The organism is Streptomyces piniterrae (assembly GCF_005048155.1).
Lineage (GTDB): Bacteria > Actinomycetota > Actinomycetes > Streptomycetales > Streptomycetaceae > Streptomyces > Streptomyces piniterrae.
On the sequence record NZ_SUMB01000017.1, the window covers coordinates 112,383 to 166,448 of the forward strand.

The 54,066-nt window shown below is 70.9% G+C and carries 42 protein-coding genes, 8 tRNA genes and 1 riboswitch (1 of these 51 cut by a window edge); of the genes, 22 read left to right on the plus strand and 28 right to left on the minus strand.

Going from position 1 to position 54,066, the window contains the following annotated elements:
- The 8 genes from FCH28_RS35335 to FCH28_RS35370 form a co-directional block, all read right to left on the minus strand.
- A tRNA-Gly gene (locus FCH28_RS35335) sits at nt 1-6 on the minus strand; it reaches 67 nt to the left of the window's first position.
- 54 nt (nt 7-60) lie between these two features.
- The gene (locus FCH28_RS35340; RefSeq protein WP_136744554.1) at nt 61-663 is read right to left on the minus strand and encodes a response regulator transcription factor; all 603 of its coding nucleotides are present in this window, start codon (nt 661-663) and stop codon (nt 61-63) included.
- Between the two features lie 213 nt (nt 664-876).
- Nucleotides 877-2,364, minus strand: coding sequence for a sensor histidine kinase (locus FCH28_RS35345; protein WP_246103477.1), 1,488 nt, complete (start codon nt 2,362-2,364; stop codon nt 877-879).
- Nucleotides 2,365-2,402: 38 nt separating this feature from the next.
- Nucleotides 2,403-3,221, minus strand: coding sequence for an ABC transporter permease (locus FCH28_RS35350; RefSeq protein WP_136744512.1), 819 nt, complete (start codon nt 3,219-3,221; stop codon nt 2,403-2,405).
- Complete coding sequence (locus tag FCH28_RS35355) at nt 3,218-4,219, minus strand: ABC transporter ATP-binding protein (RefSeq protein WP_136744513.1); 1,002 nt, start codon at nt 4,217-4,219, stop codon at nt 3,218-3,220. The genes FCH28_RS35350 and FCH28_RS35355 overlap by 4 nt, the downstream gene beginning before the upstream one ends.
- A gap of 189 nt (nt 4,220-4,408) precedes the next feature.
- Nucleotides 4,409-4,481 (minus strand) — tRNA-Gly (locus FCH28_RS35360).
- A gap of 74 nt (nt 4,482-4,555) precedes the next feature.
- Nucleotides 4,556-4,627, minus strand: a tRNA-Gly gene (locus FCH28_RS35365).
- A 119-nt stretch (nt 4,628-4,746) separates the two neighbouring features.
- Nucleotides 4,747-5,067: a histone-like nucleoid-structuring protein Lsr2 gene (locus FCH28_RS35370; RefSeq protein WP_136744514.1), complete on the minus strand. Its 321-nt coding sequence runs from the start codon at nt 5,065-5,067 to the stop codon at nt 4,747-4,749.
- 327 nt (nt 5,068-5,394) lie between these two features.
- Between FCH28_RS35370 and purS the strand changes: the two genes are divergently transcribed.
- The 4 genes from purS (at nt 5,395) to FCH28_RS35390 (ending at nt 9,512) form a co-directional block, all read left to right on the plus strand.
- A complete protein-coding gene (gene purS / locus FCH28_RS35375) occupies nt 5,395-5,640 on the plus strand; it encodes a phosphoribosylformylglycinamidine synthase subunit PurS (RefSeq protein WP_136744515.1) in 246 nt (81 codons plus the stop codon).
- Nucleotides 5,637-6,317 (plus strand): phosphoribosylformylglycinamidine synthase subunit PurQ, encoded by a 681-nt coding sequence (gene purQ / locus FCH28_RS35380; protein WP_136744516.1) that lies wholly within the window; start codon nt 5,637-5,639, stop codon nt 6,315-6,317. The genes purS and purQ overlap by 4 nt, the downstream gene beginning before the upstream one ends.
- A complete protein-coding gene (gene purL, locus FCH28_RS35385) occupies nt 6,317-8,566 on the plus strand; it encodes a phosphoribosylformylglycinamidine synthase subunit PurL (RefSeq protein ID WP_136744517.1) in 2,250 nt (749 codons plus the stop codon). Before purQ ends, purL begins: the two co-directional genes overlap by 1 nt.
- Nucleotides 8,567-8,714: 148 nt before the next feature.
- On the plus strand, nt 8,715-9,512 hold the full coding sequence (locus FCH28_RS35390) for a maleylpyruvate isomerase family mycothiol-dependent enzyme (protein ID WP_136744518.1): 798 nt from the start codon (nt 8,715-8,717) through the stop codon (nt 9,510-9,512).
- Nucleotides 9,513-9,551: 39 nt separating this feature from the next.
- Here the strand turns inward: FCH28_RS35390 and FCH28_RS35395 are convergent, their stop codons facing one another.
- Together FCH28_RS35395 and FCH28_RS40175 are read right to left on the minus strand one after the other, a co-directional pair.
- Nucleotides 9,552-11,147 (minus strand): sulfatase family protein, encoded by a 1,596-nt coding sequence (locus FCH28_RS35395; protein WP_136744519.1) that lies wholly within the window; start codon nt 11,145-11,147, stop codon nt 9,552-9,554.
- Between the two features lie 244 nt (nt 11,148-11,391).
- Nucleotides 11,392-11,526 carry a putative leader peptide gene (locus FCH28_RS40175; protein WP_425472067.1) on the minus strand — a complete coding sequence of 45 codons (135 nt, stop codon included), beginning with the start codon at nt 11,524-11,526 and terminating at the stop codon, nt 11,392-11,394.
- 127 nt (nt 11,527-11,653) lie between these two features.
- Here FCH28_RS40175 and purF point away from each other — a divergent pair, with 127 nt between their 5' ends.
- Complete coding sequence (gene purF / locus FCH28_RS35400) at nt 11,654-13,213, plus strand: amidophosphoribosyltransferase (protein ID WP_136744520.1); 1,560 nt, start codon at nt 11,654-11,656, stop codon at nt 13,211-13,213.
- Between the two features lie 34 nt (nt 13,214-13,247).
- The gene (gene purM / locus FCH28_RS35405; protein WP_136744521.1) at nt 13,248-14,315 is read left to right on the plus strand and encodes a phosphoribosylformylglycinamidine cyclo-ligase; all 1,068 of its coding nucleotides are present in this window, start codon (nt 13,248-13,250) and stop codon (nt 14,313-14,315) included.
- A 140-nt stretch (nt 14,316-14,455) separates the two neighbouring features.
- On the opposite strand, the gene FCH28_RS35410 is transcribed toward purM, so the two are convergent.
- Both FCH28_RS35410 and FCH28_RS35415 read right to left on the minus strand, forming a co-directional pair.
- Entirely contained in the window at nt 14,456-14,707 is a 252-nt protein-coding gene (locus tag FCH28_RS35410; protein WP_136744522.1) for a DUF3073 domain-containing protein, read from the minus strand.
- Between the two features lie 358 nt (nt 14,708-15,065).
- Nucleotides 15,066-16,184, minus strand: a complete 1,119-nt coding sequence (locus FCH28_RS35415) for a Leu/Phe/Val dehydrogenase (RefSeq protein WP_136744523.1) — start codon at nt 16,182-16,184, stop codon at nt 15,066-15,068.
- Nucleotides 16,185-16,377: 193 nt separating this feature from the next.
- On the opposite strand from FCH28_RS35415, the gene FCH28_RS35420 reads away from it, so the two are divergent.
- Nucleotides 16,378-17,214 carry a DUF8083 family protein gene (locus tag FCH28_RS35420; protein ID WP_136744524.1) on the plus strand — a complete coding sequence of 279 codons (837 nt, stop codon included), beginning with the start codon at nt 16,378-16,380 and terminating at the stop codon, nt 17,212-17,214.
- A gap of 537 nt (nt 17,215-17,751) precedes the next feature.
- Nucleotides 17,752-17,958: a developmental transcriptional regulator BldC gene (bldC, locus tag FCH28_RS35425; RefSeq protein ID WP_003949541.1), complete on the plus strand. Its 207-nt coding sequence runs from the start codon at nt 17,752-17,754 to the stop codon at nt 17,956-17,958.
- Between the two features lie 557 nt (nt 17,959-18,515).
- Here bldC and FCH28_RS35430 read toward each other — a convergent pair.
- The 3 genes from FCH28_RS35430 to hrpA all read right to left on the minus strand — a co-directional run bounded on the left by FCH28_RS35430 (nt 18,516) and on the right by hrpA (nt 23,270).
- Entirely contained in the window at nt 18,516-18,749 is a 234-nt protein-coding gene (locus tag FCH28_RS35430) for a DUF6274 family protein (protein WP_136744525.1), read from the minus strand.
- 351 nt (nt 18,750-19,100) lie between these two features.
- A tRNA-Asp gene (locus FCH28_RS35435) sits at nt 19,101-19,175 on the minus strand.
- Between the two features lie 96 nt (nt 19,176-19,271).
- Entirely contained in the window at nt 19,272-23,270 is a 3,999-nt protein-coding gene (gene hrpA / locus FCH28_RS35440; RefSeq protein WP_136744526.1) for an ATP-dependent RNA helicase HrpA, read from the minus strand.
- A gap of 139 nt (nt 23,271-23,409) precedes the next feature.
- Between hrpA and FCH28_RS38745 the strand changes: the two genes are divergently transcribed.
- Both FCH28_RS38745 and FCH28_RS35450 read left to right on the plus strand, forming a co-directional pair.
- On the plus strand, nt 23,410-23,952 hold the full coding sequence (locus FCH28_RS38745; RefSeq protein WP_222852478.1) for a hypothetical protein: 543 nt from the start codon (nt 23,410-23,412) through the stop codon (nt 23,950-23,952).
- A 575-nt stretch (nt 23,953-24,527) separates the two neighbouring features.
- Nucleotides 24,528-24,746: a hypothetical protein gene (locus tag FCH28_RS35450; protein ID WP_246103478.1), complete on the plus strand. Its 219-nt coding sequence runs from the start codon at nt 24,528-24,530 to the stop codon at nt 24,744-24,746.
- Between the two features lie 49 nt (nt 24,747-24,795).
- Here FCH28_RS35450 and FCH28_RS35455 read toward each other — a convergent pair.
- From FCH28_RS35455 to FCH28_RS35470, 4 genes are all read right to left on the minus strand, one after another.
- A tRNA-Phe gene (locus FCH28_RS35455) sits at nt 24,796-24,869 on the minus strand.
- A gap of 4 nt (nt 24,870-24,873) precedes the next feature.
- Nucleotides 24,874-24,948: transfer RNA gene (locus tag FCH28_RS35460), tRNA-Asp, on the minus strand.
- Nucleotides 24,949-24,996: 48 nt separating this feature from the next.
- Nucleotides 24,997-25,069 (minus strand) — tRNA-Glu (locus tag FCH28_RS35465).
- 82 nt (nt 25,070-25,151) lie between these two features.
- Nucleotides 25,152-26,792 carry a metallophosphoesterase family protein gene (locus FCH28_RS35470; RefSeq protein WP_425472068.1) on the minus strand — a complete coding sequence of 547 codons (1,641 nt, stop codon included), beginning with the start codon at nt 26,790-26,792 and terminating at the stop codon, nt 25,152-25,154.
- A gap of 116 nt (nt 26,793-26,908) precedes the next feature.
- Here FCH28_RS35470 and FCH28_RS35475 point away from each other — a divergent pair, with 116 nt between their 5' ends.
- On the plus strand, nt 26,909-27,259 hold the full coding sequence (locus FCH28_RS35475) for a metallopeptidase family protein (protein ID WP_187364001.1): 351 nt from the start codon (nt 26,909-26,911) through the stop codon (nt 27,257-27,259).
- Nucleotides 27,260-27,422: 163 nt separating this feature from the next.
- Here the strand turns inward: FCH28_RS35475 and FCH28_RS38415 are convergent, their stop codons facing one another.
- Complete coding sequence (locus FCH28_RS38415) at nt 27,423-27,992, minus strand: hypothetical protein (protein ID WP_169314335.1); 570 nt, start codon at nt 27,990-27,992, stop codon at nt 27,423-27,425.
- A gap of 378 nt (nt 27,993-28,370) precedes the next feature.
- Between FCH28_RS38415 and FCH28_RS35490 the strand changes: the two genes are divergently transcribed.
- From FCH28_RS35490 to FCH28_RS35510, 5 genes are all read left to right on the plus strand, one after another.
- Nucleotides 28,371-30,554, plus strand: a complete 2,184-nt coding sequence (locus FCH28_RS35490; protein WP_136744530.1) for a DEAD/DEAH box helicase — start codon at nt 28,371-28,373, stop codon at nt 30,552-30,554.
- A gap of 209 nt (nt 30,555-30,763) precedes the next feature.
- A tRNA-Lys gene (locus tag FCH28_RS35495) sits at nt 30,764-30,836 on the plus strand.
- A gap of 416 nt (nt 30,837-31,252) precedes the next feature.
- On the plus strand, nt 31,253-32,392 hold the full coding sequence (locus FCH28_RS35500) for a PP2C family protein-serine/threonine phosphatase (RefSeq protein ID WP_136744557.1): 1,140 nt from the start codon (nt 31,253-31,255) through the stop codon (nt 32,390-32,392).
- Between the two features lie 348 nt (nt 32,393-32,740).
- A riboswitch (cyclic di-AMP (ydaO/yuaA leader) is annotated at nt 32,741-32,885 on the plus strand.
- Between the two features lie 11 nt (nt 32,886-32,896).
- Nucleotides 32,897-34,096: a M23 family metallopeptidase gene (locus FCH28_RS35505; protein WP_246103479.1), complete on the plus strand. Its 1,200-nt coding sequence runs from the start codon at nt 32,897-32,899 to the stop codon at nt 34,094-34,096.
- Nucleotides 34,097-34,248: 152 nt separating this feature from the next.
- Nucleotides 34,249-35,208 (plus strand): aldo/keto reductase, encoded by a 960-nt coding sequence (locus FCH28_RS35510; RefSeq protein WP_136744531.1) that lies wholly within the window; start codon nt 34,249-34,251, stop codon nt 35,206-35,208.
- 66 nt (nt 35,209-35,274) lie between these two features.
- Here FCH28_RS35510 and FCH28_RS39585 read toward each other — a convergent pair whose 3' ends face one another.
- A complete protein-coding gene (locus FCH28_RS39585; RefSeq protein ID WP_136744532.1) occupies nt 35,275-35,577 on the minus strand; it encodes a hypothetical protein in 303 nt (100 codons plus the stop codon).
- A 219-nt stretch (nt 35,578-35,796) separates the two neighbouring features.
- On the opposite strand from FCH28_RS39585, the gene FCH28_RS35520 reads away from it, so the two are divergent.
- Nucleotides 35,797-36,066 carry an HNH endonuclease gene (locus tag FCH28_RS35520; protein ID WP_136744533.1) on the plus strand — a complete coding sequence of 90 codons (270 nt, stop codon included), beginning with the start codon at nt 35,797-35,799 and terminating at the stop codon, nt 36,064-36,066.
- Here the strand turns inward: FCH28_RS35520 and FCH28_RS35525 are convergent.
- Nucleotides 36,036-37,178 (minus strand): PrsW family intramembrane metalloprotease, encoded by a 1,143-nt coding sequence (locus tag FCH28_RS35525; protein WP_425472069.1) that lies wholly within the window; start codon nt 37,176-37,178, stop codon nt 36,036-36,038. The genes FCH28_RS35520 and FCH28_RS35525 overlap by 31 nt on opposite strands.
- A gap of 7 nt (nt 37,179-37,185) precedes the next feature.
- Between FCH28_RS35525 and FCH28_RS40180 the strand changes: the two genes are divergently transcribed.
- Nucleotides 37,186-37,356, plus strand: a complete 171-nt coding sequence (locus tag FCH28_RS40180; protein ID WP_169314336.1) for a hypothetical protein — start codon at nt 37,186-37,188, stop codon at nt 37,354-37,356.
- Nucleotides 37,357-37,535: 179 nt separating this feature from the next.
- Here FCH28_RS40180 and trmB read toward each other — a convergent pair whose 3' ends face one another.
- The 3 genes from trmB to FCH28_RS35540 form a co-directional block, all read right to left on the minus strand.
- Complete coding sequence (gene trmB, locus FCH28_RS35530; protein ID WP_136744534.1) at nt 37,536-38,435, minus strand: tRNA (guanosine(46)-N7)-methyltransferase TrmB; 900 nt, start codon at nt 38,433-38,435, stop codon at nt 37,536-37,538.
- Between the two features lie 169 nt (nt 38,436-38,604).
- Nucleotides 38,605-39,819, minus strand: a complete 1,215-nt coding sequence (gene lhgO, locus FCH28_RS35535; protein WP_136744535.1) for an L-2-hydroxyglutarate oxidase — start codon at nt 39,817-39,819, stop codon at nt 38,605-38,607.
- Nucleotides 39,820-40,112: 293 nt separating this feature from the next.
- Nucleotides 40,113-41,561 (minus strand): NsdA family TPR-like regulatory protein, encoded by a 1,449-nt coding sequence (locus FCH28_RS35540; RefSeq protein WP_136744536.1) that lies wholly within the window; start codon nt 41,559-41,561, stop codon nt 40,113-40,115.
- Between the two features lie 710 nt (nt 41,562-42,271).
- Here FCH28_RS35540 and FCH28_RS35545 point away from each other — a divergent pair.
- Nucleotides 42,272-44,353, plus strand: coding sequence for an asparagine synthase-related protein (locus tag FCH28_RS35545; protein WP_136744537.1), 2,082 nt, complete (start codon nt 42,272-42,274; stop codon nt 44,351-44,353).
- 32 nt (nt 44,354-44,385) lie between these two features.
- Here FCH28_RS35545 and FCH28_RS35550 read toward each other — a convergent pair whose 3' ends face one another.
- Nucleotides 44,386-46,341: a sigma-70 family RNA polymerase sigma factor gene (locus FCH28_RS35550; RefSeq protein ID WP_136744538.1), complete on the minus strand. Its 1,956-nt coding sequence runs from the start codon at nt 46,339-46,341 to the stop codon at nt 44,386-44,388.
- 339 nt (nt 46,342-46,680) lie between these two features.
- A complete protein-coding gene (locus FCH28_RS35555; protein ID WP_136744539.1) occupies nt 46,681-47,568 on the minus strand; it encodes a TetR/AcrR family transcriptional regulator in 888 nt (295 codons plus the stop codon).
- A 447-nt stretch (nt 47,569-48,015) separates the two neighbouring features.
- Here FCH28_RS35555 and FCH28_RS35560 point away from each other — a divergent pair, with 447 nt between their 5' ends.
- Both FCH28_RS35560 and FCH28_RS35565 read left to right on the plus strand, forming a co-directional pair.
- The gene (locus FCH28_RS35560) at nt 48,016-49,395 is read left to right on the plus strand and encodes an NAD(P)/FAD-dependent oxidoreductase (protein WP_136744560.1); all 1,380 of its coding nucleotides are present in this window, start codon (nt 48,016-48,018) and stop codon (nt 49,393-49,395) included.
- A 318-nt stretch (nt 49,396-49,713) separates the two neighbouring features.
- The gene (locus FCH28_RS35565; protein ID WP_136744540.1) at nt 49,714-51,543 is read left to right on the plus strand and encodes an ATP-binding SpoIIE family protein phosphatase; all 1,830 of its coding nucleotides are present in this window, start codon (nt 49,714-49,716) and stop codon (nt 51,541-51,543) included.
- A 94-nt stretch (nt 51,544-51,637) separates the two neighbouring features.
- Here the strand turns inward: FCH28_RS35565 and FCH28_RS35570 are convergent, their stop codons facing one another.
- Nucleotides 51,638-52,933, minus strand: a complete 1,296-nt coding sequence (locus FCH28_RS35570; RefSeq protein WP_136744561.1) for an MFS transporter — start codon at nt 52,931-52,933, stop codon at nt 51,638-51,640.
- A gap of 174 nt (nt 52,934-53,107) precedes the next feature.
- Between FCH28_RS35570 and FCH28_RS35575 the strand changes: the two genes are divergently transcribed.
- Nucleotides 53,108-53,668 (plus strand): MarR family winged helix-turn-helix transcriptional regulator, encoded by a 561-nt coding sequence (locus tag FCH28_RS35575; RefSeq protein WP_136744541.1) that lies wholly within the window; start codon nt 53,108-53,110, stop codon nt 53,666-53,668.
- Nucleotides 53,669-54,066 lie beyond the last annotated feature (398 nt).

Here is a 54,066-nt window from a genome sequence, read left to right on the forward strand (position 1 = left end):
GTCCGCATGCTCCGCACAGAGCGCCTGAAACCAGTCGCCGGTGTCGCGGTGCGAGGTCCACTATAGCCAACCCCGCTCGCGTGCGAGCCGCGCCGCCGCATGACGGTTCTCCGCACCCAGCTTCGCGGTCGCCGACGACAGATAGTTCCGCACCGTCCCCGGAGACAGCGCGGCCCGCTCCGCGATCTCCGTGACCGGCGCCCCGGCCTCGGCGAACTCCAGCACCTCCGCCTCCCGAACCGTCAACGGAGAATCCCCCGCGCTGATCGCGTCCGCCGCCAACTCTTGGTCGACATAACGCCTTCCGGTATGCACCGCCCGAATGATCTCCGCCAGCTGCTGCGCCGACACCGTCTTCGGCACAAACCCCCGCACCCCGGCTTCCAGCGCCCGCTTCAGATGCCCCGGACGGCCATGACTCGTCACGATCATCGACCGGCACCCCGGCACATCACCCCGCAACGATGTGGCCACCGCCACACCGTCCGCCCCCGGCATCTGCAGATCCAGCACCGCCACATCCGGCCGATGCGCCCGCGCCATCGCCTGCGCCTCCGGCCCCGACGCCGCCTCCGCCACCACCAGAAGATCGTCTTCCAGCGACAGCAACGCGGCCAGGGCGCCGCGGATCAGATGCTCGTCGTCCGCGAGCAGCACCCGAATCACCTTGTCACTCACCTGGCTTCCCCTCCCCCTCCCCCACCCCGCCCGCCCCCGGACCCCATCCCCATCCCCGTCCCATCCCCAGCCCTACCCGTATCCCCATCCCCGGCCCCGATGCCCCCGGCCCCCAGTCCCCCCGGCCGCAGCCCCCCTCAGCCCCGATGCCCGGCCCCGATGGCCCCGGCCCCCGAGCCCGGCCCCCGTCCCCTGCCCTCACCCCTCCTCAACGCCCATGCTCCGCGACGTCCCCAGCCCCCGTGCCTCCCCCTCGCGCCCGGCCCCCGCGATGCCTTCTGCCCTCCGTGCCTTCCTCGTCGTGCCCACCCCGCGCGACGCTTCCCGCTGCCCCCGTCCGTCCCCTTCCGCGCCCGGCCCCCGGGTCGCCGCCCGCTCCACTCGTCCGGCCCGCTTCGTGCCCAGCCCACGCCGCGGTCCTCGCTGCCGTGTGTCCCCCTCCGTGGCCACCGGGAGTTCGACGGTCAGGCGGTACGAGCCCTTTGCGCAGGGGCCCGATGCCAGGGTTCCGTTCAGCGGGTCGAGGCGTTCTTGCAGACCCTTGAGGCCGCTTCCGGGCTGTGGTGCGGTGGCATCGCCCGGGAGCGTCACGACGCCGTCGTTGTCCATGGTCATCACCAGTACGTCGCGATCCCGGTCGACGCGGGTCCGGAGGACGCAGTGGCGGGCTTCGGCGGCGTGCCGCAGGACGTTCGTGGTGGCTTCGCGGACCACCCAGCCGAGTGCCGACTCCATCTCTGCCGGCAGTTGGATACCTTCCTCTCCCTCGATCTGGCAGTCGACCCCCGCTGCGCGGAGTATGGAGCGCGCGCCGGCCAACTCCGCCTGGAGATCGGCTTTCCGGTATCCGCGCACCACCTCCCGTACCTCCCGCTGCGATTCCTGTGCGATCCGCTGCACCTCCACCATCTGCGCGACCGCTTCCGGCCGTTCCCGCCGGGCCAGCTGGACGGCCAGCTCGCTCTTCAGGGCGATCACCGCCAGATTCCGGCCCATCACATCGTGCAGGTCCCGGCCGAAGCGCAGTCGTTCCTCGGCGACCGCCAGCTGTGCCTGGGTCTTGCGCGCCACGTCCAGTTCCCAGATCACGGCGAGCATCCACCCGGACGGTCGGGCTATGACAAAGCTCCACAGCGCGGCCGTTGTCAGCAGCAGCGCCAGCATCGCCCCGGCGAGCCACCCCTGGGTCAGCAGGCCGGCCACCAGGATCAGCCCTGCGTCCGCGCCGGCCAGCGATGCCATATACCTCCGCTTGGAAACGAGCAGGCTGTAGGCCTTGAAGAACGGGGTGAGGGTCGCGGCCGCCGCCAGGATCACCGTGGCCATGGCGTCCTCGTCGCCGATTCCTCTGACGGCGAGGAGTGCGAACAGAGCGATCTCGGCTGTCAGCGTCAGTACACCCGAGACGATCATGAGGCTGAGGGGTGTCTCGCCTTGTTTCAGGTATCGCTGCAGTGCGCGGTCGAACAGCCTGATCGCAAGGAACCCCTGAGTCACGTTCAGCGCCAGGGCCGTGCTGGCCAGGGCGACCGCCAGGGGCTCGCCGCCGGTGGTCCTGCCCATGATGGGGGCCACTCCGCCGATCGCGGTGAACCACGGCAGGAGGTACAGCGTCCAGCGGAAGTACGTGTCGACCTGGGCCAACCGGCTCCGGCTCCGCCACTGCGTCCGCACTCGTCCGATCATGCCTGCCGTTCCCCCGTCGTCTTCGTCGTCGTGTGTCGCTAGCGTCGCGGCTCCCAGCGGAACCACCGCTGCACAGCAAACACTGCGAGCCCGGCCCAGACAAAGCCGTTGATCAGGAGCTTTGTGGTCGCCGCCGGATCGGGGCCGCCGGTCCAGCCGGCGCGTATCAGCTCCATCGCCGATGACAGCGGCAGGAGTTCGAGTACGGAGGCGACACGGTCCGGCAGTACATCCAGCGGAACAACCATTCCGGATCCGATCAGTGACAAGACCATGAGGGGGAGGACCGCCAGTTGTGCGGCTTCGACGCTCTTGGCGAGGGCCGATGACGCCGCGGCGAACGCCACGACGACGAGCATGCCGATCACCAGTCCGGCTATCAGCAGATGCGGTGAGGTGGGCAGCCCCGTATCCAGTGCCAGTCCGCCCACGATGACCAGCAGCGCGCACTGTGCAAGGCCCATGACGGCGGAGGGCAGGGCGGTGCCGGCCAATATCTCCAGGTCCCGTAGTTCTCCGGTGCGCAGCCGCTTGAGGACGAGTTCCTCGCGGCGCGCGACATAGGCGCTGGTGAGGTTGGAGTACACGGCGAAGATCAGGACGTAGCCGAGCGTCGCGGGCAGCAGCACCGTTCCGACCGACAGGCCGGTCCCGCCGAGGTCCATTCCGCTGACTGTCTGTTTCATGGCGAAAGCCAGGGCCACGGGCAGGACCAGTGACATGGACAGTGCGGTCTTGTTGCGGCAGAGCAGTGTCAACTCCGCGCGGCCCAGGGCTGTCAGCCTTGCCATGGAGCCGGTCTCGGCATTCGCCTCCGCCCGTTCGGCCGTGGTCGCTGCGATCGTGTTCGTGCTCATGCGTTCTCCAGTCCCTTCGCTATCTCGAGGAAGGCTTCTTCGAGGGATGCGGATCGGACGTCGAGGCCGTGCAGCTCTATCCCCTTGTCCTGCGCCCAGATCAGCAGTCCGGTGGCGGCCCGCTGTAGTTCGTCAGTCCGTAGCCGGACCCTGCGTCCCGTTGTCTCGTGTCCGATGACGCCCAGGCTTTCCAGGGGCGGGAGATCGCCGAGGTGGTAGCCGTTGGGCAGGTCGAAGGCGATGTGGGAGGGGTGGGTGGCGACGACGTCCGTGACCTGGCCGGCGGCGGCTATCTGCCCGTTGTGCAAGATCGCCAGCCGGTCCGCCAGTTCCTCCGCCTCTTCGAGGTAGTGGGTGGTCAGGACGATGGTGGTCCCGGAGTCGCGCAGGTCGCGGACCAACTCCCAGGTTTCGTGGCGGGCTTCGGTGTCCAGTCCGGTGGTGGGTTCGTCCAGGAACAGCACCTCGGGCCGTCCCAGGAGTGCCAGAGCGAGGTCCAGTCGTCGTCGTTCGCCGCCGGAGAGCTGCTTGACGCGTACGTCTTTGCGTCGTGTCAGTCCCACGGAGCTCAGGGCCTCGTCGATGGGGCGTGCTCCGGTGGTGCAGCCCGCCCACATGCGCAGGGTTTCGGTCGGGGTGAGCTCGGAGGGGAAGCCGCCCTCTTGCAGCATGACGCCGATGCGGGGCCGTATCTTGCGGCGCTCGGTGTACGGATCATGGCCGAGCACCCGTACCTTGCCTGCGGTCGGTGCGGCCAGGCCCTCCAGCAGTTCGACGGTGGAGGTCTTGCCCGCGCCGTTGGTGCCCAGGAGCGCGAACAGTTCGCCGCGGCCGACGGAGAAGTCGATGCCGCGGACCGCTTCGAAGCCTTTCCGCGCGTGGGCACGTCGGCCGGTCGCGCCGTAGCTTCTGCGCAGCCCGGTGACGTCGATCACATTGGCGTCGGTGTCGGCGCCGCTGGGGCCAGGCCCCCCGATGTCTTTCTCCCCGATGTTCATGTATCCAGCGTTCCGCCGGATCCAGGTTTGGAGCAGTGCGCCCTGTCATCGCAGCGGATGACAAATGTCAGTTGTCGGCAGCCGGGGGAGGGGGTTAGGGGCGCCCCGTGGATCCGCGGGGAGGAAACAGGAGGAAGGGGGCGGAATACCAAGAAGGCCCGGTCATGATGACCGGGCCTTCTCTATCTGAGCGGACGACGAGGCTCGAACTCGCGACCTCAACCTTGGCAAGGTTGCGCTCTACCAACTGAGCTACGTCCGCAGGCATCCACTCGGCTTTCACCGAGCGGCGCGACAGCTACTCTACCTGATCCTTTGGACCGGTTGAGCAGTCAGAGCGGGTGACAGGGATTGCACACTGCGCCTCCCCCTTGGAAAGGGGGCGCTCTACTACTGAGCTACACCCGCGTGACTCCGTGAGGTTCGGCCTTTCGGCCTCGCCCCTCGGCGTGCTCCAGACTCTAGCTGATCAGTAGGGGTGCTGTGCAAGTCGGCTGCGTGCGGACCGTGGAGTGCCGGCAAGTTGGTTAGTGGTTGGCGGCGTTGAAGGCCTCGTAGACCTTCTTCGGGATGCGGCCGCGGGGCGGCACGTCCATCTGGTGGGAGCGGGCCCAGGCGCGGACGGCGGCCGGGTCGGGGGTCACCGCGGTCCGGTGGTAGGCCTTGCCGGACTTGGAGCGCTTGCGTCCCGCTTCCACGAACGGAGCGAGAGAGCCGCGCAGTTTCTTCGCATTGGCGGGATTGAGGTCGATCTCGTACGACTTCCCGTCCAATCCGAAGCTGACCGTCTCTGCGGCTTCTCCTCCGTCGATGTCATCGGAGAGCGTTACTACTACTCGCTGCGCCACGGATATCGGTCCTTTCGTGCAGCAGTCCCGTGTTGACGTGGGGTGTTGCTGCAGATCCGGCTGATTGGAATCAATGCTTTTTCATTTGTACAGCGGTGGGCATTGCATTGTGAAGCCCAGTTAATTTCGTCAGCGTGTCATCCCGCAATGCGGACCCTAGATCTTTTCGAGGATTTTCCCCACCGCTCACTCGTGCCGATGCCGGACCGTGATGAACCGGCTAGATATCTATGCGCGTAGATTTTCGAACACGGTACTGTGAGGACACCGATCGGGGTCCGGGGTTCCCCGGAGAAACACAGCCGCACCACACCACCGGGAGTGCCAGTGGCACGCGTCGTAGTCGACGTCATGCTCAAGCCGGAGATCCTTGACCCGCAGGGGCAGGCGGTGCAGCGCGCACTGCCACGCCTGGGTTTCGAGGGGATCGCCGACGTCCGTCAGGGCAAGCGTTTCGAACTCGAGGTGGAGGGGCCCGTCGACGACGCCGCCCTTTCCCGCATCCAGGAGATGGCCGAGACCTTCCTCGCCAACACCGTCATCGAAGACTTCACGGTTCGGGTCGACTCATGACCGCACGAATCGGTGTCGTTACTTTTCCCGGCACGCTCGACGACCGCGACACCCAGCGCGCGGTCCGGGTCGCCGGGGCGGAAGCGGTGCCGCTGTGGCATCGCGACAAGGACCTCAAGCAGGTCGACGCCGTGGTTCTGCCCGGCGGCTTCTCTTACGGCGACTACCTGCGGGCCGGGGCCATCTCCCGTTTCTCGCCGGTGATGGAGCCCGTTATCGAGCAGGCCAAGGCCGGAATGCCGGTGCTGGGTATCTGCAACGGCTTCCAGGTGCTCACCGAGTCGCATCTGCTGCCCGGCGCGATGCTGCGCAACAACCATCTGCACTTCATCTGCCGCGACCAGAAGCTGCGGGTGGAGAACGCGGACACCTCCTGGACGACGGATTACGAGACCGGCCAGGAGATCAGCGTCCCGCTGAAGAACATCGACGGCCGGTACGTCGCCGACGAGCGGGTCCTCGACATGCTGGAGGCCGAGGGCCGGGTCGCGTTCCGTTACCTGGACGGCAACCCCAACGGCTCGCTCCGCGACATCGCCGGCATCACCAACGAGGCGGGCAATGTCGTCGGCCTCATGCCGCACCCCGAGCACGCCGTCGAGCCGCTGGTCGGTACGGGCCGCACCGACGGCCTCGGGTTCTTCACCTCGATCCTGAAGAAGCTGGTCAACGCCTGATGACTCTGGACACCGTCAAGCACGCAGCCGAAACGCCGGACACCGACCAGCCGTGGGCCGAGCTGGGCCTGAAGCAGGACGAGTACGCGCGGATCCGTGAGATTCTCGGCCGTCGTCCCACCGGCGCCGAGCTCGCCATGTATTCGGTCATGTGGTCCGAGCACTGCTCCTACAAGAGCAGCAAGGTCCATCTGAAGCAGTTCGGCGAGAAAGCCCCGGAGACCGACGCGCTGCTCGTCGGCATCGGGGAGAACGCGGGCGTCGTCGACGTCGGCCAGGGATACGCGGTCACCTTCAAGGTGGAGTCGCACAACCACCCCTCGTACATCGAGCCCTACCAGGGCGCGGCCACGGGCGTGGGCGGCATCGTCCGCGACATTCTCGCGATGGGCGCCCGCCCTGTCGCCGTGATGGACCCGCTGCGGTTCGGTGCGGCGGACCATCCCGACACCAAGCGGGTGCTGCCCGGTGTTGTCGCGGGTATCGGCGGCTACGGCAACTGCCTGGGCCTGCCGAACATCGGCGGCGAGGTCGTCTTCGACCCCTGCTACCAGGGGAACCCGCTGGTCAACGCGCTGTGCGTGGGTGTGATGAAGCACGAGGACATCCACCTCGCCAAGGCGTCCGGCGCCGGCAACAAGGTGATCCTCTACGGTGCCCGCACGGGCGGCGACGGCATCGGCGGGGTGTCCGTCCTGGCGTCGGAGACCTTCGACTCGACCGGGCCCGCGAAGCGTCCGGCCGTCCAGGTCGGTGACCCCTTCCAGGAGAAGCTGCTCATCGAGTGCACCCTGGAGATCTTCCGGGAGAACCTGGTCGACGGCATCCAGGACCTCGGCGGCGCCGGGCTGTCCTGTGCCACCAGCGAGCTGGCGTCGGCGGGTTCCGGCGGTATGCGCGTCGAGCTGGACACCGTGCCGCTGCGTGACTCCTCCCTCTCGCCGGAGGAGATCCTCATGAGCGAGTCGCAGGAGCGGATGTGCGCGATCGTCGAGCCCGGGAAGGTCGACCGCTTCCTGGAGATCTGCGAGAAGTGGGACGTCATCGCGACCGTCATCGGTGAGGTGACGGAGGGCTCGCAGCTGGAGATCTTCTGGCACGGCGAGCAGATCGTGGATGTGCCGCCGCGGTCGGTCGCGCACGAGGGGCCGACCTACCACCGGCCGTACGCGCGCCCGGACTGGCAGGACGCCCTCCAGGCCGACGACGCGGCGAAGCTGGCGCGGCCGGCGAACGCCGAGGAACTGCGTGCGCAGGTCCTCAGGCTGGTGGCCTCGCCGAACCAGGCGTCGAAGGCGTGGATCACCGATCAGTACGACCGTTTCGTGCAGGGCAACACCGTGCTCGCGCAGCCGGAGGACTCCGGCATGGTGCGGATCGACGAGAACACCGGCCTGGGTGTGGCGGTGGCCACGGACGGCAACGGGCGGTACGCCAAGCTCGACCCGTATGCGGGTGCGCAGCTGGCGCTGGCCGAGGCGTACCGCAATGTCGCCGCGTCCGGTGCCAAGCCGCTGGCCGTCTCCGACTGCCTGAACTTCGGTTCGCCCGAGGACCCGGCGGTGATGTGGCAGTTCGCCGAGGCGACGCGGGGTCTCGCGGATGCCTGTCAGACCCTGGGCACGCCGGTCACCGGCGGCAATGTCTCGCTGTACAACCAGACCGGTGAGGTGGCGATCCACCCGACGCCGGTGGTGGCGGTGCTCGGTGTCATCGACGATGTGACCCGCCGTACGCCGGTCGCGTTCGCGGACGAGGGCCATCTGATCTATCTGCTGGGTGACACCCGGGAGGAGCTGGGCGGCTCGGCCTGGTCGCAGGTCGTCCACGACCACCTCGGTGGGCTGCCGCCGAAGGTCGATCTGGCCCGGGAGCAGCTGCTGGCGGAGATCCTGATCTCGGCTTCGCGGGACGGCATGATCGACGCGGCGCACGATCTTTCCGACGGCGGTCTGATCCAGGCGCTGGTGGAGTCGTGTCTGCGCGGCGGCAAGGGCGCTCGCCTGGTCGTGCCCGACGGGCTGGACCCGTTTGTGCTGCTGTTCTCGGAGTCGGCGGGCCGTGCGATCGTCGCCGTGCCGCGCAGCGAGGAGCTCCGGTTCACGGACATGTGTGGTGCGCGGGGGCTGCCGGCGACGCGTATCGGTGTGGTCGACGGCTCGGACATCGACGTCCAGGGGCAGTTCAGCGTGGCGCTGGACGAGCTGCGTGAGGCGCACGAGGGGACCATCCCCGGTCTGATCGCCTGAGGCAGGGCGCGCCCGCCGCGCGTGGTGCTGTGACGGCCCGTCCCCGTTGTTCGGGGGCGGGCCGTCGGCGATGCGGTGCACGGCCCCGTGTCCAGGTCGGTGAATAACCCCGCGCCGTCGTCCCGGTGGCCGCAGTAGCCTCGGCGCCATGCCTCCCGCCCGCGGCAAGTCCCGCACCCGCAGCTACGACCCCGCCAAGACGCGTGCCGCCGTGACCGCCCAGTTCGGGCAGGTGCGGGCGGCCGTGGGGGAGCTGACGCCGGCGGAGCTGGCGTTGCCGACGCGGCTCGGCGACTGGACGGTGCGGGAGTTGGTGGCGCATGTGTGCCTGGCGGTGGGCAGCGTGGCGCGCAATCTGCGGCAGCCGGCCCCGCCGCGGCTGGAGATCGCCCTGCTGGACTGGCCGTTCGCGACCGCCCCGCTGGCGTCCGGCATCGACGACGACACCCGTGCGCTGGCCGCCGCGAACGACCCGGCCGAGCTGCTGAAGCGCACCGCCGAGGAGCTCGCCGAGGTGCTCCCGTCGGCCTCCGACGACCGGCTGGTGATCACCAGGATGGGTGCGATGCGGCTGTCCGACTACCTGGTCACCCGGTGTGTGGAACTGACCGTGCACACCGACGACCTGGTGGCGGCGACCGGTGTGGAGATCGCTTACGACCGTCAGGCGCTGGCCACCGCCACCCGCCTCCTGGCCGACGCGCTCGCCGTGAAGGCGCCCGGCGGGTCGGTGGAGGTCCGCGTTCCGCCGTTCGCCGTCGTGCAGTGCGTCGAGGGGCCCAGGCACACCCGGGGCACCCCGCCGAATGTCGTCGAGACCGATCCGCTGACCTGGCTGCGCCTCGCCACCGGCCGTACGGCGTGGGGCGAGGCGCTGGAGGCGGCGGCCGTCAGTGCCAGCGGCGAGCGGGCCGACATCGGCACGTACTTGCCCGTGCTCAGCTGACGGGGGTTGCCGTACGGCGCCGGCCGGCGGGCTGCGGTGTCATGCCTTCGGGTAGGGCAGCAGTGTCCGGTCCACCGCCTCCCAGGCGGCCCGCAGCCGCCCGAGCCGCTGCTGGTCGTCCGCGGCCTTGTCGGCCTGTTCGCGGGGATCGTTCGTCACGTGGAAGAGCCGGTCCCTGCCGTCCTTGCCCCGGTAGTACTTCCAGTCGCCGCGGCGCAGCGCCCGCTCGCCGCGTACCCGCCAGAACAGATCGCGCTCGGCGAGCGGCTCGCCGCGCAGCAGGTAGCCCGCCAGGCTCGTACCGTCCAGGGGGTGCGCGCGGTCCGGGCGGGCCCCCGCGATCTCCAGCAGGGTCGCCGTCCAGTCCGGGGTGAACACCGGCTCATGGCTGACCTGGCCGCCGTCGAGCCGGGACGGCCAGCGCACGATGGTCGGCACCCGGATGCCGCCTTCCTGGAGCGAGGCTTTGTTCCCGGAGAGCGGCCAGTTGTAGGACCAGCGCTCGCCGCCGTTGTCGCTGGCGAAGAAGACGAGGGTGTCCTCCTCCTGGCCGGACTGTTTGAGGGCGGCCAGCACCTCGCCGATCGACCGGTCCAGGTCCTCGACCATCTCCCGGTATTTCGCCAGTGAGCCGCCGTCCTGGTGCCACAGTGCGCCCCGCTCGCCCGCCTTGATCCGGCGGACGATCTTCGCGCTCTCCTCGGTGTCGCCGTCCGCGATCCACGGCCAGTGGGGAGTGGTGAAGTTCAGGTTCAGGAGCCAGGGGTGGTCCGTACGCCGCCCGGCTGTGTTCCGGGCGTTCTGGCCGTCCTTGGCGTTCTGGGCGTTCTTGGCGTTCGCGGCTCGCCCGGTGAGGTAGTCGACCGCCCGCTCGGTGATGATCCGCGTGTAGTAGCGCAGGTCCTGGTACTCGGCATCGCCTTCGTAGAGGTCGTACTCCCCGGCCAGTCCCAGCTTCGAGTAGTACTCCAGCGCCCCGCCGAAGTTCCCGAAGAAGGTGTCCCAGCCCGACTTGGTGGGGCTGTAGTCCGGGAGATAGCCGCAGTGCCACTTGCCGATCAGCGCCGTCGCATAGCCCGCGTCGCGCAGCAGGGAGGCGAGGGTGGGGTGGTCGGGGGCGAGGCCGACGCTCTTGTCGGCGATCGGTTCGGCGAGGCCGCCTTCGGTACGGCCGGGGTAGCGGCCGGTGTAGAGGGAGAAGCGGGTGGGGGAGCAGGTCGCGGAGCCCGCGTACGCCTGGGTGAAGCGGACACCTTGGCGGGCCAGCCGGTCCAGGTGCGGGGTGCGGATGTCCGGTGCGCCGTACGAGGACAGGTCGGCCCAGCCCAGGTCGTCGCCGAGGATGAAGAGGACGTTGGGGCGGCGCGAGCGGCGGCCGGGTGCGGCGCGGAACGCCCGCTCCTGGGACCGGGGCTCCTCGGCGGCGGCGCTCGGTGCGCCCGCCACGGTGCCGAGCCCGCCTATGGCGGCCGCGGCGCCCACGCCTCCGGCCAGGCCGCCGAAGGTGCGGCGCGATATGGCGGAGCCGGCGGAGGCGCCGGGGCTTTCGCCGGGGCTTTCGCCGGACTTCTCGGGCGCGGTGGGCGCGGCGGACGTGGACGGGCGGGGAGGGCGGGCAGGGTCGACGGAAGACATCGTTTCGGCGCTCCGGAAGAGGTGGTGTTGGGCCGTGATGCGGTACGTCGGCCCCCGGGGACGGCGGCGGGCGACGGGTGGGCAGGAGGGCGTCGCGTATCTCACACGGGCAGGACGAGGCCGTATGCGGCACAAGGGGCATACGGAATGACCCCGGCATGCCGGGCGAGTGCGAAAAGGTGAGAGAAGGCGCAGCTCAGAGGCGGTAGCGGAAGTGCCCGACGAGGGCAGTCGCTACGCGCGGCTACGCGGCGGATGCGCAGCGACAGAGGGCGCCGGCGACGCGACCGAGGTCGATGTGGCGGCGCCGAACCAGGGGCGGCGCGAGGCGGCGCACCCGGCGACACACCAGGTGCGCCAAGGGCTGCGGGGTCTGCATGAGCGGAAATCCTGGCCGTGATCAAGGCGCGGAGTCAAGCACGCTTAACACCGCGTTCATGCACTCCTCCAGCTCCGCGCCCATCCCCGGTTCGGATGAATCCGCGACCTGCCCTAGACTCAGTGGCGTGCCACGTGGTGACGGACGACTCAACCACGACCTGCTCCCCGGCGAGAAGGGCCCCCAGGACGCTTGCGGCGTCTTCGGTGTCTGGGCTCCGGGTGAAGAGGTCGCCAAACTCACCTATTTCGGGCTGTACGCGCTGCAGCACCGTGGACAGGAGTCCGCGGGCATCGCAGTGAGCAACGGCTCCCAGATCCTCGTTTTCAAGGACATGGGCCTGGTCTCCCAGGTCTTCGACGAGACTTCCCTCGGCTCCCTCCAGGGCCATATCGCCGTGGGCCATGCCCGCTACTCCACGACCGGTGCCTCGGTGTGGGAGAACGCCCAGCCGACGTTCCGTGCCACCGCGCACGGCTCGATCGCGCTCGGCCACAACGGCAACCTGGTCAACACCGCCGAGCTGGCGGAGCTGGTCGCCGCGCTGCCCCGTGAGGGCGGCCGGGCGACGCAGGTCGCGGCCACCAACGACACCGACCTGGTGACGGCGCTGCTGGCCGGCCAGGTCGACGAGGACGGCAAGCCGCTGACCGTGGAGGAGGCCGCCCCGCGCGTCCTCCCCAAGGTCATGGGTGCCTTCTCGCTGTGCTTCATGGACGAGCACACCCTCTACGCCGCCCGTGACCCGCAGGGCATCCGCCCGCTGGTCCTCGGCCGCCTGGAGCGCGGCTGGGTGGTGGCCTCCGAGACCGCGGCCCTCGACATCTGCGGCGCCAGCTTCATCCGGGAGATCGAGCCCGGCGAGATGGTCGCCATCGACGAGAACGGGCTGCGCAGCTCGCGGTTCGCCGAGGCCCGCCCCAAGGGCTGTGTCTTCGAGTACGTCTACCTCGCCCGCCCGGACACCGACATCGCCGGCCGCAATGTGTACCTCTCCCGGGTGGAGATGGGCCGCAAGCTGGCCGCCGAGGCGCCGGCCGACGCGGACCTGGTGATAGCGACGCCGGAGTCCGGCACGCCGGCCGCCGTCGGATACGCCGAGGCCAGCGGCATCCCCTACGGCTCGGGCCTGGTCAAGAACTCCTACGTCGGCCGGACGTTCATCCAGCCGTCGCAGACCATCCGCCAGCTCGGTATCCGGCTCAAGCTCAACCCGCTCAAGGAAGTCATCCGCGGGAAGCGCCTGGTGGTCGTCGACGACTCGATCGTCCGCGGCAACACCCAGCGCGCCCTGGTGCGGATGCTCCGCGAGGCCGGCGCCGCCGAGGTCCACATCAGGATCTCGTCGCCGCCGATCAAGTGGCCGTGCTTCTTCGGCATCGACTTCGCCACCCGCGCCGAGCTGATCGCCAACGGGCTGAGCGTCGAGGAGATCGGCAAGTCGCTGGGCGCCGACTCCCTCGCGTACATCTCCATCGACGGCATGATCGAGGCGACCACCATCGCCAAGCCGAATCTGTGCCGCGCCTGCTTCGACGGCGAGTACCCGATGGAGCTGCCGGACCCGGAGCTGCTGGGCAAGCACCTTCTGGAGTCGGAGACCGCCGGTCCCGCGAAGTCCGATGTGGACGGCGTCCAGACGCTCACCGCCGGGGTCGGCGGGGCCGACGCGCTGCGTCGCCCGTAGAGCTCGTACACACACGACACGAAAGTTCTCCGCCATGTCCGAGACCACTGGTGCCAGCTACGCGAGCGCGGGCGTCGACATCGAAGCCGGCGACCGTGCCGTCGACCTCATGAAGGAGTGGGTGAAGAAGGCCACCCGCCCCGAGGCGATCGGCGGGCTCGGCGGCTTCGCCGGCCTCTTCGACGCGTCCGCGCTGAAGCGGTACGAGCGCCCGCTGCTGGCCTCGGCCACCGACGGCGTCGGCACGAAGGTCGACATCGCCCGCAAGATGGGCGTGTACGACAGCATCGGCCACGACCTCGTCGGCATGGTCGTCGACGACCTGGTGGTCTGCGGCGCCGAGCCGCTGTTCATGACCGACTACATCTGCGTCGGCAAGGTCTACCCCGAGCGGGTCGCGGCGATCGTGAAGGGCATCGCCGAGGGCTGTGTCCTGGCCGGCTGCGCGCTGGTCGGCGGCGAGACCGCCGAGCACCCGGGCCTGCTGGGCGTGGACGAGTTCGATGTCGCCGGCGCCGGTACGGGCGTGGTCGAGGCCGACCGGCTGCTGGGCGCGGATCGTATCCGTACGGGCGACGCGGTGATCGCGATGGCGTCGTCCGGACTTCACTCGAACGGGTACTCGCTGGTCCGCCATGTGCTGTTCGACCGGGCCGGGATGGCCCTGGACCAGGACGTCCCGGAGTTCGGCCGGACCCTCGGCGAGGAGCTCCTGGAGCCCACCAAGATCTACTCGCTGGACTGTCTGGCGCTGACCCGTACGACCGAGGTCCACGCCTTCTCGCACATCACCGGCGGCGGCCTGGCCAACAACCTCGCGCGGGTGATCCCGGACGGTCTGCACGCCACGGTCGACCGCTCCACCTGGACCCCGGGCGCGATCTTCGACCTGGTCGGCACGGCCGGCTCGGTCGAGCGCCTGGAGCTGGAGAAGACCCTGAACATGGGCGTCGGCATGATCGCCGTCGTGCCCCAGGAGGCGGTCGACGTCGCGCTGACCACCCTCGCCGACCGGGGCGTGGACGCCTGGGTCAGCGGGGAGATCGTCGAGCGCGGTGACCACGCCGAGGCAGTGACCCTGACCGGTGCGTATTCGAAGTAGATGCGGCCGCGAGCTGTGTCAGCTGAACCGGGGGGCCGTCGCAGCGGCGGCCCCCCCGGGCAGCGCAGAACCCGGTCCGGGCGTGATGCCCAGGACCGGGTCCTTGGTGCTGTTGTCAGAGCCGTGTACGCGCGGCGGCGTCAGGCGCGACGACGCTGCTGGGACGAGTCGCCCTCGTCCTCCTCGTCGTCATCGTTGTTGTACAGCTCTGCGTACCGTGCGTACGGGTCGTCGTCCTCGTCATCCTCGAACGGTTCCCCGTTCGGAGGCTGCTGGTTCGACGGCGATGCTCCCAGCTCGTCGGCCAGTCGCGAGAGATCCGTCCCACCGCTGCTGTACTTCAGCTGGCGGGCGACCTTTGTCTGCTTGGCCTTGGCCCGGCCGCGCCCCATGGGTCGACCCCCTCAATGACGGGGCTCGATGGCCCCAGAGTCTTGAACGCGTTCACGATGCAGAGCGGACTCTCGACGGAGAGACCGGCTCGTAGGGCTTCAACGGTACCTGCTTCCGCGGCCATACGGTACGTCGCCCGCATCACCCGCCGCTCGGCACGACCCGCGAGGCACCCTTTCCTCGCTGGTCAACTGCGATTTTAACCTGTCCTGTACGGCGACCCGCCGACGGGTCGTGAGGGATGTCTCCCCAACCACCCGTGGCGGGTCGCACACGGCCGTTTTTTCGGCGCATCCGGCGCATTTCGGCCTCTCCGACCGGAAATCGCGCCCGACACGCCGGTGATCGCGGGCCGGGTCAGCCGCGTCGGCCCTCCGCCATCCGCTGTTCGGCCAGCCGGTCGGCCGCCGCGGCCGGCGGAATTCCGTCGGCCTTCGCACGAGCGAATATCGCCAGCGTGGTGTCGAAGATCTCGGTGGCCTTGGCCTTGCACCGGTCGAAGTCGAAGCCGTGCAGCTCGTCGGCCACCTGGATGACCCCGCCGGCGTTCACGACGTAGTCCGGCGCGTAGAGGATGCCGCGGTCGGACAGGTCCTTCTCCACGCCGGGGTGCGCGAGCTGGTTGTTGGCCGCGCCGCACACGATCTTCGCGGTCAGCGCCGGCACCGAGTCGTCGTTCAGCGCGCCGCCCAGGGCGCACGGCGCGTACACGTCCAGGCCCTCGGTGCGGATCAGCGCGTCGGTGTCCGCGACGGCGGTCACCTCCGGGTGCCGGGCGAGAATCCGCTCCACCGACTCGGCGCGGACATCGGTGATCACGACCTCGGCGCCGTCCTGGAGGAGATGCTCGACCAGGTGGTGACCCACCTTGCCGACGCCCGCGATACCGACCTTGCGGCCGCGCAGCGTCGGGTCGCCCCACTGGTGCTGGGCGGAGGCGCGCATGCCCTGGAAGACGCCGAAGGCGGTCAGGACGGAGGAGTCGCCGGCGCCGCCGTTCTCGGGCGAGCGGCCGGTGGTCCACTTGTTCGTACGGGCGACGACGTCCATGTCGGCGACATAGGTGCCGACATCGCACGCGGTGACATAGCGGCCCCCGAGGGACGCCACGAACCGGCCGTAGGCGAGCAGGAGTTCCTCGGTCTTGAGCACCTCGGGGTCACCGATGATCACGGCCTTGCCGCCGCCGTGGTCCAGCCCGGCGAGCGCGTTCTTGTAGGACATGCCGCGCGAGAGGTTGAGGGCGTCCAGCACGGCCTCCTCCTCGGAGGCGTACGCGTGGAAGCGGGTGCCGCCCAGGGCCGGACCCAGGGCGGTGCTGTGGATGGCGATCACGGCCTTGAGGCCGCTGGCGCGGTCCTGGCAGAGAACGACCTGCTCATGGCCGCCCTGCTCGGTTCGGAACAGGGTGTGCAGAACGCCGCCGTCGGCACTGACGGAGGCAGGACGTACGTCGGTCACTGTGGTGACTCCCATAAGTCGCGGAGGACGCCCTCCTGCGGGTGGGGAGGGCCGGTCGGGAAGAGCGTAAGACCTCCGGGGTGTACTGATCGGCCAGGTGCCGAGGATCACCCACTCGTGGGGTACGGGCGTGGGACGATCTGCCGTATCCCAGGCCGGGCGGGGGTAGGCAACTCCCGGCGGTGGACTTCCCTTTGAAGGAGCGGGCGTGGCCTTGGCGTCGTCGGTGAAGGTCCCGTATGCGGCATATCTGCGGGTCTACGAGCCGCTGGCAGCATTCTCCGAGCCGGAACGCTCCCATTGGGCCCGTTACGCCAAGCGTAGGCACACCCCGACCGCTCAGGACGAGCAGCGCCGGGCGCTGGCCGATCTGCTGCCCACCCCGCCGGTGCCGGTGCCGGTCCATGAGAGCGCCGACGCGTTCGTCGCCGTCGTGGACGGGGTGACCTGCGTCTGTCCGTGGCGCACCCGGCTGCGCGGCTGGCAGGCCCTGGAGGCGCTGGAGGAGCTGCTGCCGGCCTCGGTGCTGGACGCGGCGCTGCCCCCGGTGGTGCGCCGGCAGGCGGCCACCGACTACGAGCAGTGGCGGGAGCGCAACCCGGACGCCCGGCCGTGGATCCGCGCGGCCGGCTGGCATGTCCCCGTCCGCTGGTTCGTCCTGTTCGAGGACTCGGAGCGGGAGTACACGAAGGGTGACGAAGGGCCGCTGCTGCGTTACCGGACGCCGATGGTGCAGGCGCGGCGCCGGGTCGCCCGCGGATTGCGGACGCTGCGGGACGCCCTGGAAGAAGGGCCGCTGATCGACGGCCTGGTAGATGTGGGGCGGTGGCTGGAGGAATTCCATCCGCGTTCGGTCGTCGAGCTGGATTACGGAGGTCTGGTGCACGCGGTGCCCGAGGGGCAGCTCGCCGAGGATCATTCCGCCGCGGAGGTGGCGGAGGGGCTGGCGGCGCTGCGCGACGGGGACGGTGAGCGCGCCGGCGCGGCGTACGAGCGGCTGTCGGAGCGGTGGCGTGCGGTGCGAGAGCGCCAATTCGCCAGTTGAGTGCCATAAAGGATTGTGTTCGGCAAACCTGGGCATTCGAGCCATGGTCCGAAAAGATGTGCTGGGTTTGATTGCCGGTGGGTCGATGACATGGGACGTAGGTCCTGATCCGGGCGATTGCCACAAGCGTGACCTAAAGCACTGACTTCGGGCCTTGCCCCCAAGCCATACCCTCGTGCCAAAATAGGACAAGGAGCCTGACAAGGGCTCCTTCCGTCCAACTAAGGGCGGATAGATCGCTCTTGCGTTTCTTGTGTTGCCTCGTGGCGGCTGATCACGCTGTGACTGATCGTCACGGCAGCGTGACTGTCCGTTATGGCCTAGTCCATCGGCTTCCGTCGAGGTTGAACACCTGAGAGGGCAATTCCATCGGTTTGGCCGACGTGGCTGGACAGATGGTGTAGTTGTAGTGCCGAGGACAAGCCGTTCGTCCTATAACCGACTCGGCCCGCGTCCGCCATTTCGGGCAACGTGGGTCAAGGTGCAGAATTTAGAGGAAAGAACCGTGATGGTTCGGTTCTCCCGAGGAGGCCGCTCATGACCGCTCGCACCCCTGACGCCGAGCCGCTGCTTACCCCTGCCGAGGTTGCCACGATGTTCCGCGTGGACCCGAAGACGGTGACCCGTTGGGCCAAGGCAGGCAAGCTCACGTCCATCCGCACGCTCGGAGGGCATCGGCGTTACCGCGAGGCTGAGGTCCGCGCACTGCTCGCGGGTATCCCGCAGCAGCGCAGCGAGGCCTGAATAACCGCATAGCCAGGCTGTTTTCGGCTCCCCCAACCCGAAAATGCCCACTTGGCACCACTTAGCTCCACCTGTTCCACCAAGCTCCACTCAGCTCCACCGACGCGGCGCCTGCCCCAACAGGCCCCACACCCGCTCCATCTGGGTACGTCACCGATCGCGCTGGACTCCGCCGGGTCCAGCGCGATCTTTTTTGTGTGTACGCCCGCTCGCGGGCCGCTCGGCGCGCTCCGGTCAACCCGGCGCCGGTGTCACTCCGGACGGCGGCCAGGGCGCCTTCAGGGCTCCTCAGGGGGCCTGTCCGGGCGGACCCGGCGGTCTCGTTCCGGGGCCGCTGGAGGGTGGTGCAATTGCACATATTAAATTGACTGGTTGTAGGACGGGTGTAAGTTCCCCATCCCGTAAAAGTTGTTCGGTGACTCCCGTCACACGGTGCGGTGCTTGAATGCGGCACGACCACTGCTGTAGTGAACTTGCCACGCCGTCACTCGACGCCGCACGCCACGCCGTCACTCAACAGCGTGCCGGTGCGCGGCGGGTGGGGGAGGCGCCGATGGTCACCGGGCCGGGGGACTTTCGTCCTCCGTTGCCGGCGTCCCGCAGACGGGCTGGGAGGACGTGGAGGCGGCGGTGGGCGCCGCGGGCCCGGAGCGGGCCCTGTGGGGCTCCATGGCGAGCCGCAGCAGCTGATGACAGATGGGGCAGTGCCGTGTCAGATGGCGGTAGCCCGTGGCGGCCGCCAGATGGGCGCGCAACAGCGCCCTGGTCTCGTGCCTTGCCGCTGTCGTCATCGCACGCACCTCCCCGGCCCTGCGTTTCCTCTGTGAGTACCGGCGGTACGTGCCGCAGTCAAGACGACCGAACGGCCCGCCCGTCACCGGGAGCAGCCTTCGGGCCACAACGTGCAACGGCCCCCGCCCTGGTGAACGACGCCTTCCGGTCGCCGATCACGGCCGCCACCCGCCCAGGAGTCCGGCCGGAAGTCGCCGCGGTCCTGACGGAATTTCGGGGTGCCGGATCGGGCTCCGCGGACCCCACCCACGATGCCGGCGCACCAACAGCACGACGGCCCGCATCCAGGGATACGGGCCGTCGACAGCATCAGGGCCCGCAACCGAAGACGGTGCGGGCCCTGATAGATGCGGTCCTGACGGGATTTGAACCCGCGGCCTCCACCTTGACAGGGTGGCGAGCACTCCAAACTGCTCCACAGGACCTTGCTTTTCGCCTCCCGCTTGTTCGGCGGGCTGCGAAGCAAGACTGTACAGCAGGTCAGGGGGTGCGGTCGAACTCGATGCCGGGGAGCGGCCTCCCTAGGGCGCCGCCGCGTCCACCGCCTTCACGATGCGCTTGTCCGAGACCGGATACGCCGTCCCGAGGGCATGCGCGAAGTAGCTCACCCGCAGCTCCTCGATCATCCAGCGGATCTCCCGGGCCGCCGCGGGAACCGGGCGGCCCTGCGGGAACTGCTCCAGCAGCCAGGCGTATTCGTCCTGCATCTCCTTGATCTTCGCCATCCGGCTGCGGTCCCGCTCGGCGTTGGTGGGCAGCTGTTGCAGCCGGCGGTCGGCGGCCACGAGATAGCGCATCAGGTCCGGCAGCCGCTTGGCGCCGTGCGCGGTCACGAAGCCCGGCTTGATCAGGGCCGCCAGCTGCTCCTTGACGTCCGTCAGCGACGGCAGCAGCGAGGGGAAGGTCGTCGCCTTCAGCCGGCGCTCGCACGCCTGCCAGGCGGCCAGCACCTCCTGGACCTGCTGGATGGTCCGCAGCGTCGCGTCCACCAGGTCGGCCCGCACCCCGTCGAACAGTTTCCGGAAGGACTCCTCGTCCCATGCCGGGCCGCCCCGGGCCGCGATCAGCCGGTCCGCGGCGGCCGTCACACAGTCCTCGAAGAGGGCCGCGATGGAGCCGTGCGGATTGCGGGACAGCGCGAGCTTCTGCTGGTTGCTCAGCTTGTCCTGGGCGAACTTCGCGGGGTTGGCGGGGACGTTGAGCAGGATCAGCCGGCGGGTGCCCGCCCACATGGCCTGCAGCTGCTCCGCCTCGGTGTCGAAGAGCCGTACGGCGACGCTGCTGCCCTCGTCGACCAGCGCCGGGTACGCCTTCAGCGGCTGGCCCCCGCGCCGGGTCTCGAAGGTGCGGGGCAGCGCGCCGATCGTCCAGGACGTCAGCCCGGTGCGCTGATCCAGGCCGGTCAGTGCCGGGCCGTCGCCCGCGCCGCTCGTGCCGCCCTTGCCGGGCCGCTCGGCGGCCTGCTCGAACGCCTTGGAGATGGCGGCCCTGGTCTTCGGCTTGAGCCGCAGCCGCAGCGCTTCGAGGTCCTTGTCCTCGGCGAGCTTGCGGCGCCGTTCGTCGACCACCCGGAAGGTGATCTTGAGGTGGTCGGGGATCTTGCCGGTGTCGAAGTCGGCGGCCTCCACCGGTACGCCCACCATGCGCTGCAGCCCGGCCGCCAGAGACGAGGTCAGGGCGCCCTGCAGCGGCACCGTCGAGTCCAGGAAGCGGGCCGCGAAATTCGGCGCCGGGACGTAGTTGCGGCGGATCGGCTTGGGCAGCGACCGGATCAGCTCCGTCACCAACTGCTCGCGCAGACCCGGGATCTGCCAGTCGAAGCCCTCGGACGAGACCTGGTTCAGGACCTGGAGCGGGACATGGACGGTCACGCCGTCCGCGTCCGCGCCGGGCTCGAACTGGTAGGTGACCTTGAACTTCAGCTTTCCCTGGCGCCAGGAATCCGGATAGTCGTCCTTGGTGACGGCTTCCGCGGATTCGTTGATGAGCATCGAGTGCTCGAAGTTCAGGAGCTCGGGCTCTTCCCGCTGCTGCTTCTTCCACCACGCGTCGAAGTGCGCGCCGGAGACGATGTCCGCCGGAATGCGCTGGTCGTAGAAGTCGAAGAGCGTCTCGTCGTCCACGAGAATGTCGCGGCGCCGCGCGCGGTGCTCCAACTCCTCCACTTCGCCGAGGAGTTTGCGGTTGTCATGGAAGAACTGGTGGTGGGTGCGCCAGTCGCCCTCGACCAGCGCATTGCGGATGAACAGGTCGCGTGAGGTCTCCGGGTCGATCCGGCCGTAGGTGACCTTGCGCTGGGCGACGAGCGGGACGCCGTAGAGCGTCACCCGCTCGTAGGCCATCACCGCGGCCATCTTCTGTTCCCAGTGCGGCTCGCTGTACGTGCGCTTCACCAGGTGCTGGGCCAGCGGCTCGACCCACTCCGGCTCGATTTTGGCGTTCACCCGCGCCCACAGGCGGGAGGTCTCCACCAGCTCCGCGGACATGACCCAGCGGGGTGGCTTCTTGAAGAGGGCGGAGCCGGGGAAGACCGCGAACTTGGCGCTGCGGGCGCCCAGATATTCGTTCTTGGCGTCCGTATCCTTCAGCCCGATATGCGAAAGCAAACCGGAAAGCAGCGAGGTGTGGATGTGGTCCGGTGCCGCGTCCTCCTCGGAGAGATGGACGCCCATGGTCTTGACGACCGTACGCAGCTGGGAATAGATGTCCTGCCACTCGCGTATCCGGAGATAGTTCAGGAACTCGGTCCGGCACATCCGCCGGAACGCCGACGACGACAGCGCCTTCTGCTGCTCACGGACATAGCGCCACAGATTGAGGAACGCCAGGAAGTCGCTGGTCTCGTCCTTGAACCGGGCGTGCTGCTGGTCGGCCTGCTGCTGTTTGTCCGAGGGCCGCTCGCGCGGGTCCTGGATGGACAGCGCCGCCGCGATGACCATGACCTCGCGGACGCAGCCGTTGCGGTCGGCCTCCAGCACCATCCGGGCCAGCCGCGGGTCGACCGGCAGCTGGGAGAGCTTGCGGCCGAGCGGGGTGAGCCGCTTCTTGGGGTCCTTCTGCTTGGTGTCGAGCGCGCCGAGCTCGCTGAGCAGATCGACGCCGTCCTTGATGTTGCGGCGGTCCGGCGGGTCGATGAACGGGAATTTCTCGATGTCGCCGAGGCCCGCCGCGGTCATCTGCAGGATGACGGAGGCGAGGTTCGTACGGAGGATCTCGGCGTCGGTGAATTCCGGCCGGGTGAGGAAGTCGTCCTCGGAATAGAGCCGGATGCAGATGCCGTCGCTGGTACGGCCGCAGCGGCCCTTGCGCTGGTTGGCGCTGGCCTGCGAGACCGGCTCGATCGGCAGCCGCTGCACCTTCGTGCGGAAGCTGTAGCGGGAGATTCGCGCCATGCCCGGGTCGATGACGTACCGGATGCCCGGCACGGTCAGCGAGGTCTCGGCGACGTTGGTGGCGAGCACGATCCGGCGGCCGGAATGCCGCTGGAAGACCCGGTGCTGCTCGGCGTGCGACAGCCGGGCGTACAGCGGGAGGACCTCGGTGGCGGGCAGCGCCTTCTTGTTGAGCGCGTCCGCGGTGTCGCGGATCTCGCGCTCCCCGGAGAGGAACACCAGGACGTCGCCGGGCCCCGCCGCCTGCAGTTCGTCGACGGCGTCGCAGATCGCGGTGATCTGGTCCCGGTCCGAGTCCTGTCCGCCCTCTTCCAGCAGCGGGCGGTAGCGGACCTCGACCGGATACGTGCGCCCGGAGACCTCGACGATCGGGGCGTCGCCGAAGTGCCGCGAGAACCGCTCGGGGTCGATGGTCGCGGAGGTGATGACCACCTTCAGGTCCGGGCGCTTGGGCAGCAGCTGCGCCAGATAGCCGAGGATGAAGTCGATGTTGAGGCTGCGTTCGTGGGCCTCGTCGATGATGATCGTGTCGTACTGGCGCAGCTCGCGGTCCGTCTGGATCTCGGCGAGCAGAATGCCGTCGGTCATCAGCTTGACGAGGGTCTCGCCGCCGACCTGGTCGGTGAAGCGGACCTTCCAGCCGACCGCCTCGCCCAGTGGGGTCTTCAGCTCCTCGGCGACCCGCTCGGCGACCGTGCGCGCGGCGATCCGGCGCGGCTGGGTGTGCCCGATGAGGCCGCGGACGCCCCGGCCGAGTTCCAGGCAGATCTTGGGGATCTGCGTGGTCTTGCCGGAGCCGGTCTCACCCGCGACGATCACGACCTGGTGGTCCCGGATCGCGGCGAGGATCTCGTCCTTCTTCTGGCTGACCGGGAGTTCTTCCGGGTACGTGATCGCGGGTACGGCGGCGCGCCGCTGGGCGACCCGCAGCTCCGCTTCCTCGATGCCGCCGGAGATCTCGGCGAGCACGGCGGCGCGGGCTTCGGGTTTGCGGATCCGGCGCGCGCCGTCGAGCCGTCGCCCCAGCCGCTGCTGGTCGCGCAGCGTCAGCTCGGGCAGTCGCTCAAGCAGAGCGGGCAGGGTGGGAGCGGCGCCGTCGGGCAGGGCGGGGGCAGGCTGACTGGACATACGTCCCCCAGGATCTCACCTCAGGCAAATTACTGGCGAACGATTTGCCGACGACGGCCGGAACCCCGGCGGCGGGCCCCCGGGAGGGGCCCGGAGATCCTGCCGGGAATGTCCGTCATGGGTGGCTTAGCGTGTTCGCATGTCTGATCAGCGCGGCGAGCCCTCCCCCCTGGCCGGCAAGTGGGCGGCCTTCAGGAGATCACCGTTCCTGCCCGCGACCGTGCTGATGTTCATCCTCGCCGCGGCCGCCGGCCTGTTCGCCGGCTCGTACACCTACGCCATGGCGAACCCGGCCCCGCGGCACATCCCGACCGCGGTGGTCGGCCCCGGGCACGCCCCGCAGCAGAAGACGTTCGTCGCCGGGATGGAGCGGGCGCTGAACGCCTCGCTCAAGCTGACCGAGTACGCCACCTACGGGGAGGCCAGGAGGGCCGTCGACGATCAGCGGGAGTTCGCCATCCTGCGGGCCGGCGGCGAGGGGGTGGAGCTGGATGTGTCGGGGGCCTCGGGCGCGTCGGTGGCCCTGCTGCTGGCCGAGGCGGGCGCCAAGGTCGGCGCGACGGCCGGCTTGGACGTCCGCATCCGGGACGTGAAACCGCTCCAGCACGGCGATCCGCGCGGCCTCGCGCTGTTCCGCCGGATTCTTTCGAGAATGCCCCGGTCCTCAGCCCTGACCGGATAGGCTGCACGCGGTGCGTAGCGAGAGCCAAGCACGCGCTAACTCCTTGCCTTACTGGGCAACCGGGCTGGTTCCAACCCGGCTGGTATTGATCGCGTAAGACTCGTTCGCTCGCTGAGCGATCGAGCAGCGTGAGCCAGGAATCCCCCTGCTTTCGCTGGGGGAGGGTTCAACATGTTCAACGCGCTCTGGGCGATCCTCCCCACCTGGGGACTCATGGTGCTGCTGGGCACCTCCCTGTCCTTGAGGGCATGGGAGGTGCCTCCCACCGGGCGGCGCGGTCTCCTGGCCACTGCTGCCGTCCGTTCTCGGCCACATCGGCCGCTGGCTGCCACCCGGTGCGTCGGTCAACGCCCAGCACACCGCGGTCTACTTCGGCGGCTACCAGCACGCCTTCCCGTTCCTGGTGCTGGCCGGCTGGTCGGTGCTGTCCTGCACGGTCTTCTGGGTCTGGCGGCACCGCCATCCGGGTGGCCGCGAGGAGGCCCCGGCCCATGGGGCGGCCGCCGGCTGAGCCGTGCGTCGCTCCCGCCGGTTATTCCGGCCGTGCTGTCGCGGCCCGGTGCGAGGATGCCGCCATGGTTACTGGAATACGGCGTTTGGGTGGGGTCGTGGCGATGGCCGCGGGGATCGCGTGTGCGGCGTGGCTGGCCTTCGGGCCTCCGCAGGACTGGGAGGGCCCGATGCGTTACGTCCGCTTCGCGTTGGGCTTGGCGTCGACCGGGGCGATCACCGGCGGCGCCCGGCTGATCTTCTGGGACCCCCAGGGCGACGGTGGCGCGGCGGTCGCCGAGTAGGAACGAAGAAGGCCCCGATCCGGTGGATCGGGGCCTCTCCCAAGGGGTGTGGCTGGGGCCGGGGTCGAACCGGCGACCTATCGCTTTTCAGGCGATCGCTCGTACCAACTGAGCTACCCAGCCGCAGCGGTCCTGACGGGATTTGAACCCGCGGCCTCCACCTTGACAGGGTGGCGAGCACTCCAAACTGCTCCACAGGACCTTGCATTGTGCGAAAGCGGCCTGAACCATTCTCACACACGGTGATGCGTGCCCCCAACGGGATTCGAACCCGTGCTACCGCCTTGAAAGGGCGGCGTCCTGGGCCACTAGACGATGAGGGCTGGTGGCCACCTTGGCGTCGTTACCGGCGCCGTCGGGGACGTGAGAAGCATATGGGATGGGAGGACCGTTCGCCAAAACGGTTTACCCGGGGCCGTGTGAAGGCGTCCCCGACCCCTCTCGCGCCGGGCTCGGCGAGCCGGTCGGCGACGGGCCGGCACCGGGCTGGTTCTCCCTGGGGAGGTGGCGGCTCACCTCGGCGCGGGACAGGCCGAGGCCACCGAGCGTGATCTCGTCCCACGCCTGCAGCAGCCGCGTCTTCCGGTCGAGATAGAGCACCGACGCCCGTACCTGCTCGGGCTTGGTGTTCTGCACGGCGCGCAGCCCGCCGCCGCCCGTCGAACCCTCGACCATCAGCCGGGTGCCCTGGGGGAGCCTGCTGCGCTCGCGGTGATGGAGGTGCCCGGCCAGCGCCAGCGGGACCAGGCCGTCCGCCTCGGTCGCGGCGACCGGGTTGTGGGCGAGCGCGATGTCGACGGGGGTGCCGGCCAGCCGCTGGGTGCGCAGCGAGTCGGCGAGCCGGCCGCCCGCGGTGCGCTCCGCGGGGTCGCCGGCGGCCACCACGGAGCGGTCCGGGGTGAACTGCGGGTCGCCGACGCCCGCGATCCGCACCCCCGCCACCTGGGCGACCCGCCCCTCGTCGAGGACCGTGACGTGCTTGAGGCCGGTCAGGTACTTCTGCGTGCTCCGGGAGTCGTGGTTGCCGCGCACCCACACGTACGGGGCGCCGAGGGTGGAGACCGGGTCCAGGAAGTGGTTCTCGGCGGCCGAGCCGTGGTCCATGGTGTCGCCCGTATCGATGATCACGTTGATCCGGTACTGCTTGACGAGGGAGGCGATGATCCGCCAGCTGCCGGGGTTGAGGTGGATGTCCGAGACGTGCAGGACGCGGATGGTGGTGGGGTCCGGCTGGTAGACGGGGAGTGTCGAGGTGGCGTCGTAGAGCTTGGTGACGTTGGTGACCAGGCGCGCCAACTCCTTTTGGTAGACGTCGAATTCGCTGACGATGTTGCGGGCGTTGCCGACCACGGACGGGGCCGAGGAGAGCAGTCCGGAGAACTTCGGTTCCAGCACGGAATCCGGGTTCCAGGTGGCGTACGCGGATGCGCCGGAGGCGCCGAGCAGGGCGAGTGCGAGACCGCCTGCGGCGAGGGCGCGGCGCGGTCGGCGGTAGACCGCCAGGCCCAGCGCGGTGGCGCCGGACGCCACCGCGACGCAGGAGTGCAGGACGAGGTCGGCGGCGCTGCGGGTGACGTCGCGGGTGACCTCGGCCTGCAGCCCGGCGAACCGGTCGGGGTGGTCGACCAGTTCCTGGGAGCGGACCGGGTCCAGCCGGTCGACATCGACGTCGAGCCGTACGGGGGCGTAGTGGGTGCCGAGTTCCAGGTCGCCGAGGGGCGAGACATTGATCCGGGTGCCGCCGGTGAGCGAGGGGCGCAGCGTCATACGGGTGTCCATCGGGCCTACGGGGGCGTGGACGGCGCCGATCACCAGCAGCCCGAGCCAGCCGCCGAGGAGGGTGACGGCTATCAGGCCCAGGGCGCGCCCGTAGGGATGCGGGGGCTCGTCGAGGGTGAGCGTGCGGGCCGTACGGCGGGCGCGGTAGCCGCGGCGGACGGCGCGGGGTAGGCCTCGTACGCCGGAGAGCCGGGCACGGAGCGGCCGGAGCAGGCGGTTTCGGCGGTTGTCGGTGGTCATTCCTCGGGAGCGCGTGACGCGGTCCATTGGTCCGGTATGCCCGGCCGTGGTGGGCGTCAATCGGGGAGCGGGCGCTCCGGTTGGCGGACCGGATGCGGGTCCTCGGCGAACGGATCCGGGGGGTGGTGGCGGAGAATGGGCGTGTGCTGGAAATGACGCGTGAGGAGTTCGAGGAACTGGTCGCCGAGGCGCTGGACCGGATCCCGCAGGAGCTGACCCGGCTGATGGACAACGTGGCGGTCTTCGTCGAGGACGAGCCCACGGCCGACGACCCCGACCTGCTCGGGCTGTACGAGGGCACGCCGCTGACCGATCGCGGCGAGTGGTACGCCGGCGTACTGCCGGACCGGATCACGATCTACCGGGGGCCGACGCTGCGGATGTGCGAGACGCGCGAGGACGTCGTCGCGGAGACCGAGGTGACGGTCGTTCATGAGGTCGCGCACCACTTCGGGATCGACGACGAACGGCTGCACGCCCTCGGCTACGGCTGACCGCGCGCCCGGTTACGGCTGAGACGGATCGGGCGCGCGGGGCGCGTGTCCTCAAGCGGGGGGCGGGAGTTGGGCAGGGCGTCCGCCGCCGCCGTCCCTGCGCTCCGGATCCGGAGGTCCCGCCCGTGCGCCCGATCCCTTTCTGTCGTGTCCGTCTTTCCCGTCACTCCCGCCCGTCGTCGCCGCTGCCGTCGTCCCCGGCCGCCGCGCCGTTTCCTTCCGTGCCGTCCCAGGCCGCCACGCTGTCTTCCGCGGCGCCCCCCGCCGCGTCCCAGGCGTCTTCCTCCTCGTCCGCCGGGCGCGCGCTGGTCCGGGTCACCGCCGCCGCGGTGACCGTTTCCGCGCTGGCCGCTTCGCTGGCCGGGTGCATGAGCGTGAGCGATCCTGCGGAGCCCAGGCCGTCGGGCAGCGCCGCGCGGCCCGGCGACGGGAAGGGCGGGGCACCGGGGCCCGACGGGCTGACGGCGGTCGGCGGTGGCGACGGGCCGCGGCGGATAGGGCACGAGGCCGCGCAGCGCCCGGCCGGCGCCGAGGAGGCCGCGGACCCGTCGGCGGACCGGACGCCGCCGGCTCGCACCCCGAAGACGCCCTCGCGCACGGTGGAGCCGTCCGGCCCGGTGCCCACCTCGGGTGCGGGCCACGGCGGGTCCGCGGGCGACGGCGGCGGGTCCGGGAGCGGATCCGCCCGACCGACGCCGTCGCAGTCCGCCGAGCCGTCCTCGTCGATGCCCACACCGGCTTCTCCCACCCCGACCGCGAAGCCGAGCCCGCCGCCGAGCAGCCCCGCGTCGCCTACGTCACACGCGTCCGGGCTGTCGCCGGAATCGCCGATGTTTTCGCAGGTGGAGTCGGGTGCGTGAGGGCCGCATAGGATTGCCGGGCGGGTGCGCGGAGCTCTCGGCCGGCAGTATGGGCGGAAGGTCATTTGCCTTCCGGGGTGCAGGGTGCGTATGGTGGTAGATCGTTTGATCCCATTTGCCCGGCGCCAGAAAAGAAGCGCGCCGCGTGGCGCGTTCTCTCCCTTGCCGTGGCTGACCGCATAGAGGCGGTCTTTGTGAAATCACACGGAGTTTGGGCGCGTGCCGAGACTCCGGAAGGTTTCGCATTTCGCATGTCAATTTCCACTGAGCAGTCCGTCATGCCCGCACACGACGAGCAGACGGCTCCCGAGGTGACCGAGGCGGCCGAGCAGGCCCCCGCCGCCACCGACACCGTCACCTTCGCCGACCTCGGACTGCCCGAGGGCGTCGTCCGCAAGCTCGCGCAGAACGGCGTCACCACCCCCTTCCCGATCCAGGCCGCGACCATCCCGGACGCCCTGGCCGGCAAGGACATCCTCGGCCGCGGCCGCACCGGCTCCGGCAAGACCCTCTCCTTCGGTCTGCCGACCCTGGCGCAGCTCGCCGGCGGCCACACCGAGAAGAAGAAGCCCCGCGCGGTCATCCTCACCCCGACCCGCGAGCTCGCCATGCAGGTCGCGGACGCCCTCCAGCCCTACGGCGACGTCCTCGGCCTGAAGATGAAGGTCGTCTGCGGCGGTACGTCCATGGGCAACCAGATCTACGCCCTGGAGCGCGGCGTCGACATCCTCGTCGCCACCCCGGGCCGGCTGCGGGACATCATCAACCGCGGCGCCTGCTCCCTGGAGGCCGTCCAGGTCGCCGTCCTCGACGAGGCCGACCAGATGTCCGACCTGGGCTTCCTGCCCGAGGTCACCGAGCTGCTGGACCAGGTGCCGGCCGGCGGCCAGCGGATGCTCTTCTCCGCCACGATGGAGAACGAGATCGGCACGCTGGTCAAGCGCTACCTGAGCAACCCGGTCAGCCACGAGGTCGACAGCGCCCAGGGCAACGTCACGACCATGACCCACCACGTCCTCGTCGTGAAGCCGAAGGACAAGGCGCCGGTCACCGCCGCCATCGCCGCCCGCAAGGGCCGCACCATCATCTTCGTCCGGACGCAGCTGGGCGCCGACCGTATCGCCGAGCAGCTCGTCGAGGCCGGTGTGAAGGCGGACGCGCTGCACGGCGGCATGACCCAGGGCGCGCGTACCCGGGTGCTCGCCGACTTCAAGGACGGCTACGTCAACGCGCTGGTCGCCACCGACGTCGCCGCCCGAGGCATCCACGTCGACGGCATCGACCTGGTCCTGAACGTCGACCCGGCCGGTGACCACAAGGACTACCTGCACCGCTCGGGCCGTACCGCCCGCGCCGGCCAGTCCGGCACGGTCGTCTCGCTCTCCCTCCCGCACCAGCGCCGGCAGATCTTCCGCCTGATGGAGGACGCGGGCGTGGACGCCTCGCGGCACATCGTCGGCGGCGCCGGTGCCTTCGACGACGACGTCGCCCGGATCACCGGCGCACGGTCGCTCACCGAGGTGCAGGCCGAGTCGGCCAACAACTCCGCCAAGCAGGCGGAGCGCGAGGTGGCCGAGCTGACCCGCGAGCTGGAGCGGCTGCAGCGCCGCGCCGCCGAGCTGCGCGAGGAAGCGGACCGGCTGACCGCCCGCGCCGCTCGCGAGCGTGGCGAGGACCCGGCCGAGGCGCTCGCCGCCGCTGCCGTCACCGTCGAGGCCGCCGAGGCGACCGAGACCGCCGCCGTGCCGGCCCAGGCCACCGCGTCGGACGAGGCGCCGCGCCGTTCCTCCTCCTACGAGCGTCGTGACGACCGTCGTGACGAGCGCGGCAACTTCGAGCGTCGGGACCGCCGTGACGACCGTCGCGACGACCGGTCGGGTGGTCGTTCCTTCGACCGTCGTGACGACCGTGGTGGCTTCGGGCGTGACCGTCGCGATGACCGTTCCGGTGGCGGCTACCGCCGTGACGACCGCTCCGGCGGTGGCTTCAACCGCGACCGTCGTGACGACCGTTCCGGTGGCCGGTCGTTCGACCGTGACCGTCGCGACGACCGGTCGGGTGGTCGTTCCTTCGACCGTCGTGACGACCGTGGTGGCTTCGGGCGTGACCGTCGTGACGACCGTTCCGGTGGCGGCTACCGCCGTGACGACCGCTCCGGTGGCGGCTTCAACCGCGACCGCGGCGACCGTCCGAGCCGTCCGTTCAACCGCGATGACCGTTCCGCCGGCCGTCCGTCCTCCGGCGGCTACCGTTCCGGCGGCGGCGACCGTCCGTTCAACCGTGACGACCGTTCCGGCGGCCGTCCCTCCTCGGGCGGCTACCGCTCCGGCGGCGACCGTCCCTACGGCCGTCGCGACGACCACCGCGGCTCCGGCACCGCGACCGGCTCCTTCGGCCGCCGCGACGACAAGCCGCGCTGGAAGCGCAACGGCTGATGTCCGGGGCCGGTAGTCGGCCCCATCGAGCTCCACCGCAGGGCCCGTACGTCACGCAAGTGCCGTACGGGCCCTGCGCGGTATGGGGCGGGCGCACCGTGGGACACGACGCGGCCGGCGGCCCGACGGGCCGGTGGAACGGCCGATGCGGCGGTAGATGGGTAATGCTTTCGGGCTGTGGCACATGCTCGGGCTATGCTGCTCGGTGCGGGCCATTAGCTCAATTGGCAGAGCAGTGGACTTTTAATCCATTGGTTCAGGGTTCGAGCCCCTGATGGCCCACCGCACGAGGTGCCGCTCACGGCGCCTGACCTGCGTGTTCGACGGCCCGACCGGGTGTTCCGGTCGGGCCCTCGTTTTTCTGACGGCCTTTCTGACGGCCTATCGGGGCGGCTGCGGGCCGTTGCGGGCCGTTGGGGGCGGTGGCGTGGCGGTTGCGCGGCCTCCGGCGGCGTCTGGCGGGACACCGGCTCGGCGGTACGGCGGGCCCGGCCGCCCGGCGCGGGGGCGAGCGGCTCGAAGTCGCCGCCCACCGCGCCGACTTCGACGAGGGGCCCGCCCCCACCCAATGCCCCGTTGTCCCGTTGACCCGTCCGGCCCAGGACGACTCGCCGCGTCGCCCCGCAGCGGAAAGCCTGGGGAGATGGCCGACGACGGTGTTCGTACGAACGGGCGGGAGCGGAAAGAGGCCGGTGCGGATGCTGCGAGGCGGCAGGAGCTCTACGGACGAGCAGGAGCGGCGGGCGCGCCATGACGGGATGCCCCCGCTCGCCCGCCGGCTGGCGCGCTGGCTCCCCGCCCTCCTGATCCTCGGCGGGGTCGCCTTCGACCTGACGACCCCGTCCCAGTACACCGCGGCGCCCTTCTTCGCCGCCGCCCCCCTCGTCGCGGCGCCGCTCTACACGCTGCGCGGCACCGCTCTCACGGCCGCGACCGCCCTCGCCGGCGAGATCGCGGTCATCACGTACCACGGCATGAACAACTACACGAAGTCGGTCACCGAGTCCCTCACCGTCCTCGTGGTCGCCCTGTTGGCGCTCGGCATCAACCGGGTCGTGCGCAGGAGCGACGCCCGGCTGGCCTCCGTACGGGACGTGTCGGAGGCCGCCCAGCGGGCCGTGCTGCCCATGCCGCCGGAACGGATGGCCGGTCTTGTGATCGCCGCGCGTTACGTCGGTGCGCGGGCCGACGCCCGTATCGGCGGCGATCTCTACGCGGTGCAGGACACCCCGCACGGCGTACGGATGATCGTCGGCGATGTACGGGGCAAGGGCCTGGGGGCGGTGGAGGCCGCGGTGATCGTCATCGGCGCCTTCCGGGAGGCGGCCGAACAGGAGGCCACCCTGGAGGCGGTGGCGGGCCGGCTGGAGCGGGCCCTGCAACGGGAGGGCAAACGGCGCGAGGGGCTCGACGAGTACGAGGGGTTCACCACCGCCGTCCTCGCGGAGATCCCCACCAAGGAGCAGTCGGTGCTGCGCGTCCTCAACCGGGGCCATCCGTCGCCCCTGCTGATCGCCGCGGACGGCGGCCTGTGCGAGCTGGCCCCCGGCTCGCCCGCGCTGCCGCTGGGGATGACCGAGGTCGCGGGATGGCCGGACCGGACGGATGAGGTGTTCTTCCCGGCCGGGGGCCTGCTGCTGCTGTTCACGGACGGAGTGACCGAGGCCCGGGACCGGGTGGGCAGGTTCTACGACCCGACGGCGCGGCTGCGCGGCCGCCACTTCCTCGGCCCCGACGACCTCCTGGACACGGTGGTCGAGGAGGTCTCACGGCATTCGGGCGGGGCGCCGGCGGACGATATGGCGCTGCTGGCGGTGCAGCGGCCGTTGGGGGCGTAGGACGCGGCCGTCCCCCTCGGCCCGCGCGCCGCTGACGAGGTCCCGACGTCGACGAGGATGATCCGGCGTTACCGCTCTCACCCTCCGTAATCGGTGGGAATCCCTCCGCATAACAACTGGCACACAATCACCCGAAGATCGTTTGGAGGGTCGCGGTCAACTCGCCGGTTTGATGTCTCGATGGGCGAAAAGCCCCTGGCCGAACTCCTGTCGAGCGCATACGGATTCGCGGGAAGGCTTGGAAAAGGACCTCGATCTCTATTACTGTCCGATAACGCAGCGCGGTCGTCCCAGCCGTCGCAGAGGCGGCACCGCGCGCCGACGCCGAATCCCAGCATGCGCACTTCAGCACCTCCAGCACTCGAACTGCACCAAGGGAACCGGGGAACCACCACCTTGGGGTGAATCGGGCACCTCCGCCAGAAGGCGCCCGTAGGAGACCTTCCTGCTCCGAACCCGTCAGCTAACCCGGTAGGCGAGAAGGAAGGAAAGGAGTGCGCCCCCGTGGCGTCCAATTGGCCTGCCCCAGAGGCTCTGCCCGCCGATGGCCTCGATGACCGAGGCCCCTTCGACGGATCCGGCCCTTCTGCCTCGCCTGTTTCTTATGTCGCTTCCGGTCGGTTCGATCGCCGCGGTCCCGCCTTCGGTTACGGCGACGGCGAGCGTGACGGCATCCGCGAGGGCGCCCGTGACGACGACGGACCGTGGGAGGAGTGGAACCCCACCGAGGAATCCGTTCGTCCGGTCCGCGGCCGGCACCGGGTGGGCAAGCAGCGCGGCGGCGGACTCGCCCGCAGCAGCACGGTCCTGGGCGTCGGCGTCATCGCGGCGGTCGGCGCGGGCGGGATCGCCACGGCCGAGGACCGTCCGCCGGTCCCGATCTCGATGCCGGACATCGGCGGGATGGCCGACGACATATCGGACAAGCTCCCGGACGCCAAGTCCCTGCCCGGCATAGGCGAGCTCATATCCGACGGGGACTCGGACTCGGCCTCCGCCGACTCCGCCGCCCCCCTCTCCCACGCGGGCCTCAGCCAGGACGATGCCGACCAGGGTGGCGACGCCGGCGAGGCGCTGCGCAACCGCATCCTCCAGCAGGCCGACGCGCAGCAGAGCGCCGCCGAGCAGGAAGCGCGCGACGCCGCGGAGACCGCCGCCATCGAGCAGGCGGCGAAGGAGGCGTCCGCGCAGCAGGACGCGGCGGAAAAGGAGGCGGCCGCCAAGAAGGCGGCGGAGCTGGAGGCCAAGCGCAAGGCCGAGGAGGAGGCCCGCAGGAAGGCCGAGGCCGAGCGCCTCGCCAGGCTCGCGCGGAGCTTTGTCGCCCCGCTCACCTCGTACACCCTCACCGCCAGCTTCGGCCAGGCCGGCGACCGCTGGGCCGCGGACCACACCGGCCAGGACTTCGCCGCACCAACCGGCACTCCCGTCAAGGCGGTTCACTCCGGCACCATCACCCAGGCCGGCTGGGCCGGCTCGTACGGCTACCGCATCGTGCTCACCCTCGACGACGGCACCGAACTCTGGTTCTGCCATCTGTCCTCCATGCTGAAGACCTCCGGCAAGGTCAACACCGGCGACGTCATCGCCCGCGTCGGCGCCACCGGCAATGTCACCGGCCCCCACCTCCACCTGGAGGTCCGCCCGGGTGCCGGCGACCCGATCGACCCGATGCCGTGGCTGCGCGAGCACGGGGTCAGCGTCTGAGGACCGACGTCTGACGTCGGCTTCTGGTGATCGGCTTCCGACGGTCTACGTCTGCCGGTCGGCCGGGGGAGGGGAAACGACTCGCGGGCAACCCCGAGTCATTTCAGGGTTATCCGGGAATAACTCCCCTCCCCTCAGCGCTGAACCCTCATATGACCGCGAATCACAGCACCCCCCACGCCACCCGCACCCTCGGCTCGCTGTCCGTCTCCCCGCTCTCCTTCGGCGGCAATGTCTTCGGCTGGACGGCCGACGAGGCGGAATCCTTCACCGTGCTCGACGCGTATGTGGCCGGCGGCGGCAACTTCATCGACACCGCCGACGTGTACTCGGCCTGGGCCCCCGGCAACAAGGGCGGCGAATCCGAGACCATCATCGGCAACTGGCTGTCCACGCGCGGCAACCGCGAGGACATCGTCATCGCCACCAAGGTCGGCGCCCACCCCGACTACAAGGGCCTCTCCGCCACCACGATCAAGTCGGCGGTCGAGGACTCCCTCTCCCGCCTGCGCACCGACTACATCGACCTCTACTACACCCACTACGACGACGAGTCGGTCGAGGTGTCGGAGTTCCTCAGCGCACTCAACGACCTCGTCCAGGCCGGCAAGGTCCGCGAGATAGCCGCCTCCAACATCTCCGCGCGGCGTCTGGAGGAGTCCCTGGCCTTCTCCGACCGCGAGGGCCTGGCCCGCTACGTCGCCGTCCAGCCGCACTACAACCTGGTCTCCCGCGACACCTACGAAGGCGAACTCGCCGACGTCGCCGCCCGTAACGGCGTGGCCGCGGTCCCGTACTACGCCCTTGCCTCCGGCTTCCTGACCGGCAAATACCGTCCGGGCACGGCCGTCGACAGCGTCCGCTCCGCGGGCGCGGCCAAGCACCTCTCGACCGACCGGGGCGTCCGCGTCCTGCAGGCCCTCGACACCGTCGCCGCGGCCCACAACGCCGAAGTCGCCACCGTCGCCCTGGCCTGGCTCGCCGCCCAGCCCACCGTCGTCGCACCCATCGCCAGCGCCCGCACGGTGGCCCAACTCCCGGCCCTCCTCGCGGTCGCCGACCTCACCCTCACCGAAACCGAACTGGCCCTCCTGACGGAGGCGTCGGCCTGAGCGAGGCGACAGCTGCGTAGGGGGCGGGGGGACAACCCTCCCCGCCCCCTACTTCCTACCCACTGCCTACTTCCTACGATCGACCGCCAGCCAAGACGCGAGCGCCACCCCACCCGCCACCGCGAACACCGAGGGCCAGGCCCCCACCTTCTTGGCCAGCGGATGCGACCCCGCAAACGCCGCCACATAAGCCCCACTCAATGCGGCAGCCGTCGCATTCCCGGCCTTCTGCTGCCACCCCCGCGCCGCCACAGCCCCAGCCGCGGCCAACGCCACCCCACCGAGCGGCCGCTTCTTGGTCCAGCGGGCTACGCCGTAGCCACCGACAATGCCACCCGCGGCCACAATTGCCGTCGGAATCCCAGCCATTACTACGAACCTCCTCAGAGCAGATACTCCGAGCCTACGTCGCCGGGCTGTGTGGCGCTGCCCACTGCGGCCTGTTCCGGGTCGCCGAGCATTGGATGACGATTGGCAAAGAGGGCTTTCTCGTCTGCCAATTCAAGCTCTTGAAGCTGGCGCCGGGTGAGAAGGCGGAGCCGCAACCCCTGAAGCCGCAATCCCGCGTTCCGGGCGACGGCAAGGAAGGTGTCGCCTGGCGGCGAGGCGTACAGCGAGGCGGCTCATATTCAGGCTTTGGGTAAGCCCCATGACGGTCCGGACACGATAGGGAACGTTCTCTGTCTCTGCCCTAATTGCCATGTGTTGTTTGACCGAGGTGCTCTTCAACTTACCGATGATCTCAAGGTGCTGAACGGGCTGAACCGGGGATTCGAAGCGGCCTTGACCAAGGCGAAAGAGCATCACATAAAGGTGGAATGCATTCGTCAGCATCGGGCCCGCTGGGCTGATCGGTGAGCTGCCTGCGCGGCCTCCGCCAGCGCGGGCTGCGCCCATCCCCTGTAGTGCCAGAGGTGCTCCAACAGATGCCGCTCCCGCGCCGTGAAGTCCGCGGTGGCACCCGTGAGGTGGGCGCGGCGGCGGTGGAAGGAGAGGGCGGTGGCGAGGGCCGTGTATTCGGTTACGGCGCGGGCAGCGGCGGGGCCATGGGCCTGGCGGGCTATGTCGCGGGCCAGCGCGCGGGTCTTGAGGGAGGAGAGGGCGGTGGGCTCGGCGGGGGAGAGCCAGCCGGTGGCCGTGTACGGGGCGAGATAGCCGCGTAGGGAGAGGAGTTCCTGGTGGCGGGCCCAGATGGCGAGCCAGCTGAGGGTGAGGAAGACCGGGACCATGAAGAGGCCGTAGACGGTCAGAAAGCCCAGGTCGCCGAGGGATGAGGCGGCGTTCCAGATGGCGTGCAGGAGGACGGCGGTGAGCAGGCCGAGGAGGGCGAGCGCGGTCCGGGCGGCGCGGTGGCGGGGGTAGCGGGTGGCGGCGATGCCGAATGCCAGGCCGGTGAGGATGGTGAACAGGGGGTGGGCGAAGGGGGAGACGATGATGCGGATGAAGAAGGTGCCGGCGGTGAGGGAGTCCAGCCCGGAGTGGCCCATGGACTGGTCCTGGCCGAAGGCGCTGCCCAGATAGAGGACGTTCTCGGTGAAGGCGAAGCCGGTGGCGGTGATCCCGGCGATGACGATGCCGTCCGTGATGCCGTCGAAGTCGCTGCGCCGGAAGCGGTAGAGGAGGAGGACGGCGGCGGCCTTGACCGACTCCTCGACGATCGGGGCGATGGCCGTCGCGCCCCATGCCTCGGCTTCCGAGGGGGACGTGGAGGCTATGTTGGCGGTCAGCCAGTCGGTCGCGAAGCCGTTGGCCACGAGCGCGACCAAGGTGGCGGCGCAGGCGCCCCAGGCGAAGGCGAACGCGAGGTTGCGCCACGGCTCGGGCTCGATGCGGTCGAGCCAGCAGAACGCCGCGATGAGGAGCGGGACGGGGAAGGTGGCCAGGCCCAGGCCGACCAGGAAGCCTTCCGTGCCGGTCTGGCGGCGGACCATGCCGATGATGAGCACGCCGGACAGGGCGAGCATTGACACCACGGCGATGGCACGGAGGGTCGCGTTGTGCCAGGGAGCCGGACGGACGGGGGAGGCGGTGGTGTGCGAGGTGGGTGCGTACTCCGGGGCGGGCGGCTGGGGCGACGACGGGGGCGACGGGGGTGACGACGGGGACGAGGACGGGGACGAGGACGGCGGGTACGACGGATGCACGTAACGACCCTAACGAGGCCGCCGGGAGCGTCTGATGTGACCGCCGAGACCGCCCTGACGCCGCCGCCGAGGCTGCCCTACAAGACCGCCCGGCAAGACCCCGCCCGACCAGGCCACCTGGCGTGACCGTCTGGTGTGACCGCCTGACGAGGTTCCGTCTGCCCGGCGGAACCTGGGCCCCGCCTAGTCTCCGCGGCGGCGGAAGAGCAGGTCGTGGACGACATGGCCCTTGTCCAGGCCCTGGCCCTCGAACTTGGTGAGCGGGCGGAACTCCGGCCGGGGCGCATAAGAGGGGTAGAGGTTCTCCAGCGTCGGTTCCGCGGAGAGGACCTCCAGCATCTGCTCGGCGTACGGCTCCCAGTCCGTCGCGCAGTGGACGAGGGCGCCCGGCGCGAGCCGCGTGGTGGCCAGGGAGAGGAACTCCGGCTGGATCAGGCGGCGCTTGTGGTGGCGCTTCTTCGGCCACGGGTCGGGGAAGTAGACGCGCAGCCCGGCGAGCGAGCCGGGGGCGAGCATCTCGCGCAGGAGGATGATCGCGTCGCCGTTGGCCACCCGGATGTTGGACAGGCCGTTCCGCTCCGCGAGACCGAGCAGATTGCCCTGGCCCGGGGTGTGCACGTCACAGCCGAGGATGCCGGTGTCCGGGTCGGCGGCGGCCATCTGCGCCGTGGCCTCGCCCATGCCGAAGCCGATCTCCAGGACGACCGGCCGGCCGTCGAAGAACGCGTCCAGATCGATACGGGAGAGCCCGTCGATGTCCAGGCCCCACTTGGGCCACAGCCGGCGCAGCGCATCGGCCTGGCTGGGCGAGACCCGGCTGCGACGGGGCTGGAAGGAGCGGATCCGGCGCTCATGATGCGAGCCCGCGGGGTCGGCGGCGGGCCCGGTCCCATCGGGGAACATCGGCTCGCTCCGGCGGGACCCGCCGGAAGCGGCGGCACCGGCTGGGGCAGCCGGGCCGGCAGCCACGGCGGAGCCGGTGGACGGAGCCGGAACGGCCGGGGCAGCGGCTGCCGGGGCGCCCGCTTCAGGGGACACGTTTGCGGGAGTCACGGTTACGGCGGTGACGGGATTCTCGGACACAGTGCTTCGATTCTACGGATGGAGCGAGCGGGCGGTCCCCGGCGTGGGCGCAGCCGGCGCCCGCCGCCGCGGTCGGGCCCTGGTAGCCCCATGCGGTCGCCGGCCCCGGCCACCGCCGGGTGGCGCGGGCCGCGGCCCCCAGACCCCAGCGCGCCCCGGCATCCCGCCTTCAGACCCGCCCCAGCACCCCCAGCACCCGCCCCGCCACCTCCCGCCCGATGGGCAGCGACGCCGTGGCTGCCGGGGACGGGGCGTTGAGGACGTGGACGATGCCGGGGGATTCGGCGAAGAGGAAGTCGTCGACGAGGGTGCCGTCGGGGAGGACGGCCTGGGCGCGGACGCCGGACGGCGACGGGCGCAGGTCTTCCTCGCGGGCTGCCGGAAGCAGACGGCGGACCGCGTCGGTGAAGGCGCGCCGGGAGAGTGAGCGGTGCAGCTCACCGGCGCCGTAGCGCCAGTGGCGCTGGGCTATCCGCCAGGCGCCGGGGAACGCGAGGGTCCCGGCCAGTTCGGCGGGCCGGATGGTGCGCCAGTCGTAGCCTTCGCGGGCCAGGGCGGGGACCGCGTTGGGGCCGATGTGGACGGCGCCGTCGATGCCGCGGGTGAGGTGCACGCCGAGGAACGGGAAGGCCGGGTCGGGGACCGGGTAGACCAGGCCGCGGACCAGGGAGGCGCGCTCCGGGGCGAGGGTGAAGTATTCGCCGCGGAAGGGGACGATCCGCATGCCCGGAGGGTCGCCGGCCAGCCGGGCGATGCGGTCGCACTGCAGACCGGCGCAGTTGACCAGGGCGCGGGCGCGGTAGACCGTCCCGCCGGCGGTACGGACCGCGACCCGGCCGGGGCGGCGGCCGATGGCGGTGACCTCCTCGCCGTACGCGATCCGGGCGCCGGCCTCCATGGCGAGGCCGGCGAGCCGACGGGCGACCGCACCGAAGTCGCAGACGCCGGTCGTGCCGACGTGGATGGCGGCCAGGCCGCGGACCTCCGGCTCGTACTCGGCTATCTGGGCGGGGCCCAGCTCGCGCACCGGGATGCCGTGCTCGCGGCCGCGCTGGATCAGGCCGTGCAGCCGGGGCAGCTCGGCGCGGTCCGTGGCGACGATCAGCTTGCCGGTGACCTCATGGGGGATGTCATGTTCCGCGCAGAACTTGACCATTTCCGCCGAGCCCTGGAGGGCGAAGCGGGCCTTGAGCGAGCCGGGCGGGTAGTAGATACCGCTGTGGATCACGCCGCTGTTGCGCCCGGTCTGATGGCGGGCCGGCCCCGGCTCCTTCTCCAGGACCACGACCCGGGTGCCGGGCGCGGCACGCGTGATCGCCTCGGCCGTGGACAGTCCGACGATGCCGGCACCGATCACCAGCACGTCGCAGTCGTACGCCGCCACTGCACCTCCCCAACCGCATGACCGCAGACCCGCCCATGGCCGCGGGCCCGCGCGTCATCGCCCACGACGTACTCCATCATGACGGTCACCACTGACAATGCGGCAATGACTAGTGGTGATGGCGAGCGGCGACGGCGCGCGGTGAACCGTGCGCGAGGGCCGCGAAGCGCCGCAGTGATCGCGGCGCGATGATCCCGAAGCCGTGAGCGCGAAGCGCCGCTGCCCCGCAGCGCCGACACGCGGCCCAGACCCGGCCCCAGCCCCGCACGCACCCCGGCGTCGCCCCCCAGGCCCTAAGCCGGCGCCGCCAGCAGCGGCCGGGCGCGCTCGCGCAGCTCCACCACCCGGGGCTCGTCCCCGTACGGCTCCAGGCGGTGCAGCAGGTCGCGGACGTATTCGGTGGTGCGGGCCGAGGAGATCCGCCCTGCCACCTCGACCGCGCGGGTGCCCGCCGCGCACGCCGCGTCCAGATTGCCGGACTCCAGTTCGGCGACAGCCGAAACGACAAGGCGCAGCCCGTGGGAGCGCACGAACTCCTCGGTGGGACGCGACAGCGCCTGCTCCGTGAAGCGGCGGACCTGGCGCGGCAGGCGCAGATCCCGGTAGCACTCGGCGGCGTCCGCGGCGAACCGCTCGTACGAGTAGAAGTCGAGCCAGGACGGGTCGGGGTCGCCGCTCCGCGAGCGCTCCAGCCACCCCTCGGCGGCCTTCAGCGCCACCTCACAGGCGCGCGCCTCCCCGGCCTTGGCCTGCGCCCGCGCCTCCACCAGCCGGAAGAAGCTCATCGTGCGGGCCGTCGCCAGGCCGCGGTTGCGTTCGAGGGCGGCCTGCGCGAGGTCCACGCCCTCGTCGGCGAAACCGCGGTAGGTCGCCTGGAGTGACATGGAGGCCAGGACATATCCCCCCAGCGGCACATCGGCGGCGGCGCGGGCGAGCCGCAGCGCCTGGATGTAGTACCGCTGAGCGGCCTCCTGCTGGCCCGTGTCGAAGGCCATCCAGCCCGCGAGCCTGGTCAGTTCGGAGGTCGCCCCGAACAGCGCGCGGCCCACCTCGTCGCTGTACGACGCGAGGAGCAACGGCGCCGCGTCCACCCGGAGGCACTCCGGCACCATGGACGAACGCCAGTCCCCGCCACCGTACTTGGAGTCCCAGCGGCGCGCGTCCTCGGCCGCCTCGCGCAGCTTGGTGACATCGCTGTGGCCGACGTGCTGCGGGACCCCGGCGTCCCCGGCCGCCGCCGCGTCCTTGTCGCGCGCCTCGGCGGCCTCCCGCGCCACCGAACTGTCCGCCGGGGATATCAGCCAGCGCGAGGCGGGAGTGGCGTACGCGCTGACGGCGAAAGATCCGGCCAGGCTCTGCCAGATGCCGCCGCCACCGGCCCGCCGCCCGGCCAGATCCAATCGGTACAGCTCGGTCGCGGAGCGCACCGCCGCGCCCACATCGCGGGGGAACGCCAGGCCGACCTCGGGCGCCGGGTCCGCGTCGGCCAGGCCGATCTCGTGCAGCGGCACCGGCCGCCCGAGCTTGCTGCCGATCGCGGACGCGATCAAGTGGGGCGCGGCGCCTTGGGGCACCATGCCCTTGGAAACCCATCGCGCCACCGACGTCTTGTCGTAACGAAGCGTCAGTCCACGCTGCGCACCGAGGTCGTTGACCCGGCGTGCCAGTCCGGCATTGCTGATCCCCGCGAGGGCGAGAACGGTGCCGAGCTTCTCGTTCGGCCCGCGTATATCCCTGGACATGCGCACCCCTCGACACAGCGACAGCCTCCCCGGTACCCCGGGGCATGCGTCCACCCAGAGTAGTTCGCCGGATCCCGACCGTTAAGGGCCGGTGTCCCGGATGGCGAGATTCATGTTCAAACAGGGGTGCGGGAATTGGCATGTGCTCCGGGTACGTGTGCCCGTGCGCCCGTCCGTGCGCGCTGCCCGCCCTCCGGCGGGAGCGCTTCCATGGGTCCTGCGTGGGTCGGCCCGCTGCACTGGATCCAGTGGGCTGGGGGACACCGCCACCTCATTCCCCGCGGGTGGCGGTCCAGTCCGGGAGGCGAAGCCCGTCTCCCGGACTGTCGCGCAGGCCGGCCGCCCGCCGGTCGTCTCACCGGTTGACACGACACCCGAACGCGTCAACTGGGCAGTAGGGAACGGAACTTGGCTGAAATGTGGTGGGTGATGTTTTCGCGCCGCCGTCGGCCAGGGGGCGTCCCGGGGGCCACACGGGGGGCCGCCCGGGGCGATTGTTGTCGCCCGCCGGGCCCGCCGCCACGACCGCCGCGCGGCCGTCCCGGGCCCTGCCCGCCCCGCTTCCGAGGTGTGAACAGCCCGCATACGGGGTCTCTTTGGCATCTCCTGTGCGCCCCCGCCATGGCAGCATGGTCCGCACAACAGCTTGGCAATCCGCTGTACGGGCGGCCGTTGGCCCCCGGCGGACGGGGATTCGGGTGGAGGCGGCGATGCGCTGGTTGGTGGGGTGGAGCAGTACCGCCACGGGACCGGCGCCCACAGGGGACGGCCGCACCGTCCTCCCCGTAGGCGCCCAACTCCTGTGGGGCGACCCGGATCCGCTGTGGGCGGTGGGCGACTGGCGGCCGGACGAGGTCCGCGTCGTCCAGGCCGACCCCGAGACCCGGCTCGCCGTCTTCGGCGTTTGCGGCGCCACCAACGACCAGCTGCGCGTAGGGCTGTTCGCGGCCCGCGGGGGCGCGCTGCGCCACCTCACCGCCTGGCCCGGCAGCTACACCGTCGTCGTCCAGGTGGGCCGCCGCATCACGGTCACCGGCGATCTGGCCGGCGCCCGCCCCGTCTTCCACACCCCGTGGGCGGGCGGCACCGCGTACGCGACCGCCGCCCTCCCGCTCGCCGACCTCATCGAGGCCAGCCTCGACGTCGGCCACCTGGCCGCGCTGCTGGCCTGTCCGGACGCCCCCGAGGCGCTCGGCGCCGGCACCCCGTACGAGGGCGTCCGCCGGATCCCGCCCGGCCACGCGCTGGTACTGCGCGGCGGCGCCAGCGACATCACCTCCTACGAGCCGACCGCCTCGCTCGCCGTCGCCGCGCCCCAACTCGCCCCGGAACAAGCCGTGGACGGCGTCCGCGAGGCCCTGATCGAGGCCGTCCGCGCCCGGCTGGCGGGCCCGCGGCACGCCCCGGACCCCGACGGCCCGGCCGGCCTCGACCCCGGCCCGGTGCCCGGCATGGGGCCGGCCGAGCGGCGCGCCGCACGCGGTGCCCCGGCCCCCGGCATCGGCGCCGACCTGTCCGGAGGCAGTGCTTCCGGAACCCTCGCCCTCCTGGCCGCCGGCCTCCCCGGCCAGCCCGGAAGGCTCAACGGCCACGGCGAACGGCTCCTCGCCGTCACCTTCAACGACCTTGCCACGAACGGCGGTCGGGCCTACCGCGAGGCCGAACTGGAGCGCGCCCGCAGCATCGCCGACAACCCGCGTCTGCACCATGTCGTCGTCGCGGCCGGCGAAGAGGCCCTCCCGTACGCGGACCTCGACAGCGGCCCGCTCACCGACGAGCCAGGGCCCTCCCTCATCATGGCCGGACGCCACAGACGGCGGCTGCTGGCCGGCAGCGCGGACCATTTCGTCGGGCAGGGCGCGCGCCAGGTCCTGGACGCCCACCCCGCCCGCCTGGCCGACCTCCTCCTGGACCGCCGCCGGCGCCCCCTGCTGCGGCCGGTCACCGCGCTCGCCAAGGCCGACGGCCCGTCCGCGCAGTCCGTCCTGGTCCCCTTCACCGTCTACCGGGCCGCCCGCAAGCTCGCCCGTACGCCCTACGGAGTCGGCATAGCCGATACGGCGCGCCGCCTCATGGAGCGGCAGTTCGCCGACGAACCGGTGACCGGCGGGGCCGTCGACGCCTCGCTGGCCGCCCTCGCCTGGTGCCGCCCGGGGCCCGCGGCGCGCTGGCTCACGGGGGAGGCGCTGGCCGAAGTATCGGTTCGGCTCGGGGACGCGGCGACCCGTACGCCCGCCGGGGGCCGCCCGGGGGAGCGGCGCGCCCGTGCGGCACTGGCCCGCCAGGCCGCCGACCACCGCGTCTTCGAACAGGCCGCGGAGATCCGCGACCAGCGGCTGCACGCCCCCTTCCTCGACAACCAGGTCGTACTCGCCTGCCGGGCCCTTCCGGACACCCTGCGGGTGCAGCCGGGCGCGCGCGCCGCGGTGCTGCGCTCGGTGCTCTCCGGCGCCGGCGTACGGGATCTGCCCTCCGGGTGGGGCGCCACCTCGCATGTCACCCACGGGGCCGCGGTGCGCGCCGGGCTGCGCAGCGCCGTCGGAGATCTGGTCTCGCTCTTCGATGCTCCGTTGTTGGCCGACGCGGGCCTGGTGGAGGCGCGAGTGGTGCGGAAGGCGCTGCGCTCGGCCTCCGAAGGGGCGGCGCTGCCGCTGGACGGTCTGGCGGAGCTGGTCGCCACGGAGCTGTGGCTGCGCCGGCTGACGGCGCGGCGCGGAACGTGCTGGACGGGTGCGTCGGCGCCGCGCCAACGGGCGGTGGCCGGCGGAGTGGTTCCCCGCGCCCGTCTGTGAGGCGAAGTGCTGCCCCCGAGGGGCAGCACCTCTCAGCAACTGATCTGCGACTGGGCCCAGTCCCCCAAGGCCACCACATCAGCCGGCGACTGCGGCTCCACCACCAGGCGCAGCGTCTTGCGCCCGTCCAGCGGGACATGCACCGGCACCGCCGGTTCCCCGCCGCGCACCACGCCCGAGCGCCACAGCCGCTCCCCGTCCCCGTAGACGGAGAAGCGCAGCGCGCCCAGCCCCAGGCTGAGATCGTCGACACCCGCGAAGGCGTCGTACGAGGTGCACTTCCGGTTGAGGTCGATGAGGACCGAGGACGACCCGTGCACGCTCACGCCGTGCGGATATGCCCTGCCGTCGACGCGCGGCTGCTGCCGCTGCCACATCCAGGTGCTGCTGAACGCCCGCACCTCCGGCTTGGTGCCGTCGCCGGCGAAGTCGTAGTCCAGCGCGTTGACCCGGTACGGGGTCGGGGCCGGCGACGGCGGAGGCGGCTTCGGGGTGGGCTTGGGCGGTGTGGGCGTCGACTCGGGCGGCGTCGGTGTCGGCGTCGGCTTGGGCGGGGCCGGATTCACGGTGGGCTTCGACGTCGGTGCCGGCGGCTTCGGCGCGGGCTCCTGCCGGGACGCGGCCGCCGGCGGGGCCGACGGCTCCGCCCCGGCCTGTGTGGGCTTGGGCGACGGCTTGCGCGGCGCCGGCGGGGACGAGGGGGCCGGCCGGCTCGGCTCGGCCTCCGTGTGCGGCGCCGGCCTCGGGGCGCTGATCAGCACCAGCGCGAGCGCCGCACCCGCCGCGGCCACCATCCCGACCCCGACACCGACCTTGACCGGTGCGCCGAGCCCCTCGCTCACGGCAGCTCCGCCTGCGCTCCCGGCCGTACCGGAACCGGCACCTCCGGCGGCAGCGGCCGCACCGGCACCCGCCGCCGCGCCCGCGACGCCCACCGCGGCCGCCTTGACGGCGTACCCGGCGGCGAACCAGCCGACGACCGCGACCGGCAGCACCGCGCCGATCCGCTCATTGACGTCCGCGACCTCCAGCGCGGCCGTACGGCACCGGGCGCATTCGTCGAGATGCTTGCGCAGCCCTCGCTCGGCGCGCATCCGCAGGCCGCCGCGGGCGTACGCGCCGAGCCGGTCGGCGTAGCGCGCGCAGTCGCCGCCCGAGGTCAGCGACTGGCTCACATGCGCCTGCAGATAGGCCTGCTTGAGGCCCTCGCGGGCGCGGTGCGCCAGCACGGCGGTGGCGTTGGCGGTCAGCCCGAGCAGCGGGGCGACCTGGCTCGGCGACTCGTCCTCGATGGTGGTGTGCCACAGCACCGTCTGATAGCGCTCGGGCAGGCTCCGGAAGGCCTGTACGGCCATGGACTGCTCGGCCTCGTGCATGGCGCGGACGTCGGCGCCCAGGTCCAGGGTGTCGCCGTCCATCGACGACCCGGCCGCGGTCACCGCGAACACCGCGAAGTCCTCTACCAGTTGCTCGCGTTTCGCGGTCTTCGCCCAGGATGCGGCGACCCGGCGGACCGTCGTCAGGAGGTAGGCGCGGACCGCGGTGTCGGGCCCCGCGCCGCCGCGCACCGCCTGGAGGGTGCGGGCGAAGACCTCGCCGGTCAGGTCCTCCGCGGTGTGCGTGTCCCGGCAGCAGCTGCGCGCATAGCGCCGAACCGCGGCGGCGTGCCTGCGGTACATCTCCTCGTACGCGCTGTCGTCGCCGGCCCGCATGTCGGCGATCAACTGGCCGTCGGAGGGCGGGAGTTCCACATCCCCGAAGTCGGCGGGCACCACAGGACCGACACCGCCGGAGCGCTCGCGCTGAGCCGGCACGCTGTGGCTCTGCCGGCCCTCGGCACGGTCGTTCCGGCCGGCGGAACCGCTCGCCGGGGAAGTCGCCCCCATCGGTCCGGTCTGGCCGGGCACCTGTCCCGAGGACGGCCCCTGGGGCTGCCCGGAGGCACCGGTCTCGCCGCCGCGCCGCTCGTCCCGCCCGTCAACACCCATCGCCGAGGCCCCCGAACACGCCGTCACACCGGAACACCGCGCAAGCGTGCCACATCGATGGCCCAGGCTTCACGGCCACTACAGGCATCCACTCATCCGAGGCGCGCCCTGGCGCGACGGCCCCGCCGTTCACTCGTACGGAGGACGTTCGCGCCCTTGTGGAGCGCGCGATCACTCGTACGGAGCGCAATGCCACCCATACAGGGCACACCGCGCGCGACCGTGCGGCCGTACCGCCTGCGGGCGAGACCGGCCCGCCCGGTCCTGGACGCCGGCGACGCCGCCCCGCCCGGCGCGCCCACTCGCTGGGCACGCCGGGACGGAGCCGGCCGCCGGAACTCACCGGACGGGGCGCGAGCGCAGCCCCTCCAGCAGAATGTCCAACAGACGCGCGGAAGCGGCCTGCTGATGACCCGGGTCGGGCAGCGACGGCGCGGAAGTGGCGATCACCAGCAGCACATCGGCGACCGTCACATCGGACCGCAGCTCACCGGCCGTCCTGGCGCGCTCCACAAGCCGCCCCACGACCTCCAGCAGCGCCTGCGCGCCGGCGGTCTCCTCGGCCTCCGGTACGGCCTCCGGCGCTTCCGCCGCGCCCCGCTCGTCCTGCGGCGCGACGCGCTGGGCGACCACCCGCAGGTCTGCGGACGGGCCGTCCGCCGCCGGCGCCACCCGCTGCTGCGGCACCCGCGCCTCCGCCACGTCCTCCGGCAGCCGGTCGGCGCTCGCGCTCACCCGCAGGATGCCCGGTGGCAGCAGCCGGCCGGCACCCGAGGCGACCGACGTCCGCAGGAAACGGGAGAGCGCCGACCACGGGTCGTCCTCCTGGCCGAGCGCGGCACGCGCCTGGTCCGTCAGCCGTGAGGTCTCCTCCTCGGCTATCCGCCGGACCAGGACGTCCTTGCTCGGGAACCTGCGGTAGACCGTCCCGACACCGACCCTGGCCCGCCGGGCCACGTCCTCCATGGGCGCGCCGTATCCCAGCTCGCCGAAGACCTCGCGCGCGGCGCGCAGCACATGCTCCAGATTGCGCTGGGCGTCCACCCGCAGCGGTGTGCTCCGGCCGCCGGGGCCGTGACCGGTTATCGCCAGTCCGGCGCCGCCGTTTCCCCCGTTTTCCCTGGCGCCGTTACCGCCGCCATTGCCATTCGCGCTGTTCCCGTTGCCGCCGCCGGATGTGTGTGCCGTAGCGACGGCTGTCGGCCATTGAGAGCCCTGAATGTGCATAGTGTTCCCCCGGTAATGAACGTCTCCCCCCGGAGACTCCCCGCCCTGACGTATCGGGGCGTACCGACGAGAGGGTGCACCCCAACGAGATACGAACATAGTTGAGCCCGGGTCAAGAATGAAGGGGGTGTTCCGCACACTGCGCCCCCGATCGGCGCAACGGGCCCGATCCGCCCCGATTCCGTCCCCTCGCTTTCCCCGCCGCCAACCCTCTGACCTGCACACCTTCCGCCGCGCAAGCGGAACGTGACCATCCGTCTCAATCTCCGCGCCGGGTCATCCATTTCGCCGGGCCTGTGGACAAAGGCGCGTCGGGGGTGCGTCATGGAGGCAGTGCTGTGCTTTCCCGGGGGCGCAGTGCCCGAGGTGACCGTGCCGCCGGCCGGCCACCGGATCGGTGCCGCCCCGGGCCCGGTCGACATCGCGAGGAGAACCTCTGTGAAGCCTGTGTCTGCAAACGACGTGGCGCGCATTCTCGTTGTCGGCGGCGGCTATGTGGGGATGTACACCGCCCTCGGGTTGCAACGGAAGCTGAAGCAGGAACTGCGGCGGGGAGCGGTGGAAGTCATCGTCGTCGATCCCGAGCCGTATATGACGTACCAGCCGTTCCTGCCCGAGGCGGCCGCCGGCTCCATCTCGCCGCGCCATGTCGTCGTACCGCTGCGGCGGGTGCTGCCACAGTGCAAGGTCGTCATCGGCGAGGTCACCGCCATCGACCACGACGAGCGGAAGGCCACCATCAAGACCCTGGCCGCCGAGGAGTCGGGCGACGGCGCCATCAGCGTGGCGTACGACGAACTGGTCCTCGCGCCGGGCTCGGTCTCCCGCACCCTCCCCGTCCCGGGCCTGGCCGACTTCGGCATCGGATTCAAGACCGTCGAAGAGGCCATCGGGCTGCGCAACCACGTCCTCGAACAGCTCGACATCGCGTCCTCCACCCGCGACCCCGCGATCCGCGACGCGGCACTGACCTTCGTGTTCGTGGGCGGCGGCTACGCGGGTGTGGAGGCGCTGGCCGAACTGGAGGACATGGCCCGCTACGCCTCGCGCTACTACCACAACATCCAGCCCGACGACATGAAGTGGATCCTCGTCGAGGCGACCGGCCGCATCCTGCCCGAAGTGGGCCCGGACATGGGCCGGTACGCCGTACGCGAGCTGCGCGGACGCAATATCGACGTACGTCTCGACACCCGGCTGGACTCCTGCGAGGACCGGGTCGCCGTGCTCAGTGACGGCGCCCGCTTCCCGACCAGGACCCTCGTGTGGACCGCGGGTGTCAAACCGCACCCCATCCTGGCCGCGACCAAACTGCCGCTGAACGGCCGCGGCCGGCTCAAGTGCACCGCCGCGCTCCAGGTGGACGGCGTCGAACACGCCTGGTCCGCCGGTGACGCGGCCGCGGTCCCGGACCTGACGGCCGAACCGCCAGCGAAACCCGACGAACCGCCCGCGGAGTGCGCGCCCAACGCACAGCACGCCCTCCGGCAGGCGAAGGTGCTCGCCGAGAACGTCGCCGCCGCGGTGCGCGGCGGCCCGGTCCACGACTACGCGCACAAATACGCCGGATCGGTGGCCTCGCTCGGTCTGCACAAGGGCGTCGCGCACGTCTACGGACGCAAGCTGAAGGGCTATCCGGCGTGGCTGATGCACCGCGTCTACCACCTCAGCCGGGTGCCCACCTTCAACCGGAAAGCCCGGGTGCTCGCCGAATGGACCCTCGCGGGCCTGTTCAAGCGCGAGATCGTCTCGCTCGGCTCGCTGGAGAACCCGCGCGCCGAGTTCGAACTCGCCGCGGGCACCGGCCGCCACAACGAAGCCAGCTGACCGGCTCGCCCGGCCGGCCGGCGACCGATTGACGGGCCGTCAGCCGCCGGGTCACCCGAATGGCCCCGGCGCGGAACTTCGGCGGCGGTCCACGACGTCTGACGGATGTCAGTCCGGTCGGCCACACTGGACGTGTGACCATGGGTGGGCTCGTATCTGCAAAGAGTGACAATCACGAGGATTCTGGACGTTTGCTGCATTCCGCCAGAGGGCGCCGCGAGTGCCCCCAGCCGACCGTTTCCCAGCCTTCGGCCGGGCGGTACCCCCAAGCCGACGGCCCGACCCCGCGCGACGACGCGAAGTAAGAGGTACACCTCCGTGATCTTCACGCGCTGGAGCGCCAAACTCCCCGGCACACAGCGGCGCGCCGCCGCCCGGTCCGACCGCGCCACGCCACGCCCCGCGTCCGCCGCACCGGTCACCCCGCCCGCCGAGACCCCGCCCGTCCCGCCCGCCGCGGACGGCACACGCGAGACCGCGCCGGACGGCCCGCCCGCCGCCGGCTCCGGCGCCGTCCCAGCGGCCCGGGCCGAGCACACCGAGCAGCCGGAAACGGCCGCCGCCGAGACCGCCATCCCCGTGACCCTGCCGCCCACCGTCGACGCGCTGTCCGTCCACGACATCCTCGGCACCATCCCCGCCCTGGTGGCCGTCGTCTACGGACCGGAGCACCGCCTCGCCTACGTGAACGGCGCCTACGCCGGCGTCTTCGGACCCCGCCCGGCCGGCCACACCGCCCGCGAAGCCCTCCCCGAGCTCGACGAACTCGGCCTGCTCCCGCTGATGGACCAGGTCCTGCGCAGTGGCAAGCCCCGCACCGTCAAATCCCGCAAGGTCCCGGGCGCCACGGGATCCGACCGCTCCCGCGACGGCTACTACACCTTCACCTGCACTCCCATCGAGGTCGCCGCCAGCGGCCCGGCGCCCGATCCGGAAGTCGCCTGCGTCGCCCCGCACAAGGGCGTCCTCGTCTTCGGCGCCGATGTCACCGACCAGATCGAATCCGCCGAGCGGCTGCGGGCCAGCGAAGCCCGCCAGCGCGAGGCCGCGGTCACCCTCCAGCGTTCGCTGCTTCCCCAGGAACTGGAGCAGCCCGACGATCTCCGCGTGGCCGCCACCTACCAGCCCGGCGGCACGGACGCCGCGGTCGGCGGCGACTGGTACGACGTCATCACCCTCGGCGCCGGGCGTACGGCTCTGGTCATCGGCGACGTCATGGGCCGCGGGGTGCGCGCCGCCGCCGTCATGGGCCAGCTGCGCACCGCCGTCCGCGCCTACGCCCGCCTCGACCTCCCGCCGCACGAGGTCCTGCAACTCCTGGACGGCCTGGCCGCCGAGATCGACGCCAGCCAGATCGCCACCTGCGTCTACGCGGTCCACGACCCGAACGAGGGCCGCCTGGTCTACGCCTCGGCCGGCCATCTCCCCATTCTGGTCCGTGACCCGGACGGCACCGTCCGCCGCGCCGCCGAGCCGACCGGACCGCCCCTGGGCACCGGCGGCTGGCTGCACACCTCGGGGGCGGTGCCCCTGGGCCCCGGATCCAGCGCCGTCCTCTACACCGACGGCCTCGTGGAGCGCCGCGACAAGGACATCGACCACGGCGTGGAGGCCCTGGAGCGCGCCTTCGCCGGCGCCACCGGTGCCCCCGACATCGTCTGCGACCGGCTGCTCCGCTCCCTCGGCATCACCGCCACGCACGACGACGACGTGGCCATCCTGGTCCTCCAGCACCCCGAACGGACCGGCCACGACGCCGAGCTGTTCCACAACGCCGCCCTCGAACTCCACGGCGGCACCGAAGCGGCCCCGCGCGCCCGCGCCTTCGCCTCCGGCGTCCTCGCGTCCTGGCGCTTCTCCCCGGAGCTGCACGACCTCGGGGTCCTGGCGGCCAGCGAACTGGTCGCCAACTCCCTCCAGCACGGCACACCCCCCATGCGCCTGCGGCTGCGCCGTACCGACCGCCGCCTGATCATCGAAGTCACCGACGGCGACGACCACCTCCCCCGCCGCCGCCGAGCCGAACCGGCCGACGAAGCCGGCCGGGGCATCTCCATCGTCGCCACCATCGCCTCCTCCTGGGGCTCCCGCAGAACCCCGGGCGGCGGCAAGGCGGTCTGGTGCGAATTCGCCCTACCCAAGGGCTAGGCACCTGGCGCTTCCGTTGTGGGCAGGCCGCTGCCGGCGAACCAGGGGCCCGGGGCCGCGCCCCGGCTTCGGGAAGGGGCGGGACCGCGGCACATCAAGCGGCCGCGGCCACCTGCTCCGACGCCTCGGCTCGCGCCGCACGAGCCACCACCACCGCCCGCTGCGGATTGTCCTGCGCAGGACGAAGCATCCGCCCCAACCGCATCGCCAACCCGGAAATCCCCACCGAACAAACCACCAGCATCGCGATGTACGCCACGTACATCCCATGCCCCACCATCAACGCACCCACCGCCGGCCCAACCGCCAGCGCAAGCTGTTTGACCAGCGCAAACACCGAGTTGTACTGCCCGATGAGCGAGGCCGGCGCCAGATCCGCCACCAACGGCGCCACCGTCGGCGACAGCATCGACTCACCTATACCGAACAGCGCGTACGTGGAGATCAGCAGCGCCGTCGCCACCACCTGCGCGCCGTGCACCAGCCCGGACACCCCGGCCGCGATCCACGCCACCGTCCAAATCATCCCGACCAGCGCCATGACCCGGCTGCGCCGCCGCCGCTCGACCAGCTTGAGCACCACGAACTGCGCCGCCACGATCGCCGCCGTATTCGCCGCCAGCGCGATACCCAGCGTGGCCGGCGGGATCCGGGTGACCTCGGTCGCGTACGCCGCGAGGCCCGACTCGAACTGCCCGTAGCAGGCGAAGAACAGCACAAAGCCCAGCACACACAGCCACATCATCCGCCGGTCGGCGAACAGCGCCCGCCAGGCGCCCCGTGCCCGCTCCTCGGTCGGCACCGCGTCCTCGACCTTCGGCGCCCGAGGCAGCCGCACGCTCGCGATCGCCGCACCGAGCACCAGGAACATCACGGCCTCGATGGCGAACAGCCGCACAAAGCTCGCCGCATGCGTCTCGTCGACCAGAAGACCGCCGACCAGCCCACCGACACCCAGACCGAGGTTGTTCAGAAAGAACTGGGTGGCGAACGCCCGTGACCTGGTCACCGTCGTCGAGCACCACACGATCATCGTCGCGAGAGCCGGCTGTATCACCGCTATACCCGCACCGAGTGCGATGGCGGACGCGATGACCAGCGGCTCCGTGGCGGACAGCCCGAGCCCCAGCGCACCGACGGCGGCGGAGACCGTACCGGCGATGGCCACCGGCAGCGGCCCGCGCCGGTCGATGACCCGCCCGGTCAACGGCAGAACGACCAGTGCGGCCACCGCCAGCATCGCCAGCACCACTCCGGCCGTACTCGCACCGAGATCGCGCACCTTCGCCACATAGACGTACAGATACGGAACCGTGAAGCCGTTGCCGAACGCGCTCAGCGCGTTCCCCAGCTGGATCCGGCGCAGAGCTGCGCCCATCGCGGTGGTCACACTCACCTACCTAGGTCATGTCGTAAGACGAATAAGAGGACGAACCCACCAGGCCCCGACACCCTCGGCGGACCGAACAGTCACACCCTGAAGACTTCGAAGCTAAAGTTCGAAGTTAAAGAGTACACAGAGAAGGACTTCAACGCCAATGACTTCCATGCCATACTGCGCCGCATGCCTGAGCCCTCAGATACGGCCGCCGACACGGCCGAGCCGAGCCTCGAGGAACAGATCGCGGCCTACCAGCGTGAGTTCCAGGACCTCGACCCCCAGGTGGAACAGGTCGTCTCCGCACTTCAGCGCCTCAACCGGCGGATGAACGTCGCCTACGGACGGCAGACCGCCACGCTCGGCCTGAGCAACGCCGAATGGGAAGTCCTCAAAGCCCTGGTCCTCGCCGGCGCGCCCTACCGGATGGGCCCCGGCGAGCTCGCCAAACGCCTCGGCCTCACACCGGCCGCCATGACCCATCGCATCGACCGCATGGCGAGCGAGGGCCTGGTCACACGAGAGCGCGACGAGAAGAACCGGGTCCGCGTCATCGTCGAGCTCACCGACGAGGGTCGTGAGAAGTGGCTCGAGGCGATGCGCCTGGCGTCGGTCTTCGAAGGCGACCTCCTCCAGGACCTGTCCAGCGAGGAACGACACCTCCTCGGCGAGGTGTTGACCCGCCTGTTGCGCCGCGTGGAGGACGCCCAACCGGACGCCGGCGGACGACTGAACGACCTCGACTGACTCAAGTTGACACGGGTCTGCCTCATCCGTAGTGTTCTCCGAGTTGCCACGGAGCCGGAACGGTTCTGCGGTAGCCATCCCGCCGCATCGCGGCACACCACTACTGCACGGCCCCTCACCGGGATCAATTTCGGCATGCCGAAATTCGATTGCACCGACTCGATTTGAGTCACCGAGGAATTCCGCTAAAGTAGTGACCGCGCCGAAAGGCGCAACACCCCGCCGACGGGGAATCGGAACTGAATTCGAACCGGCAACGGAACGAAATCGAATCTGATAGAGTCGGAAAGGCCGAAAAGCGAAAGCCGGACGGTCAACCCCGCTCCAACAGGGGGCCGGAGACGGAAACGGATCTGGTAAGGTTGGAACCGCGAAGAAGCCGAAAGGCCGAAACGCAC

Excerpts from the sequence above, each read along its gene's own strand:
- FCH28_RS35345 (WP_246103477.1), bottom strand. The coding sequence starts at position 2,364 with ATGATCGGACGAGTGCGGACGCAGTGGCGGAGCCGGAGCCGGTTGGCC.
- FCH28_RS35350 (WP_136744512.1), bottom strand. The coding sequence starts at position 3,221 with ATGAGCACGAACACGATCGCAGCGACCACGGCCGAACGGGCGGAGGCG.
- FCH28_RS35355 (WP_136744513.1), bottom strand. The coding sequence starts at position 4,219 with ATGAACATCGGGGAGAAAGACATCGGGGGGCCTGGCCCCAGCGGCGCC.
- purQ (WP_136744516.1), top strand. The coding sequence starts at position 5,637 with ATGACCGCACGAATCGGTGTCGTTACTTTTCCCGGCACGCTCGACGAC.
- purL (WP_136744517.1), top strand. The coding sequence starts at position 6,317 with ATGACTCTGGACACCGTCAAGCACGCAGCCGAAACGCCGGACACCGAC.
- FCH28_RS35390 (WP_136744518.1), top strand. The coding sequence starts at position 8,715 with ATGCCTCCCGCCCGCGGCAAGTCCCGCACCCGCAGCTACGACCCCGCC.
- FCH28_RS35395 (WP_136744519.1), bottom strand. The coding sequence starts at position 11,147 with ATGTCTTCCGTCGACCCTGCCCGCCCTCCCCGCCCGTCCACGTCCGCC.
- FCH28_RS40175 (WP_425472067.1), bottom strand. The coding sequence starts at position 11,526 with ATGCAGACCCCGCAGCCCTTGGCGCACCTGGTGTGTCGCCGGGTGCGC.
- purM (WP_136744521.1), top strand. The coding sequence starts at position 13,248 with ATGTCCGAGACCACTGGTGCCAGCTACGCGAGCGCGGGCGTCGACATC.
- FCH28_RS35410 (WP_136744522.1), bottom strand. The coding sequence starts at position 14,707 with ATGGGGCGCGGCCGGGCCAAGGCCAAGCAGACAAAGGTCGCCCGCCAG.
- FCH28_RS35415 (WP_136744523.1), bottom strand. The coding sequence starts at position 16,184 with ATGGGAGTCACCACAGTGACCGACGTACGTCCTGCCTCCGTCAGTGCC.
- bldC (WP_003949541.1), top strand. The coding sequence starts at position 17,752 with ATGACCGCTCGCACCCCTGACGCCGAGCCGCTGCTTACCCCTGCCGAG.
- FCH28_RS35430 (WP_136744525.1), bottom strand. The coding sequence starts at position 18,749 with ATGACGACAGCGGCAAGGCACGAGACCAGGGCGCTGTTGCGCGCCCAT.
- hrpA (WP_136744526.1), bottom strand. The coding sequence starts at position 23,270 with ATGTCCAGTCAGCCTGCCCCCGCCCTGCCCGACGGCGCCGCTCCCACC.
- FCH28_RS38745 (WP_222852478.1), top strand. The coding sequence starts at position 23,410 with ATGTCTGATCAGCGCGGCGAGCCCTCCCCCCTGGCCGGCAAGTGGGCG.
- FCH28_RS35450 (WP_246103478.1), top strand. The coding sequence starts at position 24,528 with ATGGTTACTGGAATACGGCGTTTGGGTGGGGTCGTGGCGATGGCCGCG.
- FCH28_RS35470 (WP_425472068.1), bottom strand. The coding sequence starts at position 26,792 with ATGGACCGCGTCACGCGCTCCCGAGGAATGACCACCGACAACCGCCGA.
- FCH28_RS35490 (WP_136744530.1), top strand. The coding sequence starts at position 28,371 with ATGTCAATTTCCACTGAGCAGTCCGTCATGCCCGCACACGACGAGCAG.
- FCH28_RS35500 (WP_136744557.1), top strand. The coding sequence starts at position 31,253 with ATGCTGCGAGGCGGCAGGAGCTCTACGGACGAGCAGGAGCGGCGGGCG.
- FCH28_RS35510 (WP_136744531.1), top strand. The coding sequence starts at position 34,249 with ATGACCGCGAATCACAGCACCCCCCACGCCACCCGCACCCTCGGCTCG.
- FCH28_RS39585 (WP_136744532.1), bottom strand. The coding sequence starts at position 35,577 with ATGGCTGGGATTCCGACGGCAATTGTGGCCGCGGGTGGCATTGTCGGT.
- FCH28_RS40180 (WP_169314336.1), top strand. The coding sequence starts at position 37,186 with ATGGCACGGAGGGTCGCGTTGTGCCAGGGAGCCGGACGGACGGGGGAG.
- FCH28_RS35540 (WP_136744536.1), bottom strand. The coding sequence starts at position 41,561 with ATGTCCAGGGATATACGCGGGCCGAACGAGAAGCTCGGCACCGTTCTC.
- FCH28_RS35545 (WP_136744537.1), top strand. The coding sequence starts at position 42,272 with ATGCGCTGGTTGGTGGGGTGGAGCAGTACCGCCACGGGACCGGCGCCC.
- FCH28_RS35550 (WP_136744538.1), bottom strand. The coding sequence starts at position 46,341 with ATGGGTGTTGACGGGCGGGACGAGCGGCGCGGCGGCGAGACCGGTGCC.
- FCH28_RS35555 (WP_136744539.1), bottom strand. The coding sequence starts at position 47,568 with ATGCACATTCAGGGCTCTCAATGGCCGACAGCCGTCGCTACGGCACAC.
- FCH28_RS35575 (WP_136744541.1), top strand. The coding sequence starts at position 53,108 with ATGCCTGAGCCCTCAGATACGGCCGCCGACACGGCCGAGCCGAGCCTC.